Here is a 52,839-nt window from a genome sequence, read left to right as displayed (position 1 = left end):
TCCTTGAGCAGCGCCTTGGCCTTCTCCGGGTTGTACGGGTAGGCGTCCTCGAGGGACTCGGCCCAGGCACCGGAGTCCTTGCCGAAGACCTGGCTCGTGGGAGTGCCCTGGCCGAAGTTGATCTGCTCGAGGAGCGTCTTGCGGTCGAGCGCGTAGTTGATGGCCTGACGGACGCGGACGTCGCCGAGCGGCTTGTTCACCTCGCCGTTGCGGTCGAGGAGCAGGAGCCCCGACCAGTCCACCTGGTTGGTCACGAGCTGGAGGCCGGCGCCGTCCGCCTGCTTGCCCGTCTTCGGGTCGAGGAGCGTGGCGTCCACCTGCCCGGACACGATGGCGTTGACGCGAGCCGTGGGGTCCTGGAGGTACTTGAGGGTGACCTTCGAGAACTTCTGGAGGTCCTTGTTCCAGTAGCCCTCACGTGCCGTGAACACGTACTGCGAACCGGCTACGGTGGCGGCCTTGTCCATGACGTAGGGCCCGCTGCCCACGGGGTTCGTCTTGATGCCCTCGCTGCCGATCGCCTTCGGGCTGGCCATGAGGCCAGCCGCCTGGCTCAGGTAGAACTCGAGCGAGGGGTCCGGCTTCGACAGGCTCAGCTCGATGGTGTCCTCATCGACCGCCTTGACCTCCTTGACGGCGGCGAGCTGCTGCATCTGCGGCCCGTTCGCCTTCTTGAAACCATCCAGGTTGGCCTTAGCGGCCGCGGCGTCGAACTTCGCGCCGTCGCTGAAGGTGACGTCCGTGCGGAGGTCCATGGTGAGGACCGTGTTGTCCGCGTTGTACTCCCATTCGGTCGCCAGCATGGGGCTCAGCGTGCCGTCCGGCTCGCGGAGAAGCAGCGAATCGTAGGCGAGCTGGTAAGGCTGCAGGACGTGGCCCACGTGGGCCTGGGATGGGTCCCACGAGCGCAGGTCCACGAGCGTGCCCAGGGTCAGGGCGGGCGCGCCGCCTTGGCCACCGGTCGCGCTGGAACCGCCGCCGCAGGCGGCGAGGGTGAGTGATGCGGCGGCCAGGACGGCCGCGGCGCTCAGGCGTAACTTCATTGTCAGCTCCTCTGGAGGGGTGCGTTCCCGGTGCGTCCCACTCGCGTGTGAGACCCATCACAACCGGTCTGCAGATCACGCTACGGACGTGGCCGGATGGTAGACAACCGTTTGCCAAAAGTTGCCGGAGTCACATCCAGCACGGAGGCACAGCCTCTCTAGGCGACCGGACTCGCCCACGGGCCCAGCGCGTAGGAGCGCGCGTACAGGTCCTTGATCAGCCGCAGCGACGGCGCCGCGGCCTCCGCGTCGATCCAGAAGGGCACCCCGGCCGCCACCGAGCGGTAGAAATCGGCGATGAGGAGCCGGTGCGAAGCACCCCAGTAACTCCTCCCGCCCGGCAGGGCTCCCGCCTCCTCCACCGTCTCGATCCGGCCGTCCGCCCAGCGCACGGTCAGGTCACCGCACAGGCTGAGCCTGGCCTCCTCGGTCTCGATCTCGATCGCCACCGGCGCATTGACGCCGTTGGCATTGGTGGCGAAGAAGACGGACCGCACGGGCTGTCCCGCGCCCGGGGCGCGGCCCGGCCCGGGAGCCCGCCCCACGCCGTCGTGCGCCATGCCGGCCTGCGGCATGCCGTCCGCGGCGTGCTCGAGGAGGATCTGCGCGGTGTCCTCCACCTCGATCACCCCGCCGAGCGAGAGGTTTGACGCCGACCCCGCCACGACCCGTGCCGGCCCGAGGAGCCACTGGAGGAGGTCGAGGGTGTGGATCGCCTGGTTCATGAGGAGGCCGCCGCCGCTGCCCGCCCACGTGCCGCGCCATGGTCGCGCCGCGTAGTACTCGGGGCCGCGGTGCCAGAACACGGTGGCATGCGCGCCCAGGATCCGCCCGGCGGCGCCGGAGGCGAGGACCTCCGCGAGCGCTCGGACAGGCGCGTTGTAGCGGTTCTGGAAGCACACGCCGAGGGACGCGCGGCCGCGGACTGCGCGCGCCGCGGCAACGACCGCCTCGGCCCCCTCGAGCGTGTGCGCGAGCGGCTTCTCCGTCAGGACGTGCACGCCCGCCGCGAGCGCCGCGACCGCCTGACCGGCGTGCTCGCTGTGCGGAGTGCACAGGTGCACGACGTCGATGCCCCCGGCCGCGAGCAGGTCGCCGAGGCTGGCGTAGCCGGGCACGCCATAGCGCCTCCGGGCCGCCTCCCGCCGTGCGCCGTCGGTGTCGACGACGGCGGCGAGGACCGCCTCGGGCACCGCCGCGATGGCCTCGGCATGCTGGGCGGAGATGTCCCCGCAGCCCACCACGGCGGCGCGGAGGGGCAGGCTTCGGTGCGCGTCACTGGGCATGCGTCCCACGCTAGTGACGCGCGTCTCGCGCTAGCAACCGATTGCCACGGCATGCCATCGCCGGCGAGGGTCACGCAGCCCTCCGCCACGGCACCTGTACTACGCTGACCCCATGCGCGAACTCCAGGCGAAGATCATCGAGGAGATGGGCGTCAAGCCCGAGATCGACCCCGCTGCCGAGGTGGCTGCGCGCGTCGGATTCCTCAAGGACTATCTCAAGGCGACGCACGCGAAGGGCTTCGTCCTCGGCATCTCGGGAGGCCTCGACTCGTCCCTCGCGGGGAGGCTCGCCCAGCTCGCGGTCGAGTCGCTCGCCGAGGAGGGCATCGAGGCGGACTTCGTGGCCGTGCGGCTTCCGCATGGCAACCAGCACGACGAGGAGGACGCACAGGCGGCTCTCGACTTCGTGGCGGCGAAGACCGAGTGGACCTTCAACATCAAGGAGGCCGTGGCCGGCTTCGAGCAGGCGTACGAGCAGACTCCGGGTACCGAGCTCAGCGACTTCACACGCGGGAACACCAAGGCCCGCGCACGCATGACCGCCCAGTACATGGTCGCCGGGGAGCGGCAGCTCCTGGTCATCGGCACCGACCACGGCGCCGAGTCCGTCACCGGCTTCTTCACGAAGTACGGCGACGGCGGCGCGGACATCCTGCCCCTCTTCGGGCTCGACAAGCGCCAGAACCGCCAGCTCCTCCAGCATCTCGGCGCTCCTGACCGGATCTGGCAGAAGATCCCCACCGCGGACCTCCTGGACCTGGAGCCCGGCCGGCACGACGAGCACGAGCTCGGCATCACCTACGAGCAGATCGACGACTACCTCGAAGGCCGGGACGTTCCCGAGGCCGCAGCCGAGTCGATCGAGAAGCGCTACCTCCTCACCCGCCACAAGCGCACTGTGCCGGTGACCATCTTCGACACGTGGTGGCACGAGGGGCCCGAGGAGTGGAGCCGCTAGGCATGCCCCAACGGCGTTGAGGCAGTGGGGGGCGGCCCTGCCCGCGTCAGCGTCGATGTTGATAGCGTGGGCGCGTGAAGATCGCTACCTGGAACGTGAACTCCCTCCGCGCCCGCGCCGACCGTGTGGAGGGATGGCTGCTGCGCAGCGACGTGGACGTCGTGGCCATCCAGGAGACCAAGTGCAAGGACGAGAACTTCCCCTGGGAGCTCTTCGAGCGCAACGGGTACGAGGTGGCGCACTTCGGGCTGAGCCAGTGGAACGGCGTGGCGATCGCCTCCCGTGTGGGGCTCACGGACGTCGAGCGCACGTTCCCGGACCAGCCCGCCTTCGGCAAGGGCGGCAAGGACCCGGTCCAGGAGGCGCGCGCCATCGGGGCCACCTGCAACGGGGTCCGGGTGTGGAGCCTCTACGTCCCCAACGGCCGCTCGCTCGACGACGAGCACATGCCCTACAAGCTCGACTGGCTCAAGGTCCTCAACGGCCACGCCGCCGAGTGGATCTCGCAGGACCCCCAGGCGCAGATCGCGCTCATGGGCGACTGGAACATCGCCCCGCAGGACGAGGACGTCTGGGACATCGACTACTTCCGCACCGCCGGCCTCACCCACGTGAGCGAGCCCGAGCGGGACGCGTTCCGGGCCTTCGAGGCCACAGGCTTCGAGGACGTGGTGCGCCGCCACACCCCCGGCCCCGGCGTCTACACCTACTGGGACTACACGCAGCTCCGCTTCCCCCGCAGGGAGGGCATGCGAATCGACTTCGTCCTCGCCTCCCCAGCCCTCGCCGCCCGGGTCGTGAATGCGCACATCGACCGGGAGGAGCGCAAGGGGAAGGGCGCGAGCGACCACGCGCCCGTCGTCGTCGAGCTCTCGGAGGACGAGTGAACGCGCGGGGCCTCCGCGCACGGAGCCGCCCATGAGCGGCGCGCGCAGTCACGCGGGGCTCCCGCTCGCCTCGCAGCTGCGCGTCTACGAGCCGCTCGAGGCCTTCAACGCCGCCGAGCGCTCCCGGATCGAGCGCAGCCTCGGCGAGCACGCGGCCGGCCGGGTCGAGCTCGACCAGGCCGAGGCGGATGCGGCCATGGGCCGCATCATCGGCTCCGCGGGCGACCCGTTCCCGGACAGTGCGGCGGAGTTCACCCGCACGCTCACCGTGGACGGCCGCAAGCTGTACTGCCCCTCGCAGCTCGTGCTCCGCTCCGGTCTCGCGGCAGAGTCCGTCCTCACCACCGCCCCGGCCCAGCTCGCCAACGTGCTGCTCCCGGAGGCGGCGCGCAACCGGCACCAGGAGCGCGTGGACCAGATCGCAGCGGAGGCCGCGAGCCCGCGCGTGAACACGCGGGAGTCCCTGTGGGGGATCCCCTTCAGCTGGTTCGTGCTGTTCCACCAGCAGGACCCCACCGAGGTGGTCGAGCAGGACGGCCGGATCCGGACCGTCCGCATCACGACCTCATGGTCCAAGGCCATCAGCCGCGCCCGCTTCGCCGTCGCCAACCTGGCCTTGGCGGCGCCGGAGATGAACATGCTGGACGAGCTCACCGCGCTCACGGAATGGCTCGAGGAGTTCCACCCGGACTCGGCGGTCGAGCTGGACTACGGCGCGGTCGCCGACCGCGTGCACCCGGACGAGTCGCCGCTCGACGTCCTGCTCGGGATCGAATGCCTCGCGGAAGGGGACATGACCGGGGCCGCCGCGGCCTACCGGCGCCTCGCGTCCCGTTGGATCCCCATACGGCAGCTGGCCCGCGCCTCGTAGGGCGCGGGCCAGTGGCGCCGGCCAGACAGGCCGTACCGGTCACGCCGGTCAGGCGGGTCGGGCCAGGGCCTCAGTCCTGTCGAACGTCAGTCCCTGCGGACGTGCTGCTGGGCCTCCTGGACCCGGTCCTGCACGGAGCTGCCCTGGTAACGGGCCTCGTCCTTGACGCTCTCCGTCGCGGTGGTCGCGGTCTCCTTGACGGACTCCACGGCCTCCCGCGCCGGCTCCCTGAGGTGGGACGCGGCCTCCGAGGCGGCCTCCGACAGCTCGTGGGCGAGCGGCTGGGCCTTCTCCTTGACCGTCTGAGCGAGCTCCTGCTCCTTCTCGCTCGGCGGGAAGAGCGAGGCCACGAGCGCGCCGGCGCCGAAGGCGATCAGGCCGGCCGCGAGCGGGTTGCCCTGCGTCTTGCGGACGGCCGTGCGCTCCGCCCGGCCCACCGCGTCCCCGGCCCGGCCCATCGTGTCTCCCGCGCCGTGGACGGCGTGGCGGGCGGACGAGGCCGCGTCGTCAGCGGTCCCCATGATCCTGTCCTTCATGTCGGACACCGCTCCCTTGATCTGCTCGGACTTCCGGTGCGCGATATGGGAAGGGCTGACCTTGTCCGCCACCGCGTCCACGTCATACCCCAGCCTCTCGCGCGTCTGCTCGATGTCGGCTCGGATGGCATCAGGATTCTGGCTCATCGTGGCTCCTCACTCGGCTTGAGGGATTCGGGGATCCTCTTGACCGTCTCCGCAGTGCGCGGGAGGCCCTTGACTGCTTGCATCTCCTTCTTGGCCCGTGCGGCCAGCACCGCCGCCACGATCCCCCAGAGGACGGCGACGATGACGGCGGACCAGCCCAGGCCCACCACGTAGTTCCCGAGCGCCCACCACAGGGCCAGGGAGAGGAAGAGGAGGACGAAGTGCCCTGCGACACCCGCCCCTCCGTACATCCCGGCGCCCTTGCCCGCGCGGGTCGCGCTCTCGCGCAGCTCCGCCTTGGCGAGCTCGAGCTCCTGGCGCATGAGGGTGGAGAGGTCCGCCGCGACGTCCCCGACGAGGTCGCCGAGCGACGACGTGGCGGCCTTCTGCTCCGCCGGCGGGACCCCGCCGGCGGTCCCGGGCGCGTAGCCCGGCGCTCCCGGAGGCGGCTCAGGCGCCCCGTATCCGCGTGTCTGGCTCATCAGAGGCCCCCCCGCTCCCCGCGGCGCCAGTCATCGGACAGCGGATCCTCGCCCTGCGTGTCCTGTCCCAGCAGTTCGTCGCCGAGCGCGGTGTCCTCACCCTGGGTCCGGTCCTGGCCGTACGCGAAGTCGTCGCTGTCCGAGGCCGCGGGATTCGCCCCCGCGCCCGCGCCGGTTCCGAGCCCGCCGCCGGAGGCGACGCCCGCGCCGGCCTCGGTGCCGAACTGCTCCGCGGCGCTCGCGCCCGTCGGTGTGCCGCTGTAGCCCGAGTAGTCCACGTTCGCGGTGGTGCCGGCGGCCTCCGCCGCGTAGAGCGGGTCCTGCGGGTCGGTGCCCGAGTCCACTCCTGCACCCGCGTACGCGCCAGTCTCCGTCGAGTAGGCGCCGGTCCCGGGGGTGGATGCGCCCGCGCCGTGGGTCTCGCCCGCGCCGTAGGACCCGGTCCCGTAGGCGTCGGTCCCGTAGACCCCTGCCGCGCCGGCTGCCCCGTAGACTCCGGCCGTGCGGTAGGCGTCGCCGCTCCCGTAGTTGCCCGCGGGGCTGTACGCGTCGCCGGTCTCCGTGCCGTACACGCCTGCGGACGACGGCGGCGTGGTGGGCCGGGCGGCCATGGCGCCCTGGCCGTCGTCGGGCCCGCCAGCGGCGAGCGACCGGCTCAGGCGACCCGCCAGGAGGCCGGCGCCGGCGGCCGCGGCGAGGAAGAAGCCCGGCTTCCGCCGGGCGAAGGAGGTGACCTCGTTGAGCAGCGAGCCGGGGTCACGCTGGTCGAGCCACTCTGCGAGGGCGCCCGTGCGCTGCGCGGCCTGGCGGACGAGGTCGGTGCCCACGCCCTGGCCCTCGCTGCGGGATGCCATCGAGTCCAGCTCCTGGTGGATGGCGCGCAGGCCCTCCGCAGCGCGGGTCTGCTGCTGCGATGCCTGGTCCATGAGCTCTCGCCGGCTCTGGTGGAGGAGGTCCTTGACCTGGTACTTCGCCTCGTGGGCTACATCGACGGCCCCCTCCTTCGCCGTCTCACCCACTGCTCCTGCCGAGGAGGCAGCGTCGTGCGCCACTCCCCTGGCCTCGTCCTTCATCGTCGCCGTCCGGGGCTGCTCCGGCGTTCCCGGGCCTCCGGTCAGGGATTCACTCATGGTCTTTCCTTTCGGATCGTCACTCGAATCAAGCAACGGACTCATGACGATTACCCCGCAGCCGGCAATGCACACGGTGCGAGTTGGATCACGGCCGCGGCCCCGAACCTCCGGACCGGCCTCAGGCCCTCGGGGGCCCCGTGGTCTCGCGGACCACGAGGCGCTGCTCGGCGATCTCGCTGTGCACGGCGCCTGCCTCCCCCGCGAGCTCGGCGAGGAGCATCTGGGTCCCGCGGCGGGCCTGGGCCATGGGGTCCTGCCACACCGTGGTGAGGCCCGCCGCTGCGCCCATCTCGTGTCCGTCGATCCCCACGATCGAGAGGTCCTTGGGAACGTTCAGGCCGCGGCGGCGGGCCTCGAACAGTGCCCCGAGCGCCATCTCGTCAGACGCGCACACCATTGCGGTGGGCCGGGGCTCGGGCATCTCGAGGAAGCGCGCCATGGCCTCGATCCCGCTCTGCACGGTGAAGTTGCCGTAGAACGCCGCGTCGGGATCCAGCTCGAGCCCCGCCTCGTGCACGGCGTCGTGGAACCCCTCGACGCGGATCTTGGGGACGGAGAAGTTCAGGTCCGAGTCGTCCTGGCCGTGCAGGAGCGCGATGTGCCGGTGCCCGAGGCCGATGAGGTGCTCGGTCGTCGCGCGTGCGGCGCGGTAGTCGTCGATCCCCACGTTGGGGCACCCGGGCACCGGTCCGCCGATCACGATGAGCGGCATCTCGATCGCCTGGAGGTCCTCGATCTCCTCGGGGTGGAGGTACATGCACAGCAGTAGGATCGCGTCGATCTGCTTGTGCACCATGGACCGGCTGAAGAGCCGCTCGCGCGGCTCCGTGCGCCCGCCGAGGTGGAAGAGGGAGAGGTTGTAGCCCTTGCCGTGAAGTTCGTCGTCCACCCCTGCGATGGCCTTGCCGAAGAACCACCGGTCCACGTACGGGGCTAGCACGCCGATGGTGTGCGTCTTCCCCGTGGCGAGGCGGGTGGCGGCCGACGACGGGACGTACCCGAGCTCCTTCGCCGTCGCCAGGATCTTCGCCCGGGTTGTCGGCGAGACGCGGGGCAGGCCCCTGATCGCGCGGGACACGGTTGCGGTGGAGACCCCGGCGGCCGCCGCGACCTCGTCGATCCCTACCATGGTCTTCCTACCCCCACAGCTCCCCCACCGCCGTTCGCGACGAGGGCTGCCCGTCAGTCATGGACCTCGTGGCGCTGTCCACGCAGGACCTTGCGCCGCAGCGCCCACAGGCCCCACATCGAGAGCACCACGGCGAGGAGCCCGAGCGCCCATCCGAGGGCGAACTGGCCCGTGACCTCATGCCACACGGTCACCACGAGCAGGACCAGGCCCCAGAAGGCAAGGAAGCCCATGAAGATCTCGAACTGCTCCACCACGGCCCGCCGGTGGACGGAGGAGCGGCGGTAGGCCGCTCCTCCCACCGAGAGGGGATCGCGCGCTGTCGGCCCGCTCATACGGCCCTCCCCTGCTGGCAGCTCACTTGACGGCACCGGCGGTGAGGCCGGCCACGATCTTGCGCTGGAAGATGAGCACGAGCGCCACAAGCGGGATGGTGACGATGGTTCCGGCCGCCATGACGGCGGTGTACGGCTCCTGCATCGGCTGCGACCCGGCGAACGAGGCGATCGCAACCGTGACGGTCTTGGTCGCGTCCGAAGAGAGCTGGCTCGCGATGAGGAACTCGTTCCACGCCGAGATGAAGGCCAGGATCGCCGTCGTGAACGTGGCGGGAGCGGCGAGCGGGAGGATCACCTTGCGGAAGGCCTGTCCCTGCGTGCAGCCGTCGATGCGCGCCGACTCCTCGAGCTCCCACGGCATCTCGCGGAAGAAGGAGGTGAGGGTGTACACGGTCAGCGGGAGCACGAACGAGATGTTCGGGATGATGAGCGCCTGGTAGGTGCCCATCCACCCGATGTCCGTGAAGAGCTGGAACAGCGGGGTGATGAGCGCGACGCCCGGGAACATCGAGGCGCCGAGGATGAACCCCATGATGGCGAACTTGAACCGGAAGTTCAGTCGGGCGAGTGCGTAGGCGGCGAAGACACCGACGACGAGGGCGATCACCGTGGTCACACCGGCCACGAAGAGGCTGTTCAGGAGCGCCTGGCCGAACCGGTTGCCCAGGCTCGTGTCGAACACGGTGCGGAAGTTGTCCAGCGTGACGTGGGTGAAGAAGAACGTCGAGTCGAACGTGAACCCCACGTCGCGGAAGGCGGTGACGATCATCCAGTAGGCGGGCAGGAGGCACCACACGAGGATGATGGCGGCCTGGACATAGGTGCGCAGCTGCGCCCAGTCGAACGCGCGGGGCCGGGTCGGAACCTCGGCGGAGCGGGTGCGGGTTGCTGTTGCGGTTGCCATGCTACTTCTTCCCCCCGGTGCTCGCGGCGGCCACGGCGTTGGCGCCGAGGAATCGGACGAAGATGAACGCGACGATGAAGATCACGAGGAAGGTGATGGTCGATAGCGCTGCTGCCGTATTGAACCCTTGTCTGATCTGCTGGACCACGAGGATGGACAGGGTCGAGGTCCCGTTCGCACCGCCGGTCATGATGGCCGGGAGGTCGTACATGCGCAGGGCGTCGAGGACGCGGAAGAGGATCGCGACCATGAGGGCAGGCTTGACGAGCGGGAGGGTGATCTGGGTGAAGCGCTGCCACGTCGACGCGCCGTCGACCTTGGCCGCCTCGTAGACCTCGTCAGGGATGAGCTGGAGGCCGGCGAGGATGAGCAGCGCCATGAAGGGCGTGGTCTTCCAGACGTCGGCGATGATGATCGCCCACTTGGCCGGCCACTCCGAGCCGGTCCACAGGATCTGCGCTCCGAAGAGCTTGTTGGCGATGCCCTCGAACGCGAAGATGAAGAACCACAGCTTGGCGGTGACGGCCGTGGGGATGGCCCACGGGACCAGCACGGCGGCGCGCACGGCGCTGCGTCCGCGGAAGCTGCGGGCCATGATGATGGCCATCCAGAAGCCCAGCACGGTCTCGAGGGCCACGGTCACTGCGGCGAAGAAGAACGTCACGCCGAACGAGTCCCAGAACTGGGCGCCGAGGGTCCCGGGCGGGCAGGGCTGGCCGTTGCACTGCTGCAGGAGCCAGTGGGTGTAGTTGTCGAATCCGGCGGGTCCGCCCTCGACGAAGAAGCCCGTGGCCGGGTCGAGGCCCGAGTCCTTCTGGAAGGACATGATGATCGCGTTGACGACCGGGTAGATGATGACGATGGCGAGGAGGACGAGGGAGGGGGTCAGCAGGAGGCTGGCCCAGCGGCCCTGGGTCACCTGCTTGCGGTCGGCGCTCTCGCGGCCGGGCATATGGTGGTCGGCCTTGGGCGGGGCCGGTGTGTTCGTCACGTCTGTTGACATCTTGGTGTGCTCCTGTCCGGACGGCCGGGACGGGGAGGCGGCCTTTCGCGGCCGCCTCCCCGAGGGCCTGGGCCCTACTTCGCGCCGGCAGCTTCCATGGCCGACTGCATGTCGGACACTGCGGCATCCACGGTCTTCTCACCCTTCATCGCGGCGTAGGCGTTGTCCTGGATGGCCTTCGTCACACCGGGGTAGAAGGGGGTCACCGGACGCGGCACGGCGTTCTCGATCGAGGTCTTGAGGACCGTCAGGTACGGGAGCTTCTTGACGAGCTCGGGGTCGTCGTAGAGCTTCTCCAGAGCCGGGGCGAGCGAGCCCTGCGTCACGTACCAGCGCTGGGTCTCCTCGCTGATGATGAACTTCAGGAAGTCCAGGGCCGTGGCCTTGTGCTTGGAGTAGACGCTCATGCCAACGTTGTGGCCGCCGAGCGACGAGGCACCCGGGCCGTCCTTGCCCGGAAGCGGAGCGAGGCCGAGCTTGTCCTTGACCTTGGACGAGCCCTCGGTCGTGGCCAGCTTGTACACGTACGGCCAGTTGCGGTGGAAGAGGAGCTTGCCCGACTGGAAGGCGTTGCGGCCCTCCTCCTCGGTGAACGTGATGGCCTCGGTCGGGATGTTGCCGTCCTTGTACGCCTCGGCGAGCTTGCCCAGGCCCTCCTTGGCCTCGGGCGAGTTCACCGTCGTCTTGCCGGCGTCGTCCACGATCTTGCCGCCGAAGGAGTTGATGGCCTCGGATGCGTTGACCGTGAGGCCCTCGTACTTCGAGTGCTGGCCCGCGTAGCAGCCCATGTTGTTCTGCTTGGCGATCGAGCACATGCTCATCATCTCGTCCCACGTCTTCGGCGGGGTGGGCACGAGGTCCTTGCGGTAGTACAGCATCCCGCCATCGGAGTGCTGAGGTGCCGCGTAGAGCGTGCCGTTGTAGGTTGCCGAATCGACCACGGCGTCGAGGACGCCATTCGTGTCCAGGGCCATCTTGTCCTTGAGGGGCTGCAGCCAGCCCTTCGCCGCGAACTCTGCGGTCCAGACGACGTCCACACTCATGACGTCGTAGTTGGCGTTCTTGGCCTGGAAGTTCTGGACCAGGTCGTCGTGCTGCTGGTCGGCCTCGTCGGTCTGCTCCTTGAACGTGACCTTCTCGTCCGGGTGGGCCGCGTTCCACTTCTCGATGAGGGGGCGGACCACGTTGGAGTTGTCCTTGCCCTGGACGTAGGTGATGGGGCCGCGGCCGTCGAGGTTCGCCGCGGCGTCCCCGCCATCCTGGCCGCCTCCGCCGCCGCCGTTGCCGCCTCCGCCGCATGCTGAGAGGGCCATGGCCAGGACGCTCGCCACGGCAAGCGGCGGGACGATCCTGGCGGACTTGGTGTTTCTCATGCTCGACTCCCGTGTTGGTCGAGGGAGCGCGCCCGGCCGTCGGTGGCTGTGGCTGCGCTGCCCCAAGGGTGTGTGGTGGAGTTCACACTAGGGGCATTCAGGAGTTTTGTGCAAGCGCTTACGCAAACTTTGCGCAGCTTCCCCGCCGGGCGTATTGTCGTCTCTTCCCCGGAGAGCACTGAGGGCGCCGTCGGCGACGGCGCCGTCAGCTCCGAGCCCCTTCTGGAACTGTGGCCGGCCCCGGCCTACTCGCTCTTCTCGCCCTTGAAGACCCCCGCGATCTTCGCCCCGAGGCCCTTGACGTTCTCCGTGACATCCTCCGCGAGGTCCTTCGCGTGCTGGCCGACGTCCCCGGTGAAGAACTCCTTGACGTTCTCCGCAGCTCCCTCTGCGAGCTCCTTGCCCTTCTCGGCGGCCTCTCCCGCGAGCTCCTTGCCCTTCTCCACGGCCTCTCCCGCGAATTCCCGGCCCTTCTCCACGGCGGCGTCGAAGCCCTCCCTGGCGCGTCCGGTCCCGTTCGTCTCGCTCATCGTTCCTCCTTGCAGACGGTGCTTGGTGTGCCTTGGTCTGGTGCTGGTCCTGGATGTTCGGTCTGGTGCTGGTCCCGGGTGATCGGTCTGGCGCTGCTGCGCGTTGGTCTGGTCCTGCTCCTGTACAGGTCTGGCCCGCTCGGCGACCGCCTCAGCGGACCCGCTCGGCACGGCTGAGACGTGCGCGGGCGCCCGAGGAGATGTGCACCAGGACGGGAACGGAGACGCCGAAGACAAGGTCGAGGCGCTCGACGAGGACCTCAGCCTCTGCCGCGAGCTCGCCCGGATCCGCTCCCTGCCGGGCCACGATCCGGAGCCGGAGCGCGGTGCTCCCTTCGAAGTCGATGGCGGCCACGGAGGCGCCGAGCACATCCTTGCGGTGGCCGAGCCCCGCCCTGAGGGCCTGCCCCACGGCGGAGGCGGCGAGTGCCACGCGGCCGGGCGCCTCCCCGGGGAGGAAGGATCCGTCCGGCGCAGACCCGCCGTCGGGCCCGGTCGACGCCACGAGGTCCTTGCGGCCCGTGCCCTGCTGGGACATCCACCAGACCATCGCGAGCGCCATGAGCACCGTGGCCAGCATGGCGGCCAGCCACGGCCAGCCCACCGAGGTTCCGGGGATCCGTGCGCCCTCGAGCGCCCGGCCCAGTTCCCCCGCAGCGAGCGGGGTCCAGCTCTGCCACCACGCGGCCACCGCAGGGACCGTGGCCAGAAGGACGGCCAGCAGCCCGGCGGCGAGCAGCACCAGTCCGGCCAGCAGGATGAGCACACGGTTGAGCACGCGCGGCGTCCCGTTCATGCCCCGACCACCCCCGTCCCCTCGACCCGGACGCGGAGCTGCGGGTACGGCTCGGGGCCCAGCCGGTCCAGCTCCGCCTCGGTCGCCGCGAGCACCTCCTCCGCGCGCACGGGGATGCCGGAGGTGGGCCTGACATTGACCACGGCCTCGCGCTCCGAGAGGACCACCGTGACCTGCTCGCGCCGCACGACCGCCGCGGCGCGGGCCTGCCGCGCGAGCGCCGAGGCCAGCACCTCGTCGTCGACCACCACGGCCACGCGCCGCCCGCCGAGGGCGCGCCGCCCCCGGCGCCCCGGGACCAGCGCGAGGAACACGAGGAGCAGCCCCACGAACGCCACGAGGGCCCCGGCGAGGCCGAGGAGGCCGCGGTTGGCGCCGTCCGGCAGCCCGGTGACCCATGCGGCGGCCGACTCCGGCGCCACGACCCAGGCCGGCTGGCCCATCACCTGGAGCGTCGACTCGAGGAGCACGTAGACGCAGGCGAGGATCACCGCCGCCGCGACGAAGCCGGCGGTGTAGGCGCGCGAGGACGTGAGCTCGCGGCGGACCGCCTTCCCGAGCCCGTGGGCCGGCAGCGTCGGATCCTGGGGCGAGGCCTCCGGCATGGACCTGTTCTGGGGATCCCCTGGGACCTCAGGCATGGAACACCTCCCCCACTTCCGGGACAGGATGCGCTCCCGGACCGCCCACGGGCACCACCTGCCCGGTCGCGCCGACGCGTCGGCTCACCCGGACGCCCGAGATGCGCACGTCCACACGGCTGATCTGCGCGCCGCTCAGGGACGCCACCGAGTCGAGGACCCGCCCCTTCGCCGCCGCAGCCCGCTCCCATACCGTGCCGCCCCACGGCTCCAGATCCCGGGCGCCCGTCACGGACGCGAGGGGAGGCACCGCGATCGGCGCGACGAGCGCGAGGGCGAGGAGGCCGGCGTCGTCCGTCCACTCCGCGCGCACCTCGGCCGGCTGCACGCCGAACTCGGCGGCGACGGCGGCGCACGCGAGGCTCGTGAGCGCCTGCGTGCCCACGCGGTTGTGGCCCGCGAGGCGGGAGGCACCGGGGGCCGACGGCGGGGAGCTGGGCAGGGGGGGAGGGCCCGGCTGGGCGGGGCCGGGGCCGGGGGCCGGCAGCGCGGGGTCCACGGCGCTCACGAGGACGAGCGCCGCCCGGTCAGGGCCTCCCACACGCGGCGCAGGTCGAGGCGGCCCTCGGCCACCCGGCCGAGCACCGCGCCGGCCACGATGAACACGAGCGAGCCCAGGAAACCCCACACCCCGAACTCGAACGACATGAAGGCGAGGAACGCGCCGAACGCCATCCCCACGACGACCGGGTTCACTGGACCTCGATTCCGGACGGCTTGGCGCCCTGCCGCGGCTCGCCGATGAAGACGTCCGCGATCTCGACGTTGACTTCGATGACCGTCAGGCCCGTGAGCTCCTCGACCGCGCGGTACACCGCGGCCCGGACGCTGTCCGCGAGGGCCTGGAGGGGAACGCCGTACGCGGCGACGAGGGTGATGTCCACGGCCGCCTGGGTCTGGCCGACCTCGGCCCGCACCCCCGAGAGGTGGTCCGACTGGCCGACGGCGTCGCGGAGCGCGCCGAGCGCCCGGCTCGGGGCGGTGCCGAGCGAATGGACGCCGGGCACCTCGCGCGCGGCCGCCCCGGCGACCTTCGCCACCGCAGCCTCGTGGACCACGGTCCGGCCCGCGGCCCCCGGCGGGAGGGAGGCCCCCCGCGGAAGGCCCGGGTGCGCTCCGGCGCCCCCCTCGACTCCTGGTACGTGCCCCACCGCGTCTCCCGTCGCCGTCGTCCGAGCCGCGCCCACGCCCTGCGCGGCGCTGCTCCCGCGCCGGCGGGCGCGCCGCCGGTGCCTGATGTGCTCCACCTTAGTACCCGGGAGCGGCGGTGGGAGGTTGCGCGGGGGAACCGGTCGGGGAACGCCGAAGGGCCCCCGCTGCTGCGGGGGCCCTTCGTGGGTGGTGGCTCCGACCGGCGTCGATCCGGTGACCTTTCGATTTTCAGTCGAACGCTCTACCAACTGAGCTACAGAGCCTCGATGATCGCTCATCGAAAGGCAACTGGTCGAGACCATGTCGCCGAAGCGACCCTGACGGGACTTGAACCCGCGACCTCCGCCGTGACAGGGCGGCGCGCTAACCAACTGCGCTACAGGGCCTTGATGTTCCCGGGGCTACCCCCGCTCACAAGACCTAAATCCTACCAGAGCCTCAGGCCCGGTCAAAATCAGCTCCTGCGAGTACCCCCAACGGGATTCGAACCCGTGTCGCCGCCGTGAAAGGGCGGTGTCCTAGGCCACTAGACGATGGGGGCCAGGACTTCCACGGGACCCCCGCACGGGGCATCCCAGTCGAAGTGGACTTTCAAACTATAGGGCCGCCCGGCAGTACCACACAAATCGCTAGAGTGGGCCGCATGGACCCGGCGTGGATGGACGAGGACGAGTTCGAGGACGCCGTGGACGCCGCGCTCGCGCAGATCCCGGATGGCCTCGCGCGGCGCATGGACAACGTCGTGGTGTTCATCGAGGACCGCTACGAGCCGGGCCCCCACGAGGATCCGGACACCGTGCTCCTCGGCCTCTACGAGGGCACGCCCCTCACCGAACGGGACAGCTGGTACGCGGCCGGCTCGCTTCCGGACCGGATCATGGTCTACCGCGAGCCCATCCTTCAGATGTGCACGTCCCGCGACGAGGTGGTCGAGGAGATCCTCGTGACGGTGGTCCACGAGGTGGCCCACCACTTCGGGATCGACGATGACCGGCTCCACGAGCTGGGGTGGGGCTGAGATGGGACACGGCCACAGCCACGCCGGGCATGGCCACAGCCACGCCGGGCATGGCCACAGCCACGGCATGGGCGGCCCGGCCCGGCACCGGCGCCGGCTCCTCGCCGTCCTCGCGATCACCCTCGGGGTCGTGGTCGTCCAGATCGTGGCCGGCGTCGTTTCCGGCTCGCTCGCGCTCCTCGCGGACGCCGGCCACATGTTCTCCGACGCCGCGGGCCTCGCCATCGCGCTCACAGCGGCGTGGGTCGCGGGCCTCCCCGCCACCGACCAGCGCACGTTCGGCTACCAGCGCGCCGAGGTGCTCGCGGCGCTCGCGAACGCGCTCGTGCTCATGGTCGTCGCGGTGGTCATCGCGATCGAGGCCGTGCAGCGCCTCGGCGGCGCGGGCATGCATGAGGTGCAGACGACGACGATGCTCGCCGGCGCGGTGGCCGGCGCCGTCGCGAACCTCGTGGGGCTTCTCATCCTCCACGGCGCCCACCGCGAGAGCCTCAATGTGCGCGGCGCCTATCTCGAGGTGCTGGGCGACCTGCTCGGTTCGCTCGCCGTCATCGCGGCCGGGATCGTCATCCTCGCCACCGGGTGGGTGCAGGCGGATGCGGCCGCGTCCCTGCTCATCGCGGCGCTCATCGTCCCCCGCGCGTGGTCCCTCCTGCGGGACGTCGTGGACGTCCTGCTCGAGGCCACGCCCAAGGGCGTGAGCATCGAGAGGATCCGCGAGCACATCCTCTCCGCGCCCGGAGTGGTGGATGTCCACGACATCCACGCGTGGACCATCACCTCAGGCGTCCCGGTGTTCTCCGCCCATGTGGTCGTGGAGGACGACGTGCTCGACGCCGAGGGGCTCGACCGCGTGCTGGACAGGCTCGGGAGCTGCCTCAGCGAGCACTTCGACACCGAGCACTGCACGTTCCAGCTCGAGCCGGCCTCGCACCGGGACCATGAGCCGGAAGCCCACGCCTGAGGGCTGTACCCGGAACGCCGGAAGGGCGGCCTGATCTGTACCCGGAACGCCGGAAGGGCGGCCGGATCTGTACCCGAAACGAGGGGGCTAGGGGATGAGCATCGGCCCGAACTTGCCCCGGTCGGCAAGGCGCTCGTCCTCGTGGTCCGGGACCACCATGACCGGTCCCTTCGCGTGGTGCAGCACGCCGTCGGTCGTGGACCCGAGGAGCATGCCGGTGAACCCACCGCGCCCGCGCGTGCCCAGGACCAGGAGCTCCACCTCGCGGCTCACGTCCACGAGCACGTCCACCGGCGGGCCGTCCAGGAGGCTCGTCTGCACCTCGAGGTCCGGGAAATGGCTCTGGAGCCAGGCCGTGCCCGCCTTGAGCTGGCCGCGGATGTCCTCGAACAGCTGCTCCCGGTCCACAGGCGCGGGCACCCAGGCCAGCGTCCCCGTGAACTGCGGGACCGCGCACACGATCCGCAGCGGGACGCCCATGAGCATGGCCTCCTCGGCGGCGGCGAGCACCGCCACGCGGGCCTGCTCCGACCCGTCCACGCCGACAGCGATGATCCTCTCGACCGGGCGCCGGCCGTCCTTCGCCTGCTCGGCCCGGATGTGGCGGTCCTCGACCTCCTCTCCCAGGCGCTCGGCGAAGCGCAGCGGCACCGTCACGGTGGGGCAGTGCGCATGCGCGGGAAGGGCGCTGCTCACGGAGCCCAGGAGCCGGCCGACGAACCCGCCCCGGCCCCGCGTGCCGAACACGAGCAGCTCGGCGGCCTTCGAGAACTCGAGGAGCACGCCCGAGGCGTCCCCGGACTCGACGCTCGAGGTGACCTCCACGCCGTCGACCGTGCCGAGGTCCTCGAGCGCCTCGCGCAGGACCGCCTCCGCGCCGTCGCGGATCACGGTGTCGTCGAAGGTCGCGTAGCCGCCGTCCAGGCCCGAGGCGGCGAAGAGCGGCACGCTGTACGCGGTGACGACGTGCAGCGGGCGATGGCGGCGCTTGGCCTCCTGCGCGGCCCACTTGAGCGCGCAGTGCCCATGCTCGGAGCCGTCGACGCCCACCACGATCCCGGTGGGGAGATCCGACGTGTCCTCACCCGGCTGCGCCGCGTCACGCGCATCGTTCCGGGGGTCGAGCTGCTCGTCCATCGCTACCTCCTCGAGTCGCGGCACACGCCGCCGTGTTGACTCCATGGTGGCCCTTTTGGGGTGCTCCTCCAACCCTTGCCGCCGCGTGTTCCGCAGCTTCTGCGGCCGAACCCCAAGGCAGTCCGGGGCCCCGGCCCGGGACATCCGGAACCGCCTATCCACGGCCTCCGTTTTTCTGTAAGGTTCACCTCGTTGCCGTCCGCGCACCAGGCGCTCGCGCCGGGGCGAACGGCAGTGTTCTGCAAGCACGAGGGGGCCGTGGCGAGCAGTGCAGCCACCGTCCGAGCCGCAGGAGGAAAGCCGTCAATGCTCCGCACTGAGGAGATGCCCGCCGTAACCGGCGCGCGCGAGTCCACAGCCGCGGTGGTCATCGGGACCGGCCTCTCCGGGCTGGCCGTCGCCGCTGAGCTCAGCCGCCGCGGCGTCCCCGCCGTGACCGTGGACGGGCTCGAGAGCTCCTCCCCGTCCACCGCCACGAGCGCCCTGCGCATCGCCGACCTCTCGAGCGCCGAATCGGCCGAGTATCTCGACGTGCTCCGGCACCTCCGCAAGTACGCCGCGACCCACAGCCTGGACGTCCGGCACCACCGAAACGCCCGTCACCTCGCGCTCGTCGAGGGCAAGCCGGGCGACCCCGTGCGCTGGGCCGTGAGGACGGACGACGGCGTGGTGCTGGCCGATGCCGTGGTCCTCACCCGGTGCGCGCACAACCAGCTGCGGCGCTTCCTCTCCGACCTCGGCTACTCGCTCGGGGACCATCTCATGGCGGCGCTCGCCGAGATCGGGCTGTACCTCATCGGGGTGGCCGAGCTCGAGGCGCCGAGCACCCGCGAGCTCCTCCGCCAGGCGAAGTCCGTCGGCGCCGAGGTGGCAGAGCGGGTCCTCTAGCTGTCCTGGCCTTCGCGCAGCCGCTTCCGCGCCCCATACGCGAGCGTGCCGAGCAGGCCCACGGCCACAATCGCGAAGACGATGATGAGCCACGGCACGTCCGCCCTCGCCGGTGCGGGGGCCGGGCTCGGTGTGGCGGTCTCCCCCGGCTCGGGCGTGCCGATCTGGGCCCCTCCTGAGGCAAGGGACGACGACGGCGAGGCGGACGCCGCGGGCGAGGCGGCCGGCGTCGTGCTTCCCTCAGTTCCCCCGGCGCCCGCCGACGCCGTGAAGCCGAAGGTGCCCTCGATGGGGTGCGAATCCGAGCTGACCACGCGCCACACCACGGTGTAGGCGCCCGCGGGCGCACCGGCGCGGAGCCGCTGGGTCACGCTCGCGTCGACGACCTCGGCCTCGCCCTCGGACCACACCGTCCCGGCCGCGTCGGTGACCTTGACCTCCACGCCCACCCCGAGGGGGCGGTTGGTGAAGTCGAGGCGGACTTCGCCCGGCGCCCGCGCGACGGTGGCGCCCGACGCCGGGGACGAGCCTCCGAGCGCGTCGTGGGCCACGGCGGGGGCCGGCACGGCGACGAGGAACAGCGCCGCGAGGAGCAGCGCCGCGAAGGCCGCCGCGAGCCCCGGGATCGAGGCGGCACGGGACACCGGGGCGGCCCCGGGCGCGGCGGCCGTGGAGCGGTGCCGGGACAGGATCTGCATCACTCCACCCTAGTTTTCGACCATCGGTAGAACAACTGGCGGGTAGGATTGACCGCGGCCGGCTGCGTCGCCGTCCCATCCCACCCCCCTTTTTCCTGCCCAGGAGTGCGCATGGCAACGGCGATCGACCGTTACTTCAAGATCACCGAGCGGGGCTCGAGCGTCGGCCGCGAGATCCGCGGCGGCCTGGCCACGTTCTTCGCGATGAGCTACATCGTGGTCCTCAACCCGCTCATCCTCTCCGGCGCGGACGCCGCCGGGGACACGCTCGGCATCCCCCGCGTGGCGGCGGCCACCGCCCTCGTGGGCGGCATCCTGACGATCCTCATGGGCGTGTGGGCCAAGCACCCGTTCGCGCTCGCGACCGGCCTGGGCGTCAACGCGTTCGTCGCCGTCACCGTGGCCACGCACCCCGAGCTGACGTGGCCCGACATGATGGGCCTGGTCATCGTCGCCGGCGTGGTCATGTTCATCCTCGTGCTCACGGGCTTCCGCACCGCCGTGTTCAACGCGGTGCCCGAGGGGCTCAAGACCGCGATCGTGGTGGGCATCGGCGTGTTCATCGCGCTCATCGGCCTCGTCAACGCCGGGTTCGTGCGCCGCATCCCGGACGCCGCCGGCACCACCGTGCCGCTCGGCCTTGGCGACGGCGGCCGCCTCCTCGGGTGGCCCACGCTCGTGTTCGTGGTGGGCCTCGTCCTGACGATCGCGCTCGTGGTCCGCAAGGTCCGCGGCGCGCTGCTCATCGGCATCCTCGCCGCGACGCTGCTCGCGAACGTGATCGAGACGGTCTTCCGCGTGGGCCCGTCCTTCGTGCCCGGGCAGGAGCCCAACCCCGCCGGCTGGTCCCTCGTGGTGCCCGGCCTCGGCGACCTCGCGCCCGTGGACCTGAGCCTCATCGGCCAGGCCAACCCGATCGGCGCATTCACCCACCTCGGGGTGCTCGGTGCCTCCCTCATGGCGTTCGTGATCCTCCTGAGCATCTTCTTCGACGCCATGGGCACCATGGTGGGCCTGGCCCGCGAGGCCGGCAGCATGGATGAGAAGGGCCAGATCCCCAACGTGGACCGCGTGCTCCTCGTGGACGCGTTCGGCGCCGTGGCCGGCGGCGGCTCCTCGGTGTCCTCGAACCAGATCTACGTCGAGTCCGGCGCCGGGATCGGCGAGGGCGCCCGCACGGGCCTGGCCTCGGTGGTCACGGGCGCCCTGCTCCTGCTCGCGATGTTCCTCACGCCGCTGATCAACCTCGTCCCGTTCGAGGCCGTCGCGCCCGCCCTCGTGGTGGTGGGCTTCCTCATGTTCCAGCAGGTGGCGCGGATCGAGTGGACCGACCTCGGGATCGCCATCCCCGCGTTCCTCACCATCTCCCTCATGCCGTTCACCTACTCGATCGCCAACGGCCTCGGCGCCGGGTTCGTCTCGTACGTGCTCGTGCGCACCTTCCAGGGCCGGGCCCGCGAGGTGCACCCGCTCATGTGGGCCGTCGCCGCAGCGTTCCTGCTGTTCTTCGGGATCGGCCCCGTGGAGCAGCTGCTCGGCCTGTAGCACGGCCTGCGGGTCCGGTCGCCGAGCACGGCCCAGCGGGCCCGGACCGGGGGACCGGCCCGGCGGGCCCGGACCGGGGACCGGCCCGGCGGGGCGGCCAGCGCACCGAGCCCCCAGCACCGCTTGGTCCAAGGCGGAGGCAACCGGCGGGTCCCGACCAGACCCGCCGGTTCGCAGCGTTCCCGCCGGTCCCAACCCCCGCCGATGCAGGCAACCGGCGGGTCCCGACCAGAGCCGCCGGTCGGCTGCATTCTCGCCGGTTGGCAGCGTTCCCACCGGTCCACTGCGTCCCCGCCGGTTCGCAGCGTTCCCGCCGGTTCGCAGCGTTCCCGCCGGTCCCAACCCCCGCCGATGCAGGCAACCGGCGGGTCCCAACCAGAGCCGCCGGTCGGCTGCATTCTCGCCGGTTGGCAGCGTTCCCGCCGGTCCACTGCGTCCCCGCCGGTTCGCAGCGTTCCCGCCGGTTCGCAGCGTTCCCGCCGGTCCCAACCCCCGCCGATGCAGGCAACCGGCGGGTCCCGACCAGAGCCGCCGGTCCGCTGCATTCCGGCGAGCCCGTCACGCTGGCCCCGCGTTCGCCGGCTAAGCAGTCAGCGCTGTCCGGAATCTCGGACGAACGGACCGCAGAGACCCTTCCCGCAGGCGCCCTGCATGCGATGTGCTGGAGGGATGAGCAGCGCGCACGTCTCCGAGATCCCGTTCACCCCTTGGGCCGGCCGCCACGACGGCGACTCCCCCGACCATCGTCGCTGGTGGCAGGCGGTGCTCCCCTACTCGGCCGGGGCAGTCGCCGCGGCGGTGGAGCGCGCGCGTGACGCTGCGTACGACGCCGGCGAGTCGGGCCGCGCGGGCCGGGAACCCGCCGTCGTGCGCGCCCCGGCGGTGCTCCTCGGATTCGCCTGCGACGAGGGCGTGCGCCGCAACAAGGGCCGCACAGGCGCGGCGTCCGGCCCGGCGGCGATCAGGGAGGCCCTGTCCTCGATGGCGTTCCACCACGGGCGGGAGGTGTTCGACGCCGGCGACATCGCGGTGCCCCTCGGGACCCCGGACGCGCCCGGGCCGCTCGAGGACGGCCAGGAGCGCTACGGCTCAGCCCTCGCCGCGGCGCTCGACTCGGGAGCACTGACCGTGGGGCTCGGCGGTGGCCACGAGACGGCGTGGGCCAGTTATCTCGGCGTCGCGGGCTCCGAGCGGGCGGGCGGGGCACGCCTGGGCGTGCTCAACCTCGACGCCCACTTCGACCTCCGCGACGAGCCCGCGGCCACGTCCGGCACGCCGTTCCTGCAGATGGCGCGGGCCGAGGCGGCCGAGGGCCGCACGCTCCAGTACGCCGCGCTGGGCATCTCCCGGCCGGGCAACACCCGCGCGCTGTTCGACCGCGCCGACGAACTGGGCGTGAGGCACCTCCTCGACGAGTACACGACCCGGGAGACCGCCGAGCAGTTCACCGAGGACTTCCTCGCCGACCTCGACGCCGTCTACCTCACGATCGACCTCGACGTCCTGCCCGCCGCCGTGGCCCCGGGCGTGTCAGCCCCCGCGGCGCTGGGGGTGCCGCTCGAGGTGGTGATCGCCGTCGTGCGCCGCGTGGCCGCGAGCGGGAAGCTCCTGCACGCCGACCTCGCCGAGCTCAACCCGAGCCTGGACATCGATGGGCGCACGGCACGGGTCGCCGCGCGGCTCGTGGACACGATCGTGGGCTGAGGCGGACGCCTCCAGCCCGACGAGATGGTCCTTCTCCTGCGAAGTGGTCCCCTCGGACGCGCGGGAAGGGACCATCCCGCAGGAAGAGGACCATCTGGAACACGGACGGCGAAGGGACCGCACCTGTTGGTGCGGTCCCTTCCCGGTTGCGGGCGTCTCGCGGACGCTGACCGCCGTCCCGCTGTGGCGGGGCGGCGGGATCTGAGCTCAGGCCCGGCGGACGATCACGCCGTCGGACTTGAGGAAGAGCTCGGTGCCTTTGGCGCTGCCGCTGATCCACAGGACGTTCCCGCTCAGGGAGACCTCCTCGACCTGGCCGGCCGCCACAACCTGGGCGTGCCGCACGATCTCGACGGCCTCCCCGTCCCGCAGGCGGGTCCAGTTCTCGACGGGCGCCTGGTGCGCCCCGCGGCGCGTGAGGACCGCTCCTCGTGCCTTCATGTGCCTCTTCACTCCTTTGTGAGAAACGTGTGCTGGATGGGTGCTGCGAGGGTGACGCTGGTCGCGCGCGCGTGCGCGCACTCTCTTTCTATCGGCTCTTCGCGGCCCCTGCCATGTGGACCCTGACGATGGATTGGCCAATCCGCTGTGCTCTCATCCATGTCAGATGTCTGGGCGATCCGGGCGAGCAGGGTGCGGGCGTTGTGGAGCCGGGGCCCCGCACCGCCCTCGCCGGCCGCTGGCTAGCGGAGCCCGCCGACGGCCGCGTCCACGGCTGCGAGCAGGTCGCCGCTCGCGAGCACCCGGTCCGCCTCCTCGAGCTCCGGGGACATGAACCGGTCCGTGCCCGGGCCGTCGACCGTCCGGCGGAGCACCTCGAGCGCGGCGGCGCCGCCCGGGCCGGGGACCAGCGCGCCGTCGGACGCCTGGGTGCGGATGTCGATCGCCCGCGCCGCCGTCACGAGCTCGATCGCGAGCACGCGGCGGAGGTTCTCGACCGCCTTGCGGAGCTTGCGCGCCGCGTGCCAGCCCATGGACACATGGTCCTCCTGCATGGCGGAGCTCGGGATCGAGTCCACCGATGCGGGGACGGCCAGGCGCTTGCAGTCCGAGACGAGCCCGGCCTGGGTGTACTGGGCGATCATGAGGCCTGAGTCCACCCCCGGATCATGGGCGAGGAACGCCGGGAGGCCGTGCGAGCGGGCCGGGTCGAGCATCCGGTCGGTGCGGCGCTCGGCGATCGAGGCTAGGTCCGCGACGGCGATCGCGAGGAAGTCCAGGACGTACGCGACCGGGGCGCCGTGGAAATTGCCGTTGGAGCTCACCCGCCCGTCCGGCAGCACCACCGGGTTGTCGATCGCGGCATCCAGCTCGCGCAGCGCCACGGTCTCGGCGTGGGTGATCGTGTCCCGCACCGCGCCGGAGACCTGCGGCGCGCAGCGCAGCGAGTAGGCGTCCTGGACGCGGGAGTCGCCCTCCTTGTGGGAGGCGACGATCGCCGAGCCGGCGAGGACGGCGAGCATGTTCGCCGCGGCATCCGCCTGGCCCGGGTGGGGGCGCAGCGGGGCGTGCAGCTCGGGCAGGAACACCTGGTCGGTGCCGAGCAGGCCCTCGACCGACAGCGCGGCGGTGACGTCCGCCGTCTTCACGAGGGCGCGCAGGTCTGCGAGCGCCATGAGCAGCATGCCGAGCATGCCCTCGGTGCCGTTGACGAGGGCCAGGCCCTCCTTCTCGGCCAGGACGATCGGCTCGATCCCGTGCTCCCCCAGCAGCTCAGCGACGGGGCGCTCGCCCGCGCCGCCGAACCGCTCGCCGTCGGGCCCGAACGCCTCGCCCTCGCCCATGAGGACGAGCGCGACGTGGCTCAGCGGGGCGAGGTCGCCGGAGCAGCCGAGCGAGCCGAACTCGCGGACCACCGGGGTGATGCCGGCGTTGAGCAGCTTGACGAACGTCTCGAGGACCACGGGGCGGACGCCGGTGCGGCCCGAGGCGAGGGTCTTGGCGCGCAGGAACATGAGCGAGCGGGCCACCTCGCGCTCCACGGCCGGGCCCATGCCGGCGGCGTGCGAGCGGATGAGGGACTTCTGCAGCTGCGTGCGCTTCTCCTGCGGGATGTGCAGGGTGGCGAGGGCGCCGAAGCCGGTCGAGATGCCGTACGCGGGGGTCTCGGATGCGGCGAGCTCCTCGACATGGGCTCGGACGCGGGCGACGGCGTCGAGCGCCTCGGGGGCGATCGCCACCCTCGCGCCGTGGCGGGCCACGGCGACGACGTCCGCGGGCGTGAGGCCGTGGGTCGAGAGCGTGACCTCGGTGGGGAGGGTCTCGGGGGATGCGGTGAGGGTCATGTCAGGGGTCCTTGGTGGTGAGGTGTCCGAAAGTGCACAACTCGCGGCCGTTTCGGGGGCCAGGAGCCCGTTTCGGGGCCTGAGATGTGCACTTTCGGACGGCAGGAGGGGTGGGTCAGCGGCCGGCCATGGGGATCTGGACCCCGCGATCGGCGGCGACCTCGACGGCGCGCTCGTAGCCGGCGTCGGCGTGGCGGATCACGCCCATGCCCGGGTCGTTGGTGAGGAGGGCGGTGAGCTTCGCTGCGGCGAGCTCGGTGCCGTCGGCCACGGAGACCTGGCCGGCGTGGATCGAGCGGCCGATGCCGACGCCGCCGCCGTGGTGGATCGAGACCCAGGTCGCGCCGGAGGACGCGGCGGTGAGCGCATTGAGGAGCGGCCAGTCCGCGACCGCGTCCGAGCCGTCCTTCATGGCCTCGGTCTCGCGGTACGGCGAGGCGACGGAACCGGAGTCGAGGTGGTCGCGGCCGATCACGATCGGGGCCTTGACCTTGCCCTCGGCGACGAGGCGGTTGAACAGCAGGCCGGCCTGGTGGCGCTCGCCGTAGCCGAGCCAGCAGATGCGGGCCGGGAGGCCCTCGAACTCGACGCGCTCCGCCGCGGCGTCGAGCCACTTGTGCAGGTGCTTGTTCTCCGGGAAGAGCTCCTTGATCGCCTCGTCGGTGACGCGGATGTCCTCCGGGTCACCCGAGAGCGCGACCCAGCGGAAGGGGCCCAGGCCCTCGCAGAAGAGCGGGCGGATGTAGGCCGGGACGAAGCCGGGGAACTCGAAGGCACGCTCGTAGCCGCCCTTGCGGGCCTCGTCGCGGATCGAGTTGCCGTAGTCGAAGACCTCGGCGCCCACGTCCTGGAACTCGACCATGGCCTGGACGTGGCGGGCCATGGCGTTCTGGGCCTTCTTGGTGAAGCCCTCGGGGTCCGCCTCGGCCTCGCGGTGCCACTGCTCCACGGTGTACTCGGTGGGGAGGTAGCTCAGCGGGTCGTGGGCAGAGGTCTGGTCGGTGACGACGTCGACCGTCAGCTCGCCGGCCCTGTGGCGGCGCAGCAGCTCCGGGAAGACCTCGGCGGCGTTGCCCACGTAGCCGACCGACCAGCCGCGGCGCTCCTGCTTGGCCGCCAGGACCTTGGCGATCGCGGCGTCGAGGTCAGTCTCGACCTCGTCGAGGTAGCGCTTGCCCACGCGGCGGCGCAGGCGGGTCTCGTCGACGTCGACAATGAGGCACGCGCCGTCGTTGAGGGTCACGGCGAGCGGCTGGGCGCCGCCCATGCCGCCGCAGCCGCCGGTGAGCGTCAGGGTGCCGGCGAGCGGGCCTTCGGTGGAGCCTTCTGCCGGGGCTGCGGGGTGGCGGCCCTCGCTCATGAGCTTGCGGCCCACCGCGGCGAACGTCTCGTACGTTCCCTGGAGGATGCCCTGCGTGCCGATGTAGATCCAGGACCCGGCGGTCATCTGGCCGTACATCATGAGGCCCTCGGCCTCGAGGCGGCGGAACTCGGGCCAGTTGGCCCAGTCGCCCACGAGGTTGGAGTTGGCGATGAGGACGCGCGGTGCCCACCTGTTGGTGCGGAAGACGCCGACCGGCTTGCCGGACTGCACGAGGAGGGTCTCGTCATCGTCCATGTCCTTGAGGGTCTCGACGATCGCGTCGAACGCCTTCCACGAGCGGGCGGCGCGGCCGGTGCCGCCGTAGACGACGAGGCTGTCCGGGTGCTCGGCGACCTCGGGGTCGAGGTTGTTCATGAGCATGCGCAGGGGCGCCTCGGTCTGCCAGGACTTGGCCGAGATCTCGGTGCCGCGGGGCGCGCGGACGGGACGGGCTCCCGTGGTGAAGTCGGCCTTGCGGGCGGGGGTGGTCTTCTCGGTGCTCATCGTGACTCCTGCGTCGTGATGCGGTCGTGGTGTCTGATCGGCCGTTCGGCCTCTGCATCCATGACACCGCGGAAACCCGTGCGGAAACAGAGCCTTCGGAGGGGTGCTGTCCGGGATTCCGGACTTGGCTGGGCCCAGGTCACGACACGGTCCCGAACGCCCCAGCCCAGTCACCTACCGGCGCGGTCCCCGGACTGGCAGGATCATCGTGGGGCGCGGGGGAACGCGCAGGAGGGGGACCCGATGGACTGGGCGGACGGCGCGGCCTGGAAGGCACTGCTGCTCTCCGGCGGATGGGGCCGGGCTGCGAGTGCGGGCGACCCCCGCGGGCGGCGCGTGCTCGGCGTGGCAGCGATCGCCTGCGGCACGGCTGCACTCGCGGGGGCGCTGGCAGCTTCGCAGGCCATCGGCTCGGAGCTGGGCTGGTACGGGCCGCGGGAGGTGGAAGAGGTCGGCACGTGGCTCCTCGTCCAGTGGAGCGCGATGTACGGGCTCTGGGTGTGCGGCTGGACGGCGCTCGCCGGCCTCGCCTGCGGGATCGCGTCCCTCGCGGCGCGGTGGTCGCTCGGGCTCTCGCTCGCCGGCACGGGGCTCTCGCTCGGCGCAGCGGCGGCGACTGTCAACACGTACGGGATGTTCTTCTGGAACCACTTCTAGCCAGCCCCATCCAGTTGCGGGGTCACCTCCCAGCAATGCGGGGTCACCTCCCAGCAATGCGGGGTCACATGAAAGCGCCGAAACACGCCGGGCGTAGCCATTCGCTCATGCAGAGGATTGCCGTCGAACCGCCGCGCCAGCCCGAAGCCGAGGAGCTGCTGGCACTCGGCGCGGCCTACGCGCACTCCCTGTACCCGCCCGGGGCGTGCTTCCTCCTGGACGTGGCGACGCTCGAGCTCCCAGGGGTCACCTTCTATGTCGCGCGAGTCCACGGCTGCGCGGCGCTCGTGACGCCGTCGCAGGCCGGGGCGGACGCGGGCGAGCTCAAGCGCATGTTCGTCCGCGCCGAGGCTCGGGGCACTGGCGTGGCGGGCGCGATCCTGGGCCGGATCGAATCTGATGCGCCCGCAGTCGGGCTTGAACGAATCGTGCTCGAAACCGGGACACGCCACACGGCCGCGCTCTCGTTCTACCCACGCCACGGGTACAAGCCCGTGCCGCAGTTCGGCGAGTACGTCGGCGAAGAGTTCAGCGTGTGCTTCGCGAAGGATCTCCTACCGGGGAGGTGACCCCGCAACGCTGGGAGGTGACCCCGCAACGCTGGGAGGTGACCCCGCAACGCTGGGAGGTGACCCCGCATCCCTGGGAGGTGACCCCGCAACGCAGCGAGGTGACCCCGCATCCTTGGGGGGTGACCCCGCATCCTTACGAGGTGACCCCGCAACGCAGGGTGCGGGGTCAGGCGGCGCGGCCGTAGATCCTCGCCGAGAGCTCGCCGGCCACGCGCGACACACGCTTGGCCAGATCCTCCCGCCCGCCCCCCGGGGTCCTGTCGGACTGGAACGTGACGGCGATGGCCGCCGTCGGCCATCCGGCGTGGTCCGTGACCGCAGCGGCGACGGACGCGAACCCGGCCGTGACCTCGCCGTCCTCCGTCGCATAGCCGCGCTGGCGCACCTGGTCCAGCTCGGACTGGAGGGCGGAGTAGGAGCGGATCTGCTCCCCCTCCCCCGTGCGCTCGGAGAACGCCGCGGCGTTCGGGTACAGCGCGCGGACCTGCGACTTGGGCAGCGCCGCGAGGATCGCCCGGCCGCTCGCGGTGAGGTGGCTCGGGAGGCGCACGCCCACATCGGTCACGAGCGAGGGCCGGTTCTTCGCCCGCTCCTCGACGATGTAGAGGACGTCGCGCCCGTGCAGGACCGCGAGGTGGGCGCTCTCCCCGATCGCATCGACGAGCGCCGCGAGCACCGGCCGGCCCAGACGCGAGAGCGGCTCCTGGCGCGAGTAGGCGCTCGAGAGCTCGAACGCCCCGACGCCGAGGCCGTACCGCTGCTCCTCCTTGAGGTGCATGACGAAGCCGTTCTCCTCCATGACCGCGAGCAGGTGGTACACGGTGGAGCGCGGCAGGCCGAGCTGGGTCGCGATGGCGGAGGCCGGCTGGGGCCCGCGCCTCGACGCGAGGAGGCGCAGGATGCGCAGCGTGCTCTCGGCAGCGGGGACCTTGGACTTCTGGGAGGGCTCGGGCATGGAGGGGGACCTCGTCTCGGGGCCGGGCGGGATCCGGCGGGGCTCGGGCTGTCTGTGATACCGAACTCCAGTGTGCGCGCGCACGACGTCGCAGCGCACCCGCCCCACGGACCGCACCGTCCGGGATTCCAGACAGGGCGACAGTCTGCGATACGAGATGCCGACCGCCCGTGATGGCTCTCACAGGCGGCGGGATGCCGGGACAGTGGAAGGGATCCTTCCCAAAGTCGTGAGGAACTCCCATGCACCACCCCACACCTGCCGCCGGCGTGCTCAGCCGCGGCCTCAACGTCCGCCACATCCGGTTCATGGCCCTGGGCTCGGCCATCGGGACCGGCCTCTTCTACGGATCCGCGTCCGCGATCCAGGCCGCTGGGCCCGCCGTCCTCATCGCCTACATGGTTGCGGGCGCCGCCGTCTTCATGGTCATGCGCTCGCTCGGCGAGATGGCCGTCCGCCACCCCGTCTCCGGCTCCTTCGGCCAGTACGCGGGCCGATACCTCGGCCCGTTCGCGGGCTTCGCGACCGGCTGGACCTACGTTTTCGAGATGGCCATCGTGGCCCTCGCAGACGTCACGGCCTTCGGCATCTACATGGGCTTCTGGTTCCCCGAGGTGGACCGCTGGATCTGGATCGCCGCCGTCATCCTCCTCCTCACGGCCGTGAACCTGCTCAGCGTCAGAGTGTTCGGCGAGCTCGAGTTCTGGTTCACCCTCGTCAAGGTCGTCGCGATCATCGCAATGATCGTCGGCGGCGCCGCCCTCATCGGGTTCGGCTTCACGTCCTCGGGCGGCCAGGCCGGCGCTCACCAGCTGGTCGAGCATGGGGGCCTGTTCCCCAACGGCTTCGGCGGGCTCCTGGCGGCGTTCTCGGTGGTCGTGTTCGCCTTCGGCGGCGTCGAGACGATCGGCGTGACCGCTGGCGAGGCGAACGACCCGAAGAAGGCCATCCCCGGCGCCGTCAACACCGTCCCCGTGCGCATCCTGCTCTTCTACGTGCTCACGCTCGGAGTGCTCATGAGCCTGTTCCCCTGGAACGAGGTCGGCGCCCAGGGCAGCCCGTTCGTCCAGATCTTCGACGGGCTCGGAGTCCCCGGCGCCGCGCACGTCCTCAACGCGATCGTCATCACCGCAGCGCTCTCGGCCATCAACTCGGACATCTTCGGCGCCGGCCGCGTCCTGTTCGGGCTCGCCCAGCAGGGCCATGCGCCCCAGTCCTTCGGCCGCGTCTCGCGTCGCGGCGTGCCGTGGATGACCGTGGTGGCCATGACCGGCGTCCTCGTGGTCGGCGTGGTCCTCAACGCCGTCATCCCTAAGGACGTGTTCCTGGTCATCGCCTCGATCGCGACCTTCGCCACCGTCTTCGTGTGGAGCATGATCCTCGCGAGCCATGTGGCCATGAAGCGCGAGATCCGCAGGCTCGCGCTCGCCCCGAGCGAGTTCCCCTCGCCCCTGTGGCCCGCGGCGTCGGTCGCGGCGATGGCCTTCCTCGCCCTCGTCCTGGTCCTCCTGGGCTGGTTCGAGTCGACCCGCGTGGCCCTCGCAGTGGGCGGCGCGTGGATCGGCCTGCTCGCCGCGGCCTATGCGCTGTGGGTCCGCGGGGACGGACGACGCCGGCCTGCCCTCCGCGACGAGACCGCGCCGCTCGCTGTGGTCGGCGTCGAGGAGCCTGCCCGCGTGTAGTCGGGCCGCTCCGCGGTCGCGTCCGGGCGATGCGGGCCGCTGCCGTCTCCGACGCCGTGTCAACTGCGTGTCGCGCCATGGAGCGCTATTGCGGGCCGGGTTCCCAGAACCCGGCCCGCGCCCTTAGCGTAGGGGCCACGCGACCGCTCCGGCTCGCGCCGGCGCGAGCCCAGGAGGGTCCCATGCAGCAGCACCGCACCGCAGGGCAGGAAGCGCACGAGCACGTGCTGGCAGCGCTCGAGGACGCCGACGCGATCGAGCGCTCGGGCCCCGCGTGGGAGTCCTTCCGCGAGCGCCTGGACAGGCACCTTCCGGACCTCGCGGGGCTGTTCGGGCAGCTCTACGGGGACCGGGACGACTGGCTGGACCACCTCGCAGCGCTGGTCCTCGAATGCGCGGCCTCGTGGCAGCGGCGCCCGGCGGAGCTCAAGGAGCTCGACGCGCGGCGCGAGGCACGTCCGGACTGGTTCCAGGCCGGCGAGATGCTCGGCGGGGTCTGCTACGTGGACCGCTATGCGGACACCCTCGAGGGCCTGCGGGCGCGCATCCCGTACTTCCGCGAGCTCGGCCTCACCTACCTGCACCTCATGCCGCTGTTCCTCGCGCCGGAGCCGAACTCGGACGGCGGCTATGCGGTCTCGAGCTACCGAGAGGTGAATCCGCGGCTCGGGACCATGGACCAGCTCCGAGCGCTGGCCGCCGAACTGCGCGCCAACGGCATCAGCCTGGTGGTGGACTTCATCTTCAACCACACCTCCAACGAGCACGAATGGGCCCGGCGCGCTGCCGCCGGGGAAGCCGAGTTCGAGGACTACTACTGGATCTTCCCGGACCGGACCATGCCGGACGCGTACGAGCAGACGGTCCGGGAGATCTTCCCCGACGACCACCCGGGATCGTTCGTCCCGATGCCGGACGGCCGCTGGGTCTGGGCCACGTTCCACACGTTCCAGTGGGACCTCAACTACTCCAACCCCGCGGTGTTCCGGGCGATGGCGGGCGAGATGCTGTTCCTCGCGAACCAGGGGGTGGAGGTCCTGCGGATGGATGCAGTCGCGTTCATCTGGAAGCGCCTCGGCACGGCGTGCGAGAGCCTGCCCGAGGCGCACTGGCTCCTGCGGGCGTTCAACGCGGTATGCCGGCTCGCCGCGCCGTCGCTCCTGTTCAAGTCGGAGGCGATCGTCCACCCGGACGAGGTCGTGCAGTACATCGACCCGGCCGAATGCCAGGTCTCCTACAACCCCCTCGAGATGGCGCTGACCTGGGAGGCCCTCGCCACACGGGACGTGGCGCTCCTCTCGCAGGCCCTCGAACGGCGGCACAACCTCCCCGAGGGAACGGCCTGGGTCAACTACGTGCGCAGCCACGACGACATCGGGTGGACGTTCGCGGACGAGGACGCCGCCGAGCTGGGCATCAACGGCTTCGACCACCGGCGCTTCCTCAACCGCTTCTACGTCAACCGGTACCCCGGCAGCTTCGCGCGGGGAGTCCCGTTCCAGGACAACCCACGCACGGGTGACTGCCGCATCTCCGGCACCACGGCGTCCCTGTGCGGGCTCGAGGATGCGGCGGGCTCCCCTGACCACCCCTCGGTGCGCCGCATCCTCCTGGCCCACTCGGTCGCCGCGAGCACGGGCGGCATCCCGCTGCTGTACCTCGGCGACGAGGTGGGCCAGGTCAACGACTACGCGTACGCCGAGGAACCGGGCCATGAGGCGGACTCGCGCTGGGTCCACCGGCCGCACTTCCCGGCGGAGCGGTACGCCCGGCGCAACGACCCGTGGACGGTCGAGGGCACCATCTACGCGGGCCTGCAGAAGATGCTCGCCGTCCGGGCGCGCACCCCCGAGCTCGCCGGGAACACGCTCATCGGCTTCGACACGGGCAACCGCCATGTCCTCGGCTACCAGCGGCCCGGGGAGGAGGGCGCCGCCATCCTCGTCCTCGCGAACTTCGGTGACGCTGCGCAGCACGTCTCGGCCCACACGCTCTCGGGCTTCGCGCCGCACGCCGAGGACCTCTTCACCGGGCTCACGGCCCTCCTCTCGGACGGCGTCACCCTCCCGGCCCAGGAGTTCGTCTGGCTCAGGGCCCACGCGGCCCGCACGTAGCAGCGGCCACAGGAACGGGCGTCCCGAACGACACAACTCAGGGCCGGATTCCCCCCGAAAGGGGTGGATCCGGCCCTGAGCTGTGCAGTTGTGGACCGTTCTGCCAGCGCGGCTACCGGGCCGACCAGCCCCCGTCCATCGTGTAGGACGCGCCGGTGACCATGCCGGCCTCCTCGGAGGCGAGCCAGCACACGAGCGAGGCCACCTCCTCAGGCTCCACAAGGCGCTTGACCGCCATCTCGGTGAGCATGACCTTCTCGAGCACCTCGGACTCCGGCATCCCATGCGTGGCGGCCTGGTCCGCGATCTGCTTCTCCACGAGCGCCGTCCGGACGTAGCCGGGGTTGATGCAGTTGGACGTGACGCCGTGCTCGGCGCCCTCGAGCGCGGTCACCTTCGAGAGCCCCTCGAGCCCGTGCTTCGCCGAGACGTAGGCGCCCTTGAAGGCGGAGGCACGGATCCCGTGGACCGAGCTGAGGTTGATGATGCGGCCCCAGCCGCGCGCGTACATGTGCGGCAGAGCGGCCCGGATGAGCAGGAACGGCGCCTCGAGCATGAGCCGCTGGATGCGCCGGAACGCCTCCGGCTCGTACTCGTGGATCGGGCCGACCTTCTGGATCCCGGCGTTGTTGACCAGGATGTCGCAGTCCAGCACGAGGTCCTCGAGCGCCGCGGTGTCGAGCAGGTCCACGGCCCAGGGGGTCCCCCCGAGGTCCGCGGCGAGCTTCTCGGCCGCCTCGCGGTCCAGGTCCGCGACCACCACATGCGCTCCGCGTTCGGCCAGCGCCCGGGAGGCGGCGGCGCCGATGCCCGCCGCTCCCCCGGTCACCAGTGCCCGGCGTCCTTCCAGGCTCACGCGCCGGCCCGGGTCGACGGGATGGACGACGGCGCGGCGGCGCCGGTCGTGCGGGCGGCGTCCTCGGCGTCGAGGGCGTGGAGGGACGCGCCCTTGGTCTCGCGCATGGAAAGGACGGCGATGGTCGTGACGATGCCTGCCGCGAGGAGGTACACGGCCGTGGGCCACCAGGACCCGGTGCTCTTGAGCCACTCGGTGGCGAAGACCGGTGCGAGCGAGCCGGCCACGATCGAGGTGACCTGGTAGCAGATCGAGACGCCCGAGTAGCGCATGCGCGTGGGGAACATCTCGGACATGATGGCCGGCTGCGAGGCGTACATGAGGGCGTGGAACGCGAGGCCCACGATGATGGCGAGGAGGATCACGAACACGTTCTGGGTGCCGAAGGCCGGGAAGGCCCAGAAGCCCCACGTGCCGCCGAGCACTGCGCCGGCGAGGTAGACGGGCTTGCGGCCGAACTGATCGGCGAGCCGGCCCACGATCGGGATGAACACGAAGTGGGCAACGTGGGCGATCGCTATGACGCCGAGGATGGAGGACGTGTTCATCTTGAGGCCCGTGCCGAGGTAGACGATCGAGAAGCTCACCACGAGGTAGTACATGATGTTCTCCGCGAAGCGCAGGCCCATGCCGGTGAGGATCCCGCGCGGGTAGCGCTTGATGACCTCTCCCACCCCGTAGCCCACGGCCTTCTCGGACTCCATCTCGGCCTTGGCCTTCTCGAAGATCGGGGCGTCCGTGATCTTGGTGCGGATGTAGTAGCCCACGAGGACCACGACGGCGGAGAGCCAGAACGCCACGCGCCAGCCCCACGCGAGGAAGGCGTCGTTCGTGAGGGTCACGGACATGAGCCACAGGACGGCGGTCGCCAAGAGGTTGCCCACCGGGACCGCAGCCTGGGGCCACGAGGCCCAGAAGGCGCGCGAACGGTCCGGTGCGTGCTCGGCGACGAGGAGCACGGCGCCGCCCCACTCGCCCCCGAGGGCGAGGCCCTGCACGAAGCGCAGGAACACGAGCAGGAGCGGTGCCCACAGGCCGATCTGGGCGAAGGTGGGCAGGCAGCCCATGAGCACGGTGGCCGCGCCGATCAGGAGGATGGTGATCTGGAGCGTGGCCTTGCGGCCGAGCCTGTCACCGAGGTGGCCGAACACGATCCCGCCGAGCGGGCGCGAGACGAAGCCGACCGCGTAGGTCAGGAACGCCGCGATGATGGCGTCGTACTCGTTGCCCATCTTGGGCAGGAGCACCTTGTTGAACACGAGCGCCGCGGCGGTGGCGTAGAGGAAGAAGTCGTACCACTCCACGACCGTTCCGGCCATGGACGCGGAGACGATGCGCTTGAGGACTGACGGGTCGGTGTGGCCATCGTGGCCGGCAGAACGCTGCGTTGCGCTCATAGTTCCCTCCTGTGGGTGGGTGGTGCCCCCTACTGGTTCTCCCAGCGGGCAGATGTGACAGTGATCACGCTCCCAGCCACTATTCCTGTGCATTGACGTCTGCTCAATGGCCAAAAGGGCAGTGCCCATGTGCAGAATTGCACATGACGTCCGTTCCCTCCCGCTCCCCAGCACCAAGTCCGGACCAGCTCCTCGTGCTCCTCGAAGTCTCCAGAAGCGGGAGGTTCACCACCGCGGCGGAGACGCTCGGGCTCAACCACACCACGGTGGCCCGCAAGGTCGCGGCCCTCGAGAAGTCGCTGGGCGGACGCGTCCTCGCCCGCGCCGCGGGCGGGTGGGAGCTCACCGAGCTCGGCGAGCGCGCGGTGCGGGTCGCCGGCGAGGTGGCTGACGCCGTCGGGCGCCTGGGGCCCGCCGGCGACGCCCCGGACCCCGTGGCAGGCGTGGTGCGGATGACGGCGACGGACGGCTTCAGCGCCTACATCGCCTCGCCCGCGGTCGCAGAGCTGCGGGCCGAGCACCCGCACCTGAGCGTCGAGCTCATCACCGTGACGCGGCGGGCCACGCAGCAGCGCTCGGGCGTGGACATCGAGGTGGTGGTGGGCGAGCCGCAGGTGCACCGGGCGCAGGCGTTCCGGCTCGGGGAGTACGCCCTCGGGATGTACGCCTCGCGGGACTACCTGGCCCGCCGCGGCACCCCCCGCACGCCGAACGAGCTGGCCTCGCACGGTCTTGTGTACTTCGTGGACTCCATGCTCCAGGTGGACGACCTCGACGCCCCGCGCCGGCTCGCCCCGCAGATGCGGGACGGACTGACCTCCACCAACGTGTTCGTGCACGTGGAGGCCACGCGGGCCGGCGCCGGGATCGGGTTCCTGCCGTGCTTCATGGCGGACCGGCACGAGGACCTCGTCCGGCTCCTGCCCGAGTACTTCAGCGAGCGGCTGCCGTACTGGATGGTGCTGCGCCCGGACTCACTGCGCCAGCCCGCGGTCGCCGCGGTGGTCGAGGCGCTCCGGCGGCAGGTGGAGGCGGAGCGGCCCCGGCTCCTCGGGCGGGAAGCAGGCTAGGAGCAGTCGGCGAAAGCGGCGCGGACGGCAGATCCGAGCGACTCGGCGCTCGGGTCGCTGAGCAGCACCGTGTCCTCGACGATTCCGACGAGTCCCTCCCGTGAGCCGCCATTGCGGCTGGGCGCCACCTTGACGGAACGTCCCTCGCGCTCGATGTGCACGTGCAGGAGGCCCCGCGCGTAGGCGGACCACGAGCGCAGGCCGAGGGCCTCCAGCACCGGGCTGAATGGCGAGGGTCCGCGCAGGTTCGGCGTCCGCACCTGTGACCGGGAGGCGTCCAGCATCCGGAGGACAGCGGCGCCCAGCTCCTGGTCAGACGAGGCAGGCGCCAGCAGCTCGAACTCCCCGTTGGTGATCCAGAAGCCGTCCCTGGTCTGGGAGCTCGAGTAGACGACCAGACGATCACCGCGCAGGTCCGCGGCGGCAACGCTGATCGGGCTCACCCCCCTGCTCCGCCGTCCCCACATCGTGCCCTGCCCCTGCTACCCGTGCGGGAGGTCGAGTCGGGGCTGCACGGCGCCGATCCAGGCGCGCACCTGGGCGTCCTCCCAGAACTGCGCCGGGACTGCCCCGCCGAGCAGCCTCCGGCGGAGGGCGGGCGAGCCCTCGATCGGATGGTCACTGCCGGCGAGGACGATGTTGCCGAAGCGGCGGCCCTTGAGCATCGCCGGGTCGGAGACGAGCGCGACATGCCGGAACACGGCCGCGATCGACGCGGCCTCCTCGCGGGCCGTGGCCATGTCCGGGGAGCTGCCGATGTTCGCCACGAACAGCCCGCCGGGCGCGAGAAGGCGGGCGGAGGCCTGCGTGAACTCGACCGTCGTGAGCGGATACGGGGTGTGGGAGCCGGAGAACACGTCCCGGATCACGAGCTCGCGGGTCTGCGGGGTGAGGGACTCCGTCACGGAGCGGGCCTCGCCCACGCGGATCCGGAGCAGAGGCGCCTTGGGAAGGTCGAACCACGCGCGGACGTACTCGGCGAGCTGGCCGTCCAGCTCGACGACGACCTGGCGGCAGTCCCGGTAGCGGGCGGCGAGGTAGCGGGCCATCGAGCACGCGCCGCCGCCCTGGTGCAGGACCCGCAGCCGGGGCGCATCCGGGGCCTCAGGCGGGAACACGTCCTCGACGAGCGCGGTGATCCAGCGCATGTACTCGAAGTCCAGACGCAGCGGGTCCCCGATGACGATGTGCGAGCTCTGGACCCCGTTGATCTTCAGGAGCCAGCCGTCCGGGGTGTCCCCGTCCGGGACGAGTTCCGCCGTGCCCGTGCTGATCGGGTAGGTGCCGGCGGCCGGGCCCGCCGCGGCAGCTCTCTTGTCCATGCCGCCAACGCTACAGCTCCGCGCAGGTCTGGGCCTGCGGGCGTTTACAGCTGGGCGGGCGTGTGCCTAGCGTGAGGGGATGGCACACAGCATCAGTGGCAAGAGAGTGGCATTCCTCCTGACCCACGGCGTTGAGCAGCCCGAGCTCACCGAGCCGTGGAAGGCCGTCCAAGACGCAGGCGGCCAGCCGGTCCTCATCGCACCGGAGAAGGGCGAGGTCCGGGCGATGAAGGGCGACTGGGAGCGGGGCGACTCCTTCCCCGTGGACCAGACGCTCGACGAGGCCGACCCTGCGGACTTCGACGCGCTCGTCCTGCCGGGCGGCGTGATCAATGCAGACCACCTGAGGACGGACCGGAAGGCCGTGGCCTTCGCCACCCACTTCAAGGACACGGGCAAGCCGATCGCGGCCATCTGCCACGCACTCTGGCTCCTCGCCGAGGCAGACGTGGTCAAGGGCCGCGAGCTCACCTCGTACAAGTCCCTGGCGACGGACCTGAAGAATGCCGGGGCAACCTGGGTGGACCGCGAGGTCGTCACGGACCGCGGCCTCACCACATCCCGCCACCCGGGCGACCTGCCGGCGTTCTGCAGCACGATGATCGAAGAGATCGCCGAGGGCCAGCACGCCCCAGGGTGACCGAAGGGGCGCCCACACAAGGCAGGACGACGGCGGCGGAGGCCTGGCCCCGCCGCCGTCCCATGCTCCGCGCTACACGGCCTCGAGCACGCTCACGTAGTTCGCGATCCCTACCCCGCCCATGTTCTGCACCGCGGCCCGGCGGGGGTTCGGCAGCTGCATGGCCCCCGCGGTCCCCGTGAGCTGCATCGCGGCGAGGACGTGCTGCGAGACGCCCGTCGCGCCGACCGGGTGGCCCTTGGCCTTGAGTCCACCGGAGACGTTGACCGGAAGCCTCCCGTCCCTGTGCACCCAGCCTTCCTCGATCGCCCGCGCGCCCTCACCGGCCGCCGTGAGCCCCATCGCCTCGTACATGAGCAGCTCGGCGATGGTGAAGCAGTCGTGCACCTCGGCGAAGTCGACGCCGTCGAGGCCGACGCCGGCCATCGCGAACGCGCGCTCGAAGGACAGACGGGTGGCGGCGAACGCCGTCGGGTCGCGCCGCTCTGCGGGCAGGAAGTCGTTCGCGTGGCCGAAGCCGGCGAGGCGGACCGGCACCGTCGCCGCCCCAGCGGAAGGCGCGACGCTCAGCACGACGGCCGCAGCGCCGTCGGACACGGGCGAGCAGTCCGTGCGGCGCAGCGGGTCGGCGACCATCGGGTTCTTGTCCGACACTGTCCGGCAGAACTCCTCGCCGAGGTCCTTGCGCAGCTGCGCGTACGGGTTGTCCACGCCGTTGCGGTGGTTCTTCGCCGCGATCGAGCCCAGGACGTCGCCGAGGCTCCCCAGACTCGCCCCGTACCGCTTCTCGTAATGCTTCGCGACCTCCGCGAACAGCGCAGTGAACCCGGCCGACGACGCCTGCCCGGCCATGTCGTAGTCCGCACCCAGGAGGGCCGCGCCGACCTTCTCGGCCCCGGCCGGCGTCATCATCTCCGCGCCGATCACGAGGACGTTCCGCGCCGTGCCCGCGAGCAGCGCCTTGGCGCCCTGCTGCACGGCGGCCGAGCCCGACGCGCACGCGTTCTCCACCCGCGTGGCCGGCACACCGGCCAGGTCCGGGGAAAGCTGGAGCGCGAGCGAGGACGGGAAGGCCAGCGGCATCATGCCGGCGTTGAACTGGCCCACGTAGACCTCGTCGACGTCGCCCGGCTCGAGCCCCGCGTGCGCGAGGGCCTGGCCGGCGACCTGCACGATGAGGGACTCGAGCGTCTCCTCGGACAGCTTGCCGAAGCGGCTGTGCCCCCAGCCGGTGATCAGAACGTCCTTGCCGAACTGCTCCCTGAGGCTCATGCGAGCACCCCTTCCTCTGCATCTTCACGGACGACGTCGAAGTCCGGCTCGGTCTTCTCCCACACCTCTTCGAGGGTCACCCCGGGGGCGAGCCGGCGCAGCACGAGGCGAGGCCCGCCGTCGTCCTCCACGTGAGAGGCGACCACGTCGAAGACGGCGAGGTCGGTGATGATGCGGTCCACAACCCGCTGGCCGGTGAGCGGAAGCGAGCACCGGTGGACGATCTTGGGCGAGCCGTCCTTGGCCAGGTGCTCGGTGAGCACGATGATCCGCGGCGTCCCGGCGACGAGGTCCATCGCCCCGCCCATGCCCTTGACCATCTTGCCGGGGATGGTCCAGTTGGCGAGGTCGCCCTCGCCCGAGACCTGCATCGCGCCCAGCACGGCGACCTTGACGTGCCCGCCGCGGATCATCCCGAAGGACGTGGCGGAGTCGAAGATGCTGCCGCCCGGCAGGACCGTGACGGTCTGCTTGCCGGCATTGATGAGGTCCGCGTCCTCCTCCCCCTCGTACGGGAACGGGCCCATGCCCAGCAGCCCGTTCTCGCTCTGCAGCACGACCCGCACGCCCTCGGGCAGGTTGTTGGCGACGAGGGTCGGGATGCCGATGCCCAGGTTCACGTAGTCGCCGTCGTTCAGTTCCTCGGCCGCGATCGCGGCCATCTCGTCCCGGCTCCAGGCCATGGCTCCTCCTCGGAAGTTGCTGAAGGTCTCTGTCTCAGACGGCCGCGGGCTCGCGGCGGGGGCGCACGGTGCGCTGCTCGATGTCCTTGACCCGCGGCCGGGCCTGGACGAGGTGCTGGACGTACACGCCCGGGGTCACGATGTGGTCCGGGTCCAGGTCGCCGGGCCCGACGACGACCTCCGCCTCCGCGATCGTGAGGCGTCCCGCGGTGGCCACCACGGGATTGAAGTTGCGGGCGGTGTAGCGGTAGACGAGGTTGCCGTCCGTGTCCGCGGTGTGCGCGTGCACGAGGGCGACGTCCGCGACGATCGCGCGCTCCTGGACGTACGTGACGCCGTCGAACTCGGCGTGCGGCTTGCCCTCCGCCACCATGGTGCCCACGCCCGTGCGGGTGTAGAACGCGGGGATCCCCGCGCCACCGGCGCGGAGGCGCTCTGCGAGGGTGCCCTGCGGCGTGAACTCGACCTCGAGCTGCCCGGACAGATACTGCTCGGCGAAGAGCCGGTTCTCCCCGACGTAGGAGGCGATGACCTTGCGCACCTGCCCGGACTCGATGAGGATGCCCAGGCCCTTGCCGTCAACGCCCATGTTGTTGGAGACGACCGTCAGGTCCTCCACCCCGCTGTCCCGCACGGCCTCGATGAGGTCCGCCGGGATGCCGCTGAGCCCGAAGCCTCCGACGGCGAGGGTCGCGCCGTCGCGGAGCGCCCCGGCCTCGAGCGCCGCTGCCAGGACCTCGGCCGTGTTCTCTCTGAGCTTGCCCATCCGCCGCTTCCTTTCCGCCTGCCACCACTTTGTGGACAGGGTCTCGTGGTCATTCGAGGCTAGGAAATGGGCGGCCGTAGGACAACGGCACGCTGGTGCTGAACCTCACAGAGTGGACAGCGGGCGCCGCCATGTCCACAATGTGGAGAGTTTCTGCGTCGCCCCGGAAGGAGAGCCATGGAAGCGAGGGGACCCGTACAGGGGGCGCAGGTGGTGGGCCGGGTGGCCCGGCTCCTGCGGCTCGTGGGCGCGAAGTCCTCCGGGGCGCCCACAGCGCGGCTCGTGCGCGAGTCCGGCCTGACCCGCCCCACAGTCCACCGGCTCCTGAGCTCCCTCGCGGCCGAGGGGCTCCTGGACCAGGACCCGCGCACCGGGAACTGGGTCCTCGGGACGGAGATGTTCGTGCTCGGATCGGCGGCCGCGGCGCGCTTCCCCTTCGAGGACCTGGCCCGTCCGAGCCTGCGCCGCCTCGCCGAGCAGAGCGGCGAGAGCGCGTTCTACAGCGTGCGCCGCGGTGCCGAGACCGTGTGCCTCCTGCGCGAGGAGGGCAGCTTCCCGGTCCGCTCCTTCGTGCTGCGCGAGGGCGTGAGGTTCCCGCTCGGCGTCGCCTCCGCCGGGACGGCGATCCTGGCCTTCCTCCCGGACGAGGAGGGGGACGGCTTCCTGGACCGCTGGGAGGAGCATGCCGGGGACTTCGCGGCGGGGCACACCGAGCAGACCGTGCGCCGGCAGCTCGAGGAGACCCGGCTGCGGGGGTACTCGGTCAACCCGGGACTCGTGCTCGAGGGCAGCTGGGGCATGGGGGCCGCAGTGTTCGACCCGCACGGCTCCCCCGTCGCCGCGGTCTCGCTGACCGGCATCGAGCCCCGCTTCAGGCCGGAGCGGCAGGAGTTCCTGGGCCGGCTGCTCATGGAGGAGGCGCACCGGATCAGCACGCGGCTCGAGCGCGGGACCGGCTAAAGGCCAACCCGCTGGGCAGGGCGCTGGCCCACGGCCCGGACCCCTCGGATCAGGGTGCCGGCCGCACCATGCGGATCTCGACGAGGGCCCGCCCGCCCATCTCGTGGACCTCGCGCGCGCCGTCCGGGGCGAAGCCGAGCTTGGCGTAGAACGCCCGCGCCCGCGGGTTCTCCTCGAAGACCCACAGGTACGCCGGGCGGTGGCCGATCACCCGCTCGACGGCGGCCTGGCCCGCGCCGCTCCCGTGCATCTCCTTCAGGAGGTACGCCGTGTAGAGCTGCTCGGGGGCCGGGGGCCGCTCGTCCAGTGCCGGTCCCGCGCCCGCGAAGCCGACCACCCTGCCCTCGCGGCGGACCAGCGCGAGGCGCAGGCCGGCGTCGTGCGCGAGGGACCGCCGCCAGCGCTCGGCGCGGTCCGGGGACTCCGCGAGGTCCCCGGAGAGGAACTCCGCGGGCAGGAGGTGCGTGTAGGACTCACGCCAGCACTGGTCCTTGACGGCGAGGACCTCCTCGATGTCCTCGGGCGCCGCGTCCGCGATCTCGAAGTCCATGCCGCAACGCTACGCCGGGCCCGGGCGCACGCGCAGGTGCGGGCGCAGCGCTAGCGGACCACCGCGAGCGCGAACCCGTCCCAGCCCTTCGATCCCGCCGTCTGGATGACCGTCGCGTCGAAGAGCGGCCCGCCGAGGAGCTCGAGCGCGGCGAGGATGCCCGGACCGTTCTCGGGGTCCCGCGACGGGTCGAGGACGATCCCCTCCCACACCGCGTTGTCCAGCACCACCACCGTGCCCGGCCGGCCGAGCCTCACCGCCCACTCGAGGTACGCGGCGTCGTTCTGCTTGTCCGCGTCGATGAACACGAGGTCGTAGGGACCCTCGAGGCCCGGCAGCGTCTCGAGGGCGGCGCCCACGTGCACGGTCACGGCCTCGGCGAGGCCGGCGGCGGCGAGGTTCTCGCGGGCCACGGCGGCGTGCTCGGGAAGGTACTCGAGGGTGTCAAGGTGCCCGCCCTCGGGCAGGGCCTGCGCCATCCAGATGCTGCTGAACCCCGCGAGCGTGCCGATCTCCAGGACCCTGCGCGCCCCCGAGATCCGCACGAGGAGGGCCAAGAGCCTGCCCGCGGTCGGCTGCACCTCGATGGCCGGCATCCCGTGCTCGACCGCGGCGCGCAGCGCCCGCTCGTGCTCGGGCCCGGGCTTCACCACCGTCCGGGTGAGCCAGCGCTCAACGTCGATCCATTCTGGTTTCGCCGCGTGGTCGATCATGGGCGCCAGTGTGGCCGTGCCCTCCGCGCGGGCGCAATGGCCCGCACGGCTCATTGAGCGCTACTGGGAGGCCCCGGCCTGTCCTGCCTCGCCGGCCTGCTCCGCGATCGCCTTCTCGAGGCGGTCCACCTTCCCCGTGATCTCGCCCGTGTGCCCCGGGCGGATGTCCGCCTTGAGCACGAGCGACACCCGCGAACCGTACCGCCCCACCGCCTCGGTGGCCCTCTTCACGACGTCCATGACCTCGTCCCACTCCCCCTCGATCTCCGTGAACATCGAGCTCGTGCGGTTCGGCAGCCCGGACTCGCGCACCACCCGCACGGCGGCCGCGACGGCGTCGTGCACCGAATCGGTCGGCACCCCCTGGCCGGGGTCGGGCTGGCCGGGCGCGGGACCGGAGGGGGCAACGGAGAAGGCGACGATCATGCCGTCAGTCTCCCACGGCCCGGGAACGGCGGGGCCTGTCTGGAGTCTCGGCTGGGAGCCCACCACCGGTTGTGGACGGAACCACGCGCCACGGCGTGGGGTTCCGTCCAGAAGACGTGGTGATGATCCGGCGCAGCCGGGACATCGAGGTCACCGGACGAGGACCGTCACACAGGGGTCCAACAACCCTGTGCTGCCCTACTGTTGGTGCATGCAGGATCAAGCGTGGCGCAGGCCCCTGCGCGCCGACGCGGCGCGCAATATCGAGAAGATCATCAGCGCCGCGCTCGAGTGCTTCCGCGAGGAGGGGCCGAACGTCTCGCTCAAGACCGTGGCCGCCCGCGCGGGCGTGGGCCCGGCCACCCTGTTCCGGAACTTCGCGGACAAGGACGCGCTCGTCCTCGCCGCAGTGGAGCGCCGGCTCAAGGCCAAGGTTGACCCGGTCGCGGAGCTGGCCCTCGAGAACCCGGACGCCGCGAGCGGCCTCGTCGAGGTGCTCAGCGCGGTCATGCAGGTGGCCAATGAGGAGCACCACCTCCTCGCCGCGGTCGCTGGGCGCCGGCAGCTGCTCGTGGGGATCGCCGGGAAGATGTTCGAGTCGCTCGGGATCCTCCTCCAACGCGGCCAGGCCCAGGGCACGCTCCGCGAGGAACTGCGGCTGCTCGACCTGGTGCGCATCGTGGCGATGCTCATCGGCGTCGGGGACACGGTGGAGCCCGGGTCCACGGCGTGGCGCCGCTACGTCGCGCTCCTCGAGGACGCCATCCGCACCCACCGCGAGAACCGGCCGCTGCCCCCGCTCGAGCACATCCCGGACGTGGACGTCATCCCCTGAGCCGCTGAAGCGCCCGGCGCGCTGCTCAGCCCCAGCCGGCCAGCCGCAGGAGCGCGGCCGTCCCGGCGCCGACGATCACGACGACGAGGAACGGCGCCCGCAGTAGGAGCGCGGCCGCCGCCGCGACGAGGGCCCCGAGGCGCGCGTCCAGGACGAGTGCCTGCCCGGACCCCACGGCATTGACCGCCGTGAGGGAGGCGAGCAGCCCGATCGTCACCGTGCCGGCGATCCGCAGCATCCGCTCGTTGCCCATCCAGCGCCGCGGCACGAGGTAGCCGAGGAACTTGAGCGCGTACGCCGCCGCGCACGCCACGAGGATCCAGGCCCACAGGCTCATGCGCGGTCCTCCCTCTCGTGCGGGCCGGCATGCCCGTGCGGGTGCGGGTACGGGTCGAGGTCCGGTTCGAGGCCCTCGACGCCGAGCCCGGCCTCGTCCGTTCCGGTTCCGGCTGTCCCGACCCCGGCCTTGCCGGCCCTGGCCTCCGCACGCGCGGCCTCGCGGGCGTGGCCCAGCCAGCCCAGGAGCGCGGCCACGAGGGCCGCGACGAGGATCGGCACGCCGGGCGGCACGAGCGGGACGGCCAGCACGGTCGCGAGCGCGCACACCACGGCGATCGCCACCGGCTCGCGGCCCCGCAGCCGCGGCCAGAGGAGGCCGAGGAAGGCGGCAACGGCGGCGCCGTCGAGCCCCCACTGCTTCGGGTCGCCGAGCGCGTTGCCGGCGAGCGCCCCGACCGCCGTGAAGGCGTTCCAGAGGACGAACACGCCCAGGCCCGCGATCCAGAAGCCGCGCCGCTGCTCGGTGGGGTCGTCCTGCCCGACGGCGGTCGCGACCGATTCGTCGATCGTCACCTGGGCGGCGGCGAACCTGCGCCAGCCGCGCGGGGCGAGGAGCGCGTTCATCTGCATGCCGTAGACGGAGTTGCGGACGCCCAGGAGCGTGGCGGCCGCCGCGGCTGCCGCCCCTGAGCCGCCGCCCGCCACGACGCCGATGAAGGCGAACTGGGACCCGCCCGTAAACATGAGGATGCTCAGGGCCATGGTCTGGGGGAGGTCCAGGCCTGAGGCCACGCCGAGGGCGCCGAAGGAGACGCCGTAGAGCCCCGTGGCAACGGCGATCGAGATGCCGATGCGCGCCGCCGGCGAGTGCCGCAGAGCGACCGGGGACCCGCCGTCGTGCGCGCCCTCTGGGCCGCCCCCCGCCGGGCCCGGGGAACCGGGCTGCTCAGCCAACCGCCGCCCCCACCTGGGCGAGGACCTCCGCAGGGCGGTTCGTGGTGATCTCGTGGATGCCGGCGGCGAGGCAGTGCTCGACGTCCGCGGGCTCGTCCACGGTCCAGACCCGGAAGCGCAGCCCCGCCTCGAGCCACGCGCGGACGCGGTCGGGGTGCTCCCTGACGTAGTCGATGCCGGGGCCGGCGATCCGGGCGCGGCCGGCGTCCAGGATTGCCTCGGCGTCCTCCTGCGCGGCCTTGAGCACGTTGGCCACCGCCCCGCCCGTGAAGGGGCCGAGGGCCGTCGCGGCGCGGAGCTCCTCCACCGTGACGTCGTCGAGGAGCATGCACACGTGCTCGGCGGGGACCCGGTCGAGGAGGAAGGCCACCGACTCGGCGTCGAAGCTCATGAAGCTGATCTGGAGGCTGCCGAGCCGCGAGGTGGAACGGTCCCATCCGCGCGCCTCGAGGATCTCGAGCACACGCTCCTCGAGGCGGAGCCGGTAGGGGCTCGGGTGCTTGAGCTCGATCGCGAGGCCCATGGGGCGCCCTGCGGCGGCGAGGAGGTCGAGGAGCTCGGGCAGGGTCAGGAGCTGCTCGCTGCGCGCGCCGTACTCGTCCGGGATGCGGGCGCCCTTCCACGAGGAGAAGTCCAGCTCGCGCAGCTGCGCGAGGGTGCGCTCGGCCACGGGCCCGGTGCCGGTGGACGTGCGGTCCAGGCTCGGGTCGTGGAGGAGCACCACGTGCTGGTCGCGCGTGAGGTGGACGTCGCATTCCACGCCGTCCGCGCCGTCGGCGAGGGCCTGGAGGTAAGCGGCGCGGGTGTGCTCGGCGAACCGGGCGCTGGAGCCGCGGTGGGCGTAGACGAGGGGGCGCGGGGAGGTCATGGCTCCACCGTACCCAACCCGGTTTTGCACGATACCCCTCAGGGTATTAGGCTGGTACCCAAGATACCCCCGGGGGTATATCGCAACGAGAGGAGAAGCCATGCTGCTCGAGCGCATCTACGACCAGGACCTGGCCCAGGCGGGCTACTTCATCGGCTGCCAGGCCAAGGGCGAGGCCGTCGTGGTCGACGCCCGCAGGGACATCGCGCCCTACCTCGAGCTCGCGGCCGCGAACGGCATGCGGATCGTGGCCGTCACCGAGACCCACATCCACGCCGACTACCTGTCCGGCACCCGCGAGCTTGCCGCCGCCACCGGCGCGGCCATGTACGTCTCCGGCGAGGGCGGCCCTGACTGGCAGTACGGGTTCGAGGCGGAGCGGCTCCATGACGGGAGCACCATCACGCTCGGCAACATCACGGTGACCGCGCTCCACACGCCCGGCCACACGCCGGAGCACCTCGCGTTCCTCGTCACGGACGGCGCGTTCGCGGACCAGCCCGGCTACCTGCTCTCCGGCGACTTCGTCTTCTCGGGCGACCTCGGCCGCCCGGACCTCCTCGACGAGGCGGCCGGCGGCGTGGACACCCGCTTCGAGGGCGCACGCCAGCTCTTCCGGAGCCTCAAGGAGAAGTTCCTCACCCTCCCGGACCACGTCCAGGTGTATCCGGGCCACGGCTCCGGCAGCGCGTGCGGCAAGGCCCTGGGGTCCATCCCGTCCACGACCGTGGGCTACGAGCGCCTGTACGCGTGGTGGGCCCCGTACCTCGCCGCGGATGACGAGCAGGGCTTCATCGACGAGCTCCTCGACGGCCAGCCCGACGCCCACGCCTACTTCGGGCGCATGAAGCGCCAGAACCGGCAGGGCCCGGCGGTCATGGGCGAGCGCGGGGACGTCCCGCAGCTGCCGAACGAGGAGATCGCGGCCGGCCTCGCCGCGGACGCCATCACGTTCGTGGACACCCGCCCGAACGCTGAGGTGCACGAGGGCACGGTGGCCGGCTCCCTCAACATCCCGGCCGGCGGCAAGTCCGCCACCTACGGCGCGTGGGCCTACGACCCGGAGACGGACTCCCGCCCCCTCGTCCTCCTCGCTCCGGACCAGGACGCGGCCCGCGAGATGTGGGACCACCTCGTGCGGGTCGGCATCGACAGCGTCGCCGGGTTCACCCCCAGCCTGGACGGCCTTCCGCGCACGACGCCGAAGCTCGTCTCCCCGGCCGACCTCGCCGAGGTCGACGCCGCCCTCGTGCTGGACGTGCGCAACAAGTCCGAGCACGCCGCCGGCCACATCCCCGGCTCGGAGCAGCTCAGCGCGGCCCGGGTCCTGTGGCACACCGACCGGCTCCCCTCCGAGGGCACGATCGTGACGTACTGCCAGAGCGGCGTGCGCAACTCGGTCGCGGCGAGCGCGCTGCGCCGGGCCGGGTACGACGTCGTCGAGCTGGACGGCTCCTACGCCGGCTGGGAGGCATGGAAGGACGCGCACGCGCGGGTCTGACCCTGCCTCCCCCGACCAGCCCCTCCCTGTCCCTTCCCGCAAGACGGGCGCTGGACCCGTCCCCCCTCGGGCCCAGCGCCGCCCCCTGCCCCACCGAAAGGAACCCATGGCCTCCCCGTCCACGACCTCCCCGAACCTGGCCCCTCCGAACCTGGCCTCGCTCAGCCCCGAGACCCTCAGGCAGTGGATCGACGCGCACGAGGACCTCATCGTCATCGACGTCCGCTCGGCCGCCGAGTTCGAGACCATGCACATCCGCGGCTCCTACAACGTGCCGCTCCCGCTCCTGTCCGAGCACACAGAGGACCTGGCCGAGCGGCTCGGCAAGCGCGTGGTGCTCGTGTGCCAGTCCGGCGTCCGCGCCGAGCAGGCCCGCCAGCGCCTGAGCGGCTCCGGCGTGGACAGCGCGGCCGTGCTCGAGGGCGGCGTGCCGGCCTTCGCCGCCGCCGGCGGCGACGTGGTCCGCGGCGCCCAGCGCTGGGCCCTCGAGCGCCAGGTGCGCATGGCGGCCGGCGGCCTCGTGCTCGCAGGCCTCCTGGCCGGCAAGTTCGTCTCGCCGAAGCTGCGCGGCCTCAGCGGGGCCATCGGCGCAGGCCTGGCCTTCTCGGCCGCGACGAACACGTGCGCCATGGGCAACGCGCTGGCACGGATGCCGTGGAATAAGGCGGCTTCGGAGCCCACCGCGGCAGACGCCATCGGCCAGATCCCGGTGCGCCAGCGATGACCACAGCGCTCGTCCTCACCCTGCTCCTGTCCGTTGCCATCGGGCTCTCGCTCGGCCTCCTGGGGGGCGGCGGATCCATTCTGACCGTCCCGATCCTCACCTACGTGGCCGGCCTCGACCCCAAGGAGGCCATCGCCGCCTCGCTGTTCGTGGTCGGTGTGACGAGCGCCGTGAGCGTGGTCAGCCACGCCCGCAACGGCCGCGTGAAGTGGCGCACCGGTCTCGTGTTCGGTGCGGCCGGCATGGCCGGCGCGTTCGCCGGCGGCCTGGCAGGCGGGCACATCCCGGGCACCGTCCTCATGGTCGCCTTCGCGCTCATGATGGTGGCCACCGCCGTCGCGATGATCCGCGGCCGGCGCAGCGGGAAGGGCGCAGCGCACCAGGCGCACGACGCCGAGCTCCCCGTCGGCAAGGTCGTCGTCGAGGGCGTCGTGGTCGGGCTCGTGACGGGGCTCGTGGGCGCCGGCGGCGGGTTCCTCGTGGTCCCGGCGCTCGCGCTCCTGGGCGGCCTGCCGATGCCGGTCGCCGTGGGGACCTCCCTCGTGGTCATCGCGATGAAGTCCTTCGCGGGCCTCGGCGGATACCTCACGAGCGTGAGCCTCGACTGGGGCCTCGTCGCCGCCGTCACCGCGGCCGCCGTGGTGGGTTCCCTCCTCGGCTCGCGCCTTGCCGGCCGCATACCGGAGGCCGCCCTCCGCAAGGGCTTCGGGATCTTCGTCCTCGCGATGGGCGTGTTCGTCCTGGCCCAGGAGCTCCCGGCCCCGGCGGGCCTCATCGTGGGCGCCTCGGCCGCCGTCCTCGGGGCCGCGGCCCTCGCGTGCCGTTTCCTCGTGCCGAGCTGCCCGCTCCGCCCGGCCCCGGCGGGCTGAGCCCTCGCCTCCAGTCCGGTTGTGGGGGGGGGGGGGGGGGGGCGGCGGGGCCCCCCCCCGCCCGGGGGCGCCCCCCCCCCCCCCCGGGGGGGGGGGGGGCCCCCCCCCCCCCCCCCGCCCCCCCCCCCCCCCCACAACCGGACTTCGGAAGCGCGGCCATCTGGCCGAGCGGGCGCGCGGGTAGGGTGAGCCTATGGCGACGGACCTGAAGACCCAGCCCACCGACGTCGAACGCGCCGCCGCCCTGGCGCGCATGAAGGGCATAGCCCTCGCCCTCCTGATCGGCATGGCCGCCGTGTTCGCGGCTGCGTTCGCGTTCCAGGACCGGTACCCCTGGCTCGAGTACGTGCGCGCCGCCGCCGAGGGCGGCATGGTCGGCGCGCTCGCGGACTGGTTCGCCGTGACCGCGCTCTTCCGCCATCCCATGGGCGTGAAGATCCCCCACACCGCCATCATCCCCACGCGCAAGGACGCGATCGGCGCATCCCTGAGCGGGTTCGTGCGGGACAACTTCCTCTCGGCGCAGATCGTCCGCGAGAAGCTGGACTCGGTGGACATCGCCCGGAAGGCCGGCGCCTGGCTCGCCACCCCCGCCGGAGCCCAGCGGGTGGCAAAGGAGGGTGCCGCCCTCATCCGCGGCGCGTTCACGGTGCTCAACGACGACGACGTCCAGGCCGTGGTCGAGTCCATGGTGCGCCGCCACCTCGTGGACCCGCCGTGGGGCCCGCCCGTGGGCCGGCTCGCGGAGCGCGTGTTCGACGCCGGGCACCACCACCAGCTCGTGGACCTCCTCGTGGACCGGGCCGCGGACTGGGTGGCGGCGAACTACGAGACCGTCACGCGGCTCGTGACGGAGCGGTCGCCGTCGTGGGTGCCCAAGCTCGCCAACGACCTCGTGGGCGACAAGGTCTACCTCGAGCTGTCCAAGTTCGTCGCGGCCGTGCAGGCCGACCCAGACCACCAGGTCCGCCGCTCCATCGACGTCTACCTCAAGGACCTCGCGCGGGACCTCCAGCATGACCCGGTGATGATCGCCCGCGCCGAGGGGATCAAGGCGCAGGTGCTCGGCGACCCTGAGGTCCGCGAGCTCGCCGGCCGCACGTGGTCCACGGTCAAGAACGCGCTGCTCGACGCCGTATCCAACCCGCACAGCGAACTGCACCACCGCTTCACCACGGCCGTGCGGGACTTCGGCGCGCGCCTCACCGAGGACGCCGAGCTCGCCGGGAAGGTCAACGCCTGGATCGGGGACGCCGCGGGCTATCTCGTGGACACCTACCGCGGGGACATCGCCGGGGTCATCGAGGACACCGTGGCCCGGTGGGACGCGCAGGAGACCTCCCGGAAGATCGAGCTGCAAGTGGGCAAGGACCTGCAGTTCATCCGCATCAACGGCACCGTGGTGGGCGCCCTAGCGGGCCTGCTCATCTTCGCCGCGGCCCACGCCGTGTTCGGCTAGGCCTCTCCCAGGCGGGCCCGCCGCTCCTCGATCTCCCGCTCCACGGCCTGCTCGGGCGTCTCTGCTGCCGTGCCCGGGCGCACGTCGGCAGGCTGCGCATGCGCGGAGAGCCGCCCCTGGCCATCAACCGATTCCGGTTTCACGTGAAACTCTCCGAGGAGCAGGTCCGGGACCGGGCCGAAGGCCTCCCGCGTCGACTTGATGACAGCCCGGCCCATCGCGAGGTTGCCCGCGCCGCCCACCACGGCCCCGACCCCGAACGGCACGACGCGTCCGAGCATCGCCAGGCCCTGGCGGCGCACGAGCCACGCGAGGAACCGCTTCTTCACGCGGGTCTGGATGCCCTTGACCACCGAGGACGGGAGCGAGCGGTTGAGCGCATCGCCCCATGCCCCCTTCGGATCGCCCGCGCGTCCGAGCGCGTGGCCTCCGAGCACCGAGAGCAGGGCGGTGCCCTCCTCGCCCAGCATGATCGCCATGACAGTGGTCCGCGCACGCTCCGGGTCCTCGAGGTGGATCCCGTGCAGCTCGGCCACCGAGGCGGCGTAGAGGGCCGTGGCCTCGAGGAAGCCGACGGTCGCGGCCACCGAGAGGCCGAGCGCGGCGACGGTCCCCACGCCCGGCACGGCCGCCGTCCCCCCGACCGCGGCACCGGCCCCGGCCACCGCCGTGAGGTAGTCGCGCTCGAGCTGGGCAGCAAGCTCGGCAGGCGTGGCATCCGGCCGCCGGCGGCGCATCCGTCTGAGGTTGGCCGTGACGAGGGGGCGCTGGACGTCCACGGCACGCAGGAGGATGCCGTGGAGCCGCGGCGTGGCGCGCCCCTGGGAGTCGAACATGGCCTTGCGGGCAGTGTCCTGCGCTATGCGCAGTGCAGCGTTCTTCTTCGCCATGGACCCCAGCGTAGCCCCGTGCGCAAGCCCCTTCCGGGGCGGCGTGGGGGGATGTTTAGGGGGTCCAGAAGCGGGCATTGATCCCCGTGAACCCGCAGCCGGCGGGTCCGAATGCGCTGCCGCAGCGCGTCCGAGCGACAGAAGGAGCTCGTCATGGGTATTGGTGCCTCGATCTTCCTCATTGCCGTGGGTGCGATCCTCGCGTTCGCGGTGACCCCAGGACTCATCCCGTTCATCGACCAGACCCTCATCGGCTACATCCTCATCGGGGTCGGCGTGCTGGGCCTCATCATCTCTCTCGTGATGATGAACTCCGGCCCGCGCCGCCGCGTCACAGAGTCCCGCAAGATGGTGGACCCTGAGACCGGCGACGCCGTGACCCGCCGCGACACCCGCGAGGTCTAGCTCCGACCGACGCCCAGCAGCGCCAGAGCGGATCGGGCCGGGGGGGGGGGGGGGGGGGGGGGCCCCCCCCCCCCCCGGGGGGGGGGCCCCCCCCCCGGCTCCGAG

Annotated in this window: 57 protein-coding genes and 3 tRNA genes (1 of these 60 running past the window's edge); 21 read left to right on the top strand and 39 right to left on the bottom strand. The window is 71.8% G+C overall.

Annotated features, from left to right (window positions below):
- Together ABCQ75_RS05010 and ABCQ75_RS05005 are read right to left on the bottom strand one after the other, a co-directional pair.
- Positions 1–1,043 carry the 5' portion of an ABC transporter substrate-binding protein gene (locus ABCQ75_RS05010; protein WP_345883513.1) on the bottom strand. It extends 478 nt beyond the left edge of the window, so the window shows 1,043 of its 1,521 coding nt (coding positions 1–1,043); the start codon lies at positions 1,041–1,043; its stop codon lies beyond the left edge, outside the window.
- Positions 1,044–1,201: 158 nt separating this feature from the next.
- Positions 1,202–2,329, bottom strand: coding sequence for a Gfo/Idh/MocA family protein (locus tag ABCQ75_RS05005; protein ID WP_345883512.1), 1,128 nt, complete (start codon positions 2,327–2,329; stop codon positions 1,202–1,204).
- Positions 2,330–2,441: 112 nt separating this feature from the next.
- On the opposite strand from ABCQ75_RS05005, the gene nadE reads away from it, so the two are divergent.
- The 3 genes from nadE (at position 2,442) to ABCQ75_RS04990 (ending at position 5,045) form a co-directional block, all read left to right on the top strand.
- Positions 2,442–3,287 carry an ammonia-dependent NAD(+) synthetase gene (gene nadE, locus ABCQ75_RS05000; protein WP_345883510.1) on the top strand — a complete coding sequence of 282 codons (846 nt, stop codon included), beginning with the start codon at positions 2,442–2,444 and terminating at the stop codon, positions 3,285–3,287.
- Positions 3,288–3,361: 74 nt separating this feature from the next.
- Positions 3,362–4,174 carry an exodeoxyribonuclease III gene (locus ABCQ75_RS04995; RefSeq protein ID WP_345883508.1) on the top strand — a complete coding sequence of 271 codons (813 nt, stop codon included), beginning with the start codon at positions 3,362–3,364 and terminating at the stop codon, positions 4,172–4,174.
- A 31-nt stretch (positions 4,175–4,205) separates the two neighbouring features.
- On the top strand, positions 4,206–5,045 hold the full coding sequence (locus tag ABCQ75_RS04990) for a DUF8083 family protein (RefSeq protein ID WP_345883506.1): 840 nt from the start codon (positions 4,206–4,208) through the stop codon (positions 5,043–5,045).
- An 86-nt stretch (positions 5,046–5,131) separates the two neighbouring features.
- On the opposite strand, the gene ABCQ75_RS04985 is transcribed toward ABCQ75_RS04990, so the two are convergent.
- The 17 genes from ABCQ75_RS04985 to ABCQ75_RS04905 all read right to left on the bottom strand — a co-directional run bounded on the left by ABCQ75_RS04985 (position 5,132) and on the right by ABCQ75_RS04905 (position 15,750).
- A complete protein-coding gene (locus ABCQ75_RS04985) occupies positions 5,132–5,728 on the bottom strand; it encodes a DUF3618 domain-containing protein (RefSeq protein WP_345883504.1) in 597 nt (198 codons plus the stop codon).
- The gene (locus ABCQ75_RS04980; RefSeq protein ID WP_345883503.1) at positions 5,725–6,210 is read right to left on the bottom strand and encodes a phage holin family protein; all 486 of its coding nucleotides are present in this window, start codon (positions 6,208–6,210) and stop codon (positions 5,725–5,727) included. The genes ABCQ75_RS04985 and ABCQ75_RS04980 overlap by 4 nt, the downstream gene beginning before the upstream one ends.
- Entirely contained in the window at positions 6,210–7,340 is a 1,131-nt protein-coding gene (locus ABCQ75_RS04975; RefSeq protein WP_345883501.1) for a hypothetical protein, read from the bottom strand. Before ABCQ75_RS04975 ends, ABCQ75_RS04980 begins: the two co-directional genes overlap by 1 nt.
- Before the next feature lie 121 nt (positions 7,341–7,461).
- Entirely contained in the window at positions 7,462–8,472 is a 1,011-nt protein-coding gene (locus tag ABCQ75_RS04970; RefSeq protein WP_345883499.1) for a LacI family DNA-binding transcriptional regulator, read from the bottom strand.
- Positions 8,473–8,525: 53 nt separating this feature from the next.
- The gene (locus ABCQ75_RS04965) at positions 8,526–8,807 is read right to left on the bottom strand and encodes a hypothetical protein (protein ID WP_345883498.1); all 282 of its coding nucleotides are present in this window, start codon (positions 8,805–8,807) and stop codon (positions 8,526–8,528) included.
- A 22-nt stretch (positions 8,808–8,829) separates the two neighbouring features.
- On the bottom strand, positions 8,830–9,714 hold the full coding sequence (locus tag ABCQ75_RS04960) for a carbohydrate ABC transporter permease (RefSeq protein ID WP_345883496.1): 885 nt from the start codon (positions 9,712–9,714) through the stop codon (positions 8,830–8,832).
- A 1-nt stretch (position 9,715) separates the two neighbouring features.
- Positions 9,716–10,717 carry a carbohydrate ABC transporter permease gene (locus ABCQ75_RS04955; protein ID WP_427916040.1) on the bottom strand — a complete coding sequence of 334 codons (1,002 nt, stop codon included), beginning with the start codon at positions 10,715–10,717 and terminating at the stop codon, positions 9,716–9,718.
- 74 nt (positions 10,718–10,791) lie between these two features.
- Positions 10,792–12,090 carry an ABC transporter substrate-binding protein gene (locus ABCQ75_RS04950; protein ID WP_345883495.1) on the bottom strand — a complete coding sequence of 433 codons (1,299 nt, stop codon included), beginning with the start codon at positions 12,088–12,090 and terminating at the stop codon, positions 10,792–10,794.
- Between the two features lie 245 nt (positions 12,091–12,335).
- Entirely contained in the window at positions 12,336–12,620 is a 285-nt protein-coding gene (locus ABCQ75_RS04945; protein ID WP_345883493.1) for a hypothetical protein, read from the bottom strand.
- A 151-nt stretch (positions 12,621–12,771) separates the two neighbouring features.
- Positions 12,772–13,416: a hypothetical protein gene (locus ABCQ75_RS04940; protein WP_345883491.1), complete on the bottom strand. Its 645-nt coding sequence runs from the start codon at positions 13,414–13,416 to the stop codon at positions 12,772–12,774.
- On the bottom strand, positions 13,413–14,057 hold the full coding sequence (locus tag ABCQ75_RS04935; RefSeq protein ID WP_345883490.1) for a DUF6286 domain-containing protein: 645 nt from the start codon (positions 14,055–14,057) through the stop codon (positions 13,413–13,415). Before ABCQ75_RS04935 ends, ABCQ75_RS04940 begins: the two co-directional genes overlap by 4 nt.
- On the bottom strand, positions 14,050–14,598 hold the full coding sequence (locus ABCQ75_RS04930; protein ID WP_345883488.1) for a hypothetical protein: 549 nt from the start codon (positions 14,596–14,598) through the stop codon (positions 14,050–14,052). Before ABCQ75_RS04930 ends, ABCQ75_RS04935 begins: the two co-directional genes overlap by 8 nt.
- Complete coding sequence (locus tag ABCQ75_RS04925) at positions 14,562–14,753, bottom strand: hypothetical protein (protein WP_345883485.1); 192 nt, start codon at positions 14,751–14,753, stop codon at positions 14,562–14,564. The genes ABCQ75_RS04930 and ABCQ75_RS04925 overlap by 37 nt, the downstream gene beginning before the upstream one ends.
- Positions 14,750–15,115 (bottom strand): Asp23/Gls24 family envelope stress response protein, encoded by a 366-nt coding sequence (locus tag ABCQ75_RS04920; protein ID WP_345883483.1) that lies wholly within the window; start codon positions 15,113–15,115, stop codon positions 14,750–14,752. Before ABCQ75_RS04920 ends, ABCQ75_RS04925 begins: the two co-directional genes overlap by 4 nt.
- A 281-nt stretch (positions 15,116–15,396) precedes the next feature.
- Positions 15,397–15,472, bottom strand: a tRNA-Phe gene (locus ABCQ75_RS04915).
- A 49-nt stretch (positions 15,473–15,521) separates the two neighbouring features.
- A tRNA-Asp gene (locus ABCQ75_RS04910) sits at positions 15,522–15,595 on the bottom strand.
- An 82-nt stretch (positions 15,596–15,677) separates the two neighbouring features.
- Positions 15,678–15,750 (bottom strand) — tRNA-Glu (locus ABCQ75_RS04905).
- A gap of 102 nt (positions 15,751–15,852) precedes the next feature.
- Here ABCQ75_RS04905 and ABCQ75_RS04900 point away from each other — a divergent pair.
- Positions 15,853–16,227, top strand: coding sequence for a metallopeptidase family protein (locus tag ABCQ75_RS04900; protein WP_345883482.1), 375 nt, complete (start codon positions 15,853–15,855; stop codon positions 16,225–16,227).
- 1 nt (position 16,228) lies between these two features.
- Positions 16,229–17,191 (top strand): cation diffusion facilitator family transporter, encoded by a 963-nt coding sequence (locus ABCQ75_RS04895; protein ID WP_345883481.1) that lies wholly within the window; start codon positions 16,229–16,231, stop codon positions 17,189–17,191.
- Positions 17,192–17,278: 87 nt separating this feature from the next.
- On the opposite strand, the gene ABCQ75_RS04890 is transcribed toward ABCQ75_RS04895, so the two are convergent.
- Positions 17,279–18,328: a universal stress protein gene (locus ABCQ75_RS04890; RefSeq protein ID WP_345883479.1), complete on the bottom strand. Its 1,050-nt coding sequence runs from the start codon at positions 18,326–18,328 to the stop codon at positions 17,279–17,281.
- Between the two features lie 306 nt (positions 18,329–18,634).
- On the opposite strand from ABCQ75_RS04890, the gene ABCQ75_RS04885 reads away from it, so the two are divergent.
- Positions 18,635–19,216, top strand: coding sequence for an NAD(P)/FAD-dependent oxidoreductase (locus tag ABCQ75_RS04885; RefSeq protein ID WP_345883478.1), 582 nt, complete (start codon positions 18,635–18,637; stop codon positions 19,214–19,216).
- On the opposite strand, the gene ABCQ75_RS04880 is transcribed toward ABCQ75_RS04885, so the two are convergent.
- The gene (locus tag ABCQ75_RS04880) at positions 19,213–19,914 is read right to left on the bottom strand and encodes a copper resistance CopC family protein (RefSeq protein ID WP_345883477.1); all 702 of its coding nucleotides are present in this window, start codon (positions 19,912–19,914) and stop codon (positions 19,213–19,215) included. The two genes, ABCQ75_RS04885 and ABCQ75_RS04880, sit on opposite strands and share 4 nt — an antisense overlap.
- Before the next feature lie 111 nt (positions 19,915–20,025).
- Here ABCQ75_RS04880 and ABCQ75_RS04875 point away from each other — a divergent pair, with 111 nt between their 5' ends.
- Together ABCQ75_RS04875 and hutG are read left to right on the top strand one after the other, a co-directional pair.
- Complete coding sequence (locus tag ABCQ75_RS04875; RefSeq protein WP_345883476.1) at positions 20,026–21,459, top strand: NCS2 family permease; 1,434 nt, start codon at positions 20,026–20,028, stop codon at positions 21,457–21,459.
- A gap of 669 nt (positions 21,460–22,128) precedes the next feature.
- Positions 22,129–23,163, top strand: coding sequence for a formimidoylglutamase (hutG, locus tag ABCQ75_RS04870; RefSeq protein WP_345883474.1), 1,035 nt, complete (start codon positions 22,129–22,131; stop codon positions 23,161–23,163).
- Positions 23,164–23,370: 207 nt separating this feature from the next.
- On the opposite strand, the gene ABCQ75_RS04865 is transcribed toward hutG, so the two are convergent.
- From ABCQ75_RS04865 to ABCQ75_RS04855, 3 genes are all read right to left on the bottom strand, one after another.
- Entirely contained in the window at positions 23,371–23,604 is a 234-nt protein-coding gene (locus ABCQ75_RS04865) for a hypothetical protein (RefSeq protein ID WP_345883472.1), read from the bottom strand.
- A gap of 242 nt (positions 23,605–23,846) precedes the next feature.
- Positions 23,847–25,448, bottom strand: coding sequence for a histidine ammonia-lyase (gene hutH, locus ABCQ75_RS04860; protein ID WP_345883470.1), 1,602 nt, complete (start codon positions 25,446–25,448; stop codon positions 23,847–23,849).
- Between the two features lie 115 nt (positions 25,449–25,563).
- Positions 25,564–27,315 (bottom strand): urocanate hydratase, encoded by a 1,752-nt coding sequence (locus tag ABCQ75_RS04855; protein WP_345883468.1) that lies wholly within the window; start codon positions 27,313–27,315, stop codon positions 25,564–25,566.
- A 243-nt stretch (positions 27,316–27,558) separates the two neighbouring features.
- On the opposite strand from ABCQ75_RS04855, the gene ABCQ75_RS04850 reads away from it, so the two are divergent.
- Positions 27,559–27,972: a hypothetical protein gene (locus tag ABCQ75_RS04850; RefSeq protein ID WP_345883467.1), complete on the top strand. Its 414-nt coding sequence runs from the start codon at positions 27,559–27,561 to the stop codon at positions 27,970–27,972.
- 107 nt (positions 27,973–28,079) lie between these two features.
- Positions 28,080–28,541, top strand: coding sequence for a GNAT family N-acetyltransferase (locus ABCQ75_RS04845; RefSeq protein WP_345883465.1), 462 nt, complete (start codon positions 28,080–28,082; stop codon positions 28,539–28,541).
- Positions 28,542–28,710: 169 nt separating this feature from the next.
- Here ABCQ75_RS04845 and ABCQ75_RS04840 read toward each other — a convergent pair whose 3' ends face one another.
- On the bottom strand, positions 28,711–29,499 hold the full coding sequence (locus tag ABCQ75_RS04840) for an IclR family transcriptional regulator (protein WP_345883464.1): 789 nt from the start codon (positions 29,497–29,499) through the stop codon (positions 28,711–28,713).
- Positions 29,500–29,741: 242 nt separating this feature from the next.
- Between ABCQ75_RS04840 and ABCQ75_RS04835 the strand changes: the two genes are divergently transcribed.
- Together ABCQ75_RS04835 and ABCQ75_RS04830 are read left to right on the top strand one after the other, a co-directional pair.
- Positions 29,742–31,181, top strand: coding sequence for an amino acid permease (locus tag ABCQ75_RS04835; protein WP_345883462.1), 1,440 nt, complete (start codon positions 29,742–29,744; stop codon positions 31,179–31,181).
- Positions 31,182–31,363: 182 nt separating this feature from the next.
- Positions 31,364–33,295, top strand: coding sequence for an amylosucrase (locus ABCQ75_RS04830; protein ID WP_345883461.1), 1,932 nt, complete (start codon positions 31,364–31,366; stop codon positions 33,293–33,295).
- Between the two features lie 112 nt (positions 33,296–33,407).
- On the opposite strand, the gene ABCQ75_RS04825 is transcribed toward ABCQ75_RS04830, so the two are convergent.
- Positions 33,408–34,124 carry a 3-hydroxybutyrate dehydrogenase gene (locus ABCQ75_RS04825; protein WP_427916039.1) on the bottom strand — a complete coding sequence of 239 codons (717 nt, stop codon included), beginning with the start codon at positions 34,122–34,124 and terminating at the stop codon, positions 33,408–33,410.
- A gap of 23 nt (positions 34,125–34,147) precedes the next feature.
- The gene (locus ABCQ75_RS04820) at positions 34,148–35,548 is read right to left on the bottom strand and encodes an MFS transporter (protein WP_345883457.1); all 1,401 of its coding nucleotides are present in this window, start codon (positions 35,546–35,548) and stop codon (positions 34,148–34,150) included.
- Positions 35,549–35,691: 143 nt separating this feature from the next.
- Here ABCQ75_RS04820 and ABCQ75_RS04815 point away from each other — a divergent pair, with 143 nt between their 5' ends.
- Complete coding sequence (locus ABCQ75_RS04815) at positions 35,692–36,618, top strand: LysR family transcriptional regulator (protein ID WP_345883455.1); 927 nt, start codon at positions 35,692–35,694, stop codon at positions 36,616–36,618.
- Here ABCQ75_RS04815 and ABCQ75_RS04810 read toward each other — a convergent pair.
- Positions 36,615–37,061 (bottom strand): hypothetical protein, encoded by a 447-nt coding sequence (locus tag ABCQ75_RS04810; protein ID WP_345883453.1) that lies wholly within the window; start codon positions 37,059–37,061, stop codon positions 36,615–36,617. The two genes, ABCQ75_RS04815 and ABCQ75_RS04810, sit on opposite strands and share 4 nt — an antisense overlap.
- Positions 37,062–37,100: 39 nt before the next feature.
- Positions 37,101–37,940 carry a spermidine synthase gene (locus ABCQ75_RS04805; RefSeq protein ID WP_345883451.1) on the bottom strand — a complete coding sequence of 280 codons (840 nt, stop codon included), beginning with the start codon at positions 37,938–37,940 and terminating at the stop codon, positions 37,101–37,103.
- A 79-nt stretch (positions 37,941–38,019) separates the two neighbouring features.
- On the opposite strand from ABCQ75_RS04805, the gene ABCQ75_RS04800 reads away from it, so the two are divergent.
- A complete protein-coding gene (locus ABCQ75_RS04800; RefSeq protein WP_345883449.1) occupies positions 38,020–38,580 on the top strand; it encodes a type 1 glutamine amidotransferase domain-containing protein in 561 nt (186 codons plus the stop codon).
- A gap of 72 nt (positions 38,581–38,652) precedes the next feature.
- Here ABCQ75_RS04800 and ABCQ75_RS04795 read toward each other — a convergent pair whose 3' ends face one another.
- The 3 genes from ABCQ75_RS04795 to ABCQ75_RS04785 are packed head-to-tail and all read right to left on the bottom strand — an operon-like array spanning position 38,653 to position 41,301.
- Positions 38,653–39,852 (bottom strand): acetyl-CoA acetyltransferase, encoded by a 1,200-nt coding sequence (locus ABCQ75_RS04795; RefSeq protein WP_345883448.1) that lies wholly within the window; start codon positions 39,850–39,852, stop codon positions 38,653–38,655.
- Entirely contained in the window at positions 39,849–40,535 is a 687-nt protein-coding gene (locus tag ABCQ75_RS04790; protein ID WP_345883447.1) for a CoA transferase subunit B, read from the bottom strand. The genes ABCQ75_RS04795 and ABCQ75_RS04790 overlap by 4 nt, the downstream gene beginning before the upstream one ends.
- Positions 40,536–40,569: 34 nt before the next feature.
- Positions 40,570–41,301 carry a CoA transferase subunit A gene (locus tag ABCQ75_RS04785; protein WP_345883445.1) on the bottom strand — a complete coding sequence of 244 codons (732 nt, stop codon included), beginning with the start codon at positions 41,299–41,301 and terminating at the stop codon, positions 40,570–40,572.
- 177 nt (positions 41,302–41,478) lie between these two features.
- On the opposite strand from ABCQ75_RS04785, the gene ABCQ75_RS04780 reads away from it, so the two are divergent.
- On the top strand, positions 41,479–42,261 hold the full coding sequence (locus ABCQ75_RS04780) for an IclR family transcriptional regulator (protein WP_345883444.1): 783 nt from the start codon (positions 41,479–41,481) through the stop codon (positions 42,259–42,261).
- A 49-nt stretch (positions 42,262–42,310) separates the two neighbouring features.
- On the opposite strand, the gene ABCQ75_RS04775 is transcribed toward ABCQ75_RS04780, so the two are convergent.
- From ABCQ75_RS04775 to ABCQ75_RS04765, 3 genes are read right to left on the bottom strand one after another with little or no spacing between them, the layout of a single operon-like run.
- Entirely contained in the window at positions 42,311–42,811 is a 501-nt protein-coding gene (locus tag ABCQ75_RS04775; protein WP_345883442.1) for a GNAT family N-acetyltransferase, read from the bottom strand.
- Between the two features lie 50 nt (positions 42,812–42,861).
- Positions 42,862–43,524, bottom strand: a complete 663-nt coding sequence (locus ABCQ75_RS04770; RefSeq protein WP_345883440.1) for an O-methyltransferase — start codon at positions 43,522–43,524, stop codon at positions 42,862–42,864.
- Positions 43,525–43,584: 60 nt separating this feature from the next.
- Complete coding sequence (locus ABCQ75_RS04765) at positions 43,585–43,950, bottom strand: thiamine-binding protein (RefSeq protein WP_345883438.1); 366 nt, start codon at positions 43,948–43,950, stop codon at positions 43,585–43,587.
- Between the two features lie 211 nt (positions 43,951–44,161).
- On the opposite strand from ABCQ75_RS04765, the gene ABCQ75_RS04760 reads away from it, so the two are divergent.
- Positions 44,162–44,785, top strand: coding sequence for a TetR/AcrR family transcriptional regulator (locus ABCQ75_RS04760; RefSeq protein ID WP_345883436.1), 624 nt, complete (start codon positions 44,162–44,164; stop codon positions 44,783–44,785).
- 25 nt (positions 44,786–44,810) lie between these two features.
- Here ABCQ75_RS04760 and ABCQ75_RS04755 read toward each other — a convergent pair whose 3' ends face one another.
- The 3 genes from ABCQ75_RS04755 to ABCQ75_RS04745 form a co-directional block, all read right to left on the bottom strand.
- Entirely contained in the window at positions 44,811–45,122 is a 312-nt protein-coding gene (locus ABCQ75_RS04755; RefSeq protein ID WP_345883434.1) for an AzlD domain-containing protein, read from the bottom strand.
- A complete protein-coding gene (locus ABCQ75_RS04750) occupies positions 45,119–45,940 on the bottom strand; it encodes an AzlC family ABC transporter permease (protein ID WP_345883761.1) in 822 nt (273 codons plus the stop codon). Before ABCQ75_RS04750 ends, ABCQ75_RS04755 begins: the two co-directional genes overlap by 4 nt.
- Positions 45,941–46,010: 70 nt before the next feature.
- Positions 46,011–46,886, bottom strand: a complete 876-nt coding sequence (locus ABCQ75_RS04745) for a glycerophosphodiester phosphodiesterase (protein WP_345883432.1) — start codon at positions 46,884–46,886, stop codon at positions 46,011–46,013.
- Positions 46,887–46,986: 100 nt separating this feature from the next.
- Between ABCQ75_RS04745 and ABCQ75_RS04740 the strand changes: the two genes are divergently transcribed.
- The 4 genes from ABCQ75_RS04740 (at position 46,987) to ABCQ75_RS04725 (ending at position 51,439) form a co-directional block, all read left to right on the top strand.
- On the top strand, positions 46,987–48,387 hold the full coding sequence (locus tag ABCQ75_RS04740; protein ID WP_345883431.1) for an MBL fold metallo-hydrolase: 1,401 nt from the start codon (positions 46,987–46,989) through the stop codon (positions 48,385–48,387).
- A 106-nt stretch (positions 48,388–48,493) separates the two neighbouring features.
- Positions 48,494–49,111 (top strand): rhodanese-like domain-containing protein, encoded by a 618-nt coding sequence (locus ABCQ75_RS04735; RefSeq protein WP_345883430.1) that lies wholly within the window; start codon positions 48,494–48,496, stop codon positions 49,109–49,111.
- Positions 49,108–49,980 (top strand): sulfite exporter TauE/SafE family protein, encoded by an 873-nt coding sequence (locus tag ABCQ75_RS04730; protein ID WP_345883428.1) that lies wholly within the window; start codon positions 49,108–49,110, stop codon positions 49,978–49,980. The genes ABCQ75_RS04735 and ABCQ75_RS04730 overlap by 4 nt, the downstream gene beginning before the upstream one ends.
- Before the next feature lie 193 nt (positions 49,981–50,173).
- Positions 50,174–51,439, top strand: coding sequence for a DUF445 domain-containing protein (locus tag ABCQ75_RS04725; RefSeq protein WP_345883426.1), 1,266 nt, complete (start codon positions 50,174–50,176; stop codon positions 51,437–51,439).
- Here ABCQ75_RS04725 and ABCQ75_RS04720 read toward each other — a convergent pair.
- Entirely contained in the window at positions 51,436–52,329 is an 894-nt protein-coding gene (locus tag ABCQ75_RS04720) for a hypothetical protein (protein WP_345883424.1), read from the bottom strand. The genes ABCQ75_RS04725 and ABCQ75_RS04720 overlap by 4 nt on opposite strands.
- A 153-nt stretch (positions 52,330–52,482) precedes the next feature.
- Here ABCQ75_RS04720 and ABCQ75_RS04715 point away from each other — a divergent pair, with 153 nt between their 5' ends.
- Positions 52,483–52,734 carry a DUF6458 family protein gene (locus tag ABCQ75_RS04715; RefSeq protein WP_345883422.1) on the top strand — a complete coding sequence of 84 codons (252 nt, stop codon included), beginning with the start codon at positions 52,483–52,485 and terminating at the stop codon, positions 52,732–52,734.
- The last annotated feature ends 105 nt before the right edge of the window (positions 52,735–52,839 follow it).

The sequence above is a fragment of the Sinomonas halotolerans genome (genome assembly GCF_039615075.1).
GTDB classification, from domain to species: domain Bacteria; phylum Actinomycetota; class Actinomycetes; order Actinomycetales; family Micrococcaceae; genus Sinomonas; species Sinomonas halotolerans.
This window is presented reverse-complemented; position numbering and strand designations above follow the sequence as displayed.

What these genes read in the sequence shown, in the direction of transcription:
- ABCQ75_RS05005 (WP_345883512.1), bottom strand. Translation starts at nt 2,329, where the DNA reads ATGCCCAGTGACGCGCACCGAAGCCTGCCCCTCCGCGCCGCCGTGGTG.
- nadE (WP_345883510.1), top strand. Translation starts at nt 2,442, where the DNA reads ATGCGCGAACTCCAGGCGAAGATCATCGAGGAGATGGGCGTCAAGCCC.
- ABCQ75_RS04990 (WP_345883506.1), top strand. Translation starts at nt 4,206, where the DNA reads ATGAGCGGCGCGCGCAGTCACGCGGGGCTCCCGCTCGCCTCGCAGCTG.
- ABCQ75_RS04985 (WP_345883504.1), bottom strand. Translation starts at nt 5,728, where the DNA reads ATGAGCCAGAATCCTGATGCCATCCGAGCCGACATCGAGCAGACGCGC.
- ABCQ75_RS04980 (WP_345883503.1), bottom strand. Translation starts at nt 6,210, where the DNA reads ATGAGCCAGACACGCGGATACGGGGCGCCTGAGCCGCCTCCGGGAGCG.
- ABCQ75_RS04975 (WP_345883501.1), bottom strand. Translation starts at nt 7,340, where the DNA reads ATGAGTGAATCCCTGACCGGAGGCCCGGGAACGCCGGAGCAGCCCCGG.
- ABCQ75_RS04970 (WP_345883499.1), bottom strand. Translation starts at nt 8,472, where the DNA reads ATGGTAGGGATCGACGAGGTCGCGGCGGCCGCCGGGGTCTCCACCGCA.
- ABCQ75_RS04965 (WP_345883498.1), bottom strand. Translation starts at nt 8,807, where the DNA reads ATGAGCGGGCCGACAGCGCGCGATCCCCTCTCGGTGGGAGGAGCGGCC.
- ABCQ75_RS04960 (WP_345883496.1), bottom strand. Translation starts at nt 9,714, where the DNA reads ATGGCAACCGCAACAGCAACCCGCACCCGCTCCGCCGAGGTTCCGACC.
- ABCQ75_RS04955 (WP_427916040.1), bottom strand. Translation starts at nt 10,717, where the DNA reads ATGTCAACAGACGTGACGAACACACCGGCCCCGCCCAAGGCCGACCAC.
- ABCQ75_RS04950 (WP_345883495.1), bottom strand. Translation starts at nt 12,090, where the DNA reads ATGAGAAACACCAAGTCCGCCAGGATCGTCCCGCCGCTTGCCGTGGCG.
- ABCQ75_RS04945 (WP_345883493.1), bottom strand. Translation starts at nt 12,620, where the DNA reads ATGAGCGAGACGAACGGGACCGGACGCGCCAGGGAGGGCTTCGACGCC.
- ABCQ75_RS04940 (WP_345883491.1), bottom strand. Translation starts at nt 13,416, where the DNA reads ATGAACGGGACGCCGCGCGTGCTCAACCGTGTGCTCATCCTGCTGGCC.
- ABCQ75_RS04935 (WP_345883490.1), bottom strand. Translation starts at nt 14,057, where the DNA reads ATGCCTGAGGTCCCAGGGGATCCCCAGAACAGGTCCATGCCGGAGGCC.
- ABCQ75_RS04900 (WP_345883482.1), top strand. Translation starts at nt 15,853, where the DNA reads ATGGACCCGGCGTGGATGGACGAGGACGAGTTCGAGGACGCCGTGGAC.
- ABCQ75_RS04895 (WP_345883481.1), top strand. Translation starts at nt 16,229, where the DNA reads ATGGGACACGGCCACAGCCACGCCGGGCATGGCCACAGCCACGCCGGG.
- ABCQ75_RS04890 (WP_345883479.1), bottom strand. Translation starts at nt 18,328, where the DNA reads ATGGACGAGCAGCTCGACCCCCGGAACGATGCGCGTGACGCGGCGCAG.
- ABCQ75_RS04885 (WP_345883478.1), top strand. Translation starts at nt 18,635, where the DNA reads ATGCTCCGCACTGAGGAGATGCCCGCCGTAACCGGCGCGCGCGAGTCC.
- ABCQ75_RS04880 (WP_345883477.1), bottom strand. Translation starts at nt 19,914, where the DNA reads ATGCAGATCCTGTCCCGGCACCGCTCCACGGCCGCCGCGCCCGGGGCC.
- ABCQ75_RS04875 (WP_345883476.1), top strand. Translation starts at nt 20,026, where the DNA reads ATGGCAACGGCGATCGACCGTTACTTCAAGATCACCGAGCGGGGCTCG.
- hutG (WP_345883474.1), top strand. Translation starts at nt 22,129, where the DNA reads ATGAGCAGCGCGCACGTCTCCGAGATCCCGTTCACCCCTTGGGCCGGC.
- ABCQ75_RS04865 (WP_345883472.1), bottom strand. Translation starts at nt 23,604, where the DNA reads ATGAAGGCACGAGGAGCGGTCCTCACGCGCCGCGGGGCGCACCAGGCG.
- hutH (WP_345883470.1), bottom strand. Translation starts at nt 25,448, where the DNA reads ATGACCCTCACCGCATCCCCCGAGACCCTCCCCACCGAGGTCACGCTC.
- ABCQ75_RS04855 (WP_345883468.1), bottom strand. Translation starts at nt 27,315, where the DNA reads ATGAGCACCGAGAAGACCACCCCCGCCCGCAAGGCCGACTTCACCACG.
- ABCQ75_RS04850 (WP_345883467.1), top strand. Translation starts at nt 27,559, where the DNA reads ATGGACTGGGCGGACGGCGCGGCCTGGAAGGCACTGCTGCTCTCCGGC.
- ABCQ75_RS04845 (WP_345883465.1), top strand. Translation starts at nt 28,080, where the DNA reads ATGCAGAGGATTGCCGTCGAACCGCCGCGCCAGCCCGAAGCCGAGGAG.
- ABCQ75_RS04840 (WP_345883464.1), bottom strand. Translation starts at nt 29,499, where the DNA reads ATGCCCGAGCCCTCCCAGAAGTCCAAGGTCCCCGCTGCCGAGAGCACG.
- ABCQ75_RS04835 (WP_345883462.1), top strand. Translation starts at nt 29,742, where the DNA reads ATGCACCACCCCACACCTGCCGCCGGCGTGCTCAGCCGCGGCCTCAAC.
- ABCQ75_RS04830 (WP_345883461.1), top strand. Translation starts at nt 31,364, where the DNA reads ATGCAGCAGCACCGCACCGCAGGGCAGGAAGCGCACGAGCACGTGCTG.
- ABCQ75_RS04820 (WP_345883457.1), bottom strand. Translation starts at nt 35,548, where the DNA reads ATGAGCGCAACGCAGCGTTCTGCCGGCCACGATGGCCACACCGACCCG.
- ABCQ75_RS04815 (WP_345883455.1), top strand. Translation starts at nt 35,692, where the DNA reads ATGACGTCCGTTCCCTCCCGCTCCCCAGCACCAAGTCCGGACCAGCTC.
- ABCQ75_RS04805 (WP_345883451.1), bottom strand. Translation starts at nt 37,940, where the DNA reads ATGGACAAGAGAGCTGCCGCGGCGGGCCCGGCCGCCGGCACCTACCCG.
- ABCQ75_RS04800 (WP_345883449.1), top strand. Translation starts at nt 38,020, where the DNA reads ATGGCACACAGCATCAGTGGCAAGAGAGTGGCATTCCTCCTGACCCAC.
- ABCQ75_RS04795 (WP_345883448.1), bottom strand. Translation starts at nt 39,852, where the DNA reads ATGAGCCTCAGGGAGCAGTTCGGCAAGGACGTTCTGATCACCGGCTGG.
- ABCQ75_RS04790 (WP_345883447.1), bottom strand. Translation starts at nt 40,535, where the DNA reads ATGGCCTGGAGCCGGGACGAGATGGCCGCGATCGCGGCCGAGGAACTG.
- ABCQ75_RS04785 (WP_345883445.1), bottom strand. Translation starts at nt 41,301, where the DNA reads ATGGGCAAGCTCAGAGAGAACACGGCCGAGGTCCTGGCAGCGGCGCTC.
- ABCQ75_RS04780 (WP_345883444.1), top strand. Translation starts at nt 41,479, where the DNA reads ATGGAAGCGAGGGGACCCGTACAGGGGGCGCAGGTGGTGGGCCGGGTG.
- ABCQ75_RS04775 (WP_345883442.1), bottom strand. Translation starts at nt 42,811, where the DNA reads ATGGACTTCGAGATCGCGGACGCGGCGCCCGAGGACATCGAGGAGGTC.
- ABCQ75_RS04770 (WP_345883440.1), bottom strand. Translation starts at nt 43,524, where the DNA reads ATGATCGACCACGCGGCGAAACCAGAATGGATCGACGTTGAGCGCTGG.
- ABCQ75_RS04765 (WP_345883438.1), bottom strand. Translation starts at nt 43,950, where the DNA reads ATGATCGTCGCCTTCTCCGTTGCCCCCTCCGGTCCCGCGCCCGGCCAG.
- ABCQ75_RS04760 (WP_345883436.1), top strand. Translation starts at nt 44,162, where the DNA reads ATGCAGGATCAAGCGTGGCGCAGGCCCCTGCGCGCCGACGCGGCGCGC.
- ABCQ75_RS04755 (WP_345883434.1), bottom strand. Translation starts at nt 45,122, where the DNA reads ATGAGCCTGTGGGCCTGGATCCTCGTGGCGTGCGCGGCGGCGTACGCG.
- ABCQ75_RS04745 (WP_345883432.1), bottom strand. Translation starts at nt 46,886, where the DNA reads ATGACCTCCCCGCGCCCCCTCGTCTACGCCCACCGCGGCTCCAGCGCC.
- ABCQ75_RS04740 (WP_345883431.1), top strand. Translation starts at nt 46,987, where the DNA reads ATGCTGCTCGAGCGCATCTACGACCAGGACCTGGCCCAGGCGGGCTAC.
- ABCQ75_RS04735 (WP_345883430.1), top strand. Translation starts at nt 48,494, where the DNA reads ATGGCCTCCCCGTCCACGACCTCCCCGAACCTGGCCCCTCCGAACCTG.
- ABCQ75_RS04730 (WP_345883428.1), top strand. Translation starts at nt 49,108, where the DNA reads ATGACCACAGCGCTCGTCCTCACCCTGCTCCTGTCCGTTGCCATCGGG.
- ABCQ75_RS04725 (WP_345883426.1), top strand. Translation starts at nt 50,174, where the DNA reads ATGGCGACGGACCTGAAGACCCAGCCCACCGACGTCGAACGCGCCGCC.
- ABCQ75_RS04720 (WP_345883424.1), bottom strand. Translation starts at nt 52,329, where the DNA reads ATGGCGAAGAAGAACGCTGCACTGCGCATAGCGCAGGACACTGCCCGC.
- ABCQ75_RS04715 (WP_345883422.1), top strand. Translation starts at nt 52,483, where the DNA reads ATGGGTATTGGTGCCTCGATCTTCCTCATTGCCGTGGGTGCGATCCTC.